Annotated in this window: 51 protein-coding genes (2 of these 51 running past the window's edge); 29 read left to right on the top strand and 22 right to left on the bottom strand. The window is 58.5% G+C overall.

The features are described 5' to 3' along the window. A protein-coding gene (locus LRK71_RS08010) for a peptidylprolyl isomerase (protein ID WP_232402467.1) crosses the window boundary here: on the top strand, positions 1-1,046 show its 3' portion. Its footprint begins 796 nt before the window's first position; the window shows 1,046 of its 1,842 coding nt (coding positions 797-1,842); the start codon falls outside the window, past its left edge; it ends in the stop codon at positions 1,044-1,046. Between the two features lie 14 nt (positions 1,047-1,060). Next, entirely contained in the window at positions 1,061-2,572 is a 1,512-nt protein-coding gene (gene trpE, locus LRK71_RS08005) for an anthranilate synthase component I (RefSeq protein ID WP_232402466.1), read from the top strand. A 117-nt stretch (positions 2,573-2,689) separates the two neighbouring features. Here trpE and LRK71_RS08000 read toward each other — a convergent pair whose 3' ends face one another. After that, a complete protein-coding gene (locus tag LRK71_RS08000) occupies positions 2,690-4,336 on the bottom strand; it encodes a divergent polysaccharide deacetylase family protein (protein WP_232402465.1) in 1,647 nt (548 codons plus the stop codon). 294 nt (positions 4,337-4,630) lie between these two features. On the opposite strand from LRK71_RS08000, the gene LRK71_RS07995 reads away from it, so the two are divergent. From LRK71_RS07995 to lexA, 7 genes are all read left to right on the top strand, one after another. Then, positions 4,631-5,215, top strand: a complete 585-nt coding sequence (locus LRK71_RS07995) for an anthranilate synthase component II (protein WP_232402464.1) — start codon at positions 4,631-4,633, stop codon at positions 5,213-5,215. Next, positions 5,212-6,237, top strand: a complete 1,026-nt coding sequence (gene trpD / locus LRK71_RS07990) for an anthranilate phosphoribosyltransferase (protein ID WP_232402463.1) — start codon at positions 5,212-5,214, stop codon at positions 6,235-6,237. Before LRK71_RS07995 ends, trpD begins: the two co-directional genes overlap by 4 nt. Continuing rightward, entirely contained in the window at positions 6,234-6,944 is a 711-nt protein-coding gene (locus tag LRK71_RS07985) for a uracil-DNA glycosylase (RefSeq protein WP_232402462.1), read from the top strand. Before trpD ends, LRK71_RS07985 begins: the two co-directional genes overlap by 4 nt. 85 nt (positions 6,945-7,029) lie before the next feature. Then, positions 7,030-7,842 carry an indole-3-glycerol phosphate synthase TrpC gene (trpC, locus tag LRK71_RS07980; RefSeq protein WP_232402461.1) on the top strand — a complete coding sequence of 271 codons (813 nt, stop codon included), beginning with the start codon at positions 7,030-7,032 and terminating at the stop codon, positions 7,840-7,842. Positions 7,843-7,844: 2 nt separating this feature from the next. Further along, entirely contained in the window at positions 7,845-8,315 is a 471-nt protein-coding gene (gene moaC, locus LRK71_RS07975; RefSeq protein WP_232402460.1) for a cyclic pyranopterin monophosphate synthase MoaC, read from the top strand. Continuing rightward, positions 8,316-9,488: a molybdopterin molybdotransferase MoeA gene (locus LRK71_RS07970; protein ID WP_232402458.1), complete on the top strand. Its 1,173-nt coding sequence runs from the start codon at positions 8,316-8,318 to the stop codon at positions 9,486-9,488. It begins immediately after the preceding gene. 230 nt (positions 9,489-9,718) lie between these two features. Then, positions 9,719-10,426 (top strand): transcriptional repressor LexA, encoded by a 708-nt coding sequence (gene lexA / locus LRK71_RS07965; RefSeq protein ID WP_232402456.1) that lies wholly within the window; start codon positions 9,719-9,721, stop codon positions 10,424-10,426. Positions 10,427-10,471: 45 nt separating this feature from the next. Here the strand turns inward: lexA and LRK71_RS07960 are convergent, their stop codons facing one another. Further along, positions 10,472-12,526, bottom strand: coding sequence for a ComEC/Rec2 family competence protein (locus tag LRK71_RS07960; RefSeq protein WP_232402454.1), 2,055 nt, complete (start codon positions 12,524-12,526; stop codon positions 10,472-10,474). 77 nt (positions 12,527-12,603) lie between these two features. On the opposite strand from LRK71_RS07960, the gene gltX reads away from it, so the two are divergent. The 3 genes from gltX to LRK71_RS07945 all read left to right on the top strand — a co-directional run bounded on the left by gltX (position 12,604) and on the right by LRK71_RS07945 (position 16,675). Next, positions 12,604-14,016: a glutamate--tRNA ligase gene (gene gltX / locus LRK71_RS07955; protein ID WP_232402451.1), complete on the top strand. Its 1,413-nt coding sequence runs from the start codon at positions 12,604-12,606 to the stop codon at positions 14,014-14,016. A 118-nt stretch (positions 14,017-14,134) separates the two neighbouring features. Next, a complete protein-coding gene (locus tag LRK71_RS07950) occupies positions 14,135-15,430 on the top strand; it encodes a citrate synthase (RefSeq protein ID WP_232402449.1) in 1,296 nt (431 codons plus the stop codon). A gap of 288 nt (positions 15,431-15,718) precedes the next feature. Next, positions 15,719-16,675: a calcium-binding protein gene (locus LRK71_RS07945; protein ID WP_232402448.1), complete on the top strand. Its 957-nt coding sequence runs from the start codon at positions 15,719-15,721 to the stop codon at positions 16,673-16,675. Positions 16,676-16,954: 279 nt separating this feature from the next. Here LRK71_RS07945 and LRK71_RS07940 read toward each other — a convergent pair whose 3' ends face one another. From LRK71_RS07940 to LRK71_RS07905, 8 genes are all read right to left on the bottom strand, one after another. Beyond that, the gene (locus tag LRK71_RS07940; RefSeq protein ID WP_232402446.1) at positions 16,955-17,731 is read right to left on the bottom strand and encodes an enoyl-CoA hydratase-related protein; all 777 of its coding nucleotides are present in this window, start codon (positions 17,729-17,731) and stop codon (positions 16,955-16,957) included. A 113-nt stretch (positions 17,732-17,844) separates the two neighbouring features. After that, positions 17,845-18,339, bottom strand: a complete 495-nt coding sequence (locus LRK71_RS07935; protein ID WP_408635985.1) for a cytochrome c-type biogenesis protein — start codon at positions 18,337-18,339, stop codon at positions 17,845-17,847. Then, a complete protein-coding gene (locus LRK71_RS07930; RefSeq protein ID WP_232402444.1) occupies positions 18,336-20,306 on the bottom strand; it encodes a heme lyase CcmF/NrfE family subunit in 1,971 nt (656 codons plus the stop codon). Before LRK71_RS07930 ends, LRK71_RS07935 begins: the two co-directional genes overlap by 4 nt. A gap of 158 nt (positions 20,307-20,464) precedes the next feature. Then, entirely contained in the window at positions 20,465-20,908 is a 444-nt protein-coding gene (gene ccmE, locus LRK71_RS07925) for a cytochrome c maturation protein CcmE (protein ID WP_232402442.1), read from the bottom strand. Between the two features lie 21 nt (positions 20,909-20,929). Beyond that, complete coding sequence (gene argC / locus LRK71_RS07920; protein ID WP_232402440.1) at positions 20,930-21,958, bottom strand: N-acetyl-gamma-glutamyl-phosphate reductase; 1,029 nt, start codon at positions 21,956-21,958, stop codon at positions 20,930-20,932. Between the two features lie 156 nt (positions 21,959-22,114). Then, positions 22,115-22,924: a glutamate racemase gene (murI, locus tag LRK71_RS07915; protein ID WP_232402438.1), complete on the bottom strand. Its 810-nt coding sequence runs from the start codon at positions 22,922-22,924 to the stop codon at positions 22,115-22,117. Positions 22,925-22,947: 23 nt separating this feature from the next. Further along, positions 22,948-23,877: a lysophospholipid acyltransferase family protein gene (locus tag LRK71_RS07910; protein ID WP_232402436.1), complete on the bottom strand. Its 930-nt coding sequence runs from the start codon at positions 23,875-23,877 to the stop codon at positions 22,948-22,950. Positions 23,878-24,077: 200 nt separating this feature from the next. Continuing rightward, positions 24,078-27,500 (bottom strand): indolepyruvate ferredoxin oxidoreductase family protein, encoded by a 3,423-nt coding sequence (locus LRK71_RS07905; RefSeq protein ID WP_232402433.1) that lies wholly within the window; start codon positions 27,498-27,500, stop codon positions 24,078-24,080. A gap of 167 nt (positions 27,501-27,667) precedes the next feature. Between LRK71_RS07905 and LRK71_RS07900 the strand changes: the two genes are divergently transcribed. The 6 genes from LRK71_RS07900 (at position 27,668) to grxD (ending at position 32,663) form a co-directional block, all read left to right on the top strand. Continuing rightward, positions 27,668-28,573 carry a LysR family transcriptional regulator gene (locus LRK71_RS07900; protein WP_232402431.1) on the top strand — a complete coding sequence of 302 codons (906 nt, stop codon included), beginning with the start codon at positions 27,668-27,670 and terminating at the stop codon, positions 28,571-28,573. A 540-nt stretch (positions 28,574-29,113) separates the two neighbouring features. Then, positions 29,114-31,279, top strand: a complete 2,166-nt coding sequence (gene purL, locus LRK71_RS07895) for a phosphoribosylformylglycinamidine synthase subunit PurL (protein ID WP_232402429.1) — start codon at positions 29,114-29,116, stop codon at positions 31,277-31,279. Positions 31,280-31,462: 183 nt separating this feature from the next. Beyond that, positions 31,463-31,699 (top strand): BolA/IbaG family iron-sulfur metabolism protein, encoded by a 237-nt coding sequence (locus LRK71_RS07890; RefSeq protein WP_232402427.1) that lies wholly within the window; start codon positions 31,463-31,465, stop codon positions 31,697-31,699. Further along, complete coding sequence (locus LRK71_RS07885) at positions 31,696-31,950, top strand: hypothetical protein (protein ID WP_232402425.1); 255 nt, start codon at positions 31,696-31,698, stop codon at positions 31,948-31,950. Before LRK71_RS07890 ends, LRK71_RS07885 begins: the two co-directional genes overlap by 4 nt. Continuing rightward, on the top strand, positions 31,947-32,192 hold the full coding sequence (locus tag LRK71_RS07880; protein WP_232402423.1) for a hypothetical protein: 246 nt from the start codon (positions 31,947-31,949) through the stop codon (positions 32,190-32,192). Before LRK71_RS07885 ends, LRK71_RS07880 begins: the two co-directional genes overlap by 4 nt. A 108-nt stretch (positions 32,193-32,300) precedes the next feature. Further along, the gene (gene grxD, locus LRK71_RS07875) at positions 32,301-32,663 is read left to right on the top strand and encodes a Grx4 family monothiol glutaredoxin (RefSeq protein ID WP_232402420.1); all 363 of its coding nucleotides are present in this window, start codon (positions 32,301-32,303) and stop codon (positions 32,661-32,663) included. Positions 32,664-32,819: 156 nt separating this feature from the next. Here grxD and LRK71_RS07870 read toward each other — a convergent pair whose 3' ends face one another. After that, positions 32,820-33,218 (bottom strand): cell division protein ZapA, encoded by a 399-nt coding sequence (locus tag LRK71_RS07870; RefSeq protein ID WP_232402418.1) that lies wholly within the window; start codon positions 33,216-33,218, stop codon positions 32,820-32,822. Beyond that, positions 33,218-33,976, bottom strand: coding sequence for a coiled-coil domain-containing protein (locus tag LRK71_RS07865; protein ID WP_232402416.1), 759 nt, complete (start codon positions 33,974-33,976; stop codon positions 33,218-33,220). Before LRK71_RS07865 ends, LRK71_RS07870 begins: the two co-directional genes overlap by 1 nt. Positions 33,977-34,282: 306 nt before the next feature. Between LRK71_RS07865 and tkt the strand changes: the two genes are divergently transcribed. Then, positions 34,283-36,304: a transketolase gene (tkt, locus tag LRK71_RS07860; protein ID WP_232402414.1), complete on the top strand. Its 2,022-nt coding sequence runs from the start codon at positions 34,283-34,285 to the stop codon at positions 36,302-36,304. A 119-nt stretch (positions 36,305-36,423) separates the two neighbouring features. On the opposite strand, the gene LRK71_RS07855 is transcribed toward tkt, so the two are convergent. Together LRK71_RS07855 and LRK71_RS07850 are read right to left on the bottom strand one after the other, a co-directional pair. Beyond that, the gene (locus tag LRK71_RS07855) at positions 36,424-37,059 is read right to left on the bottom strand and encodes a DUF3885 domain-containing protein (RefSeq protein WP_232402411.1); all 636 of its coding nucleotides are present in this window, start codon (positions 37,057-37,059) and stop codon (positions 36,424-36,426) included. A 47-nt stretch (positions 37,060-37,106) separates the two neighbouring features. Further along, complete coding sequence (locus LRK71_RS07850) at positions 37,107-38,078, bottom strand: DUF808 domain-containing protein (protein WP_232402409.1); 972 nt, start codon at positions 38,076-38,078, stop codon at positions 37,107-37,109. 242 nt (positions 38,079-38,320) lie between these two features. On the opposite strand from LRK71_RS07850, the gene gap reads away from it, so the two are divergent. Together gap and LRK71_RS07840 are read left to right on the top strand one after the other, a co-directional pair. After that, positions 38,321-39,322: a type I glyceraldehyde-3-phosphate dehydrogenase gene (gene gap / locus LRK71_RS07845; protein WP_232402407.1), complete on the top strand. Its 1,002-nt coding sequence runs from the start codon at positions 38,321-38,323 to the stop codon at positions 39,320-39,322. 104 nt (positions 39,323-39,426) lie between these two features. Further along, a complete protein-coding gene (locus LRK71_RS07840) occupies positions 39,427-39,570 on the top strand; it encodes a hypothetical protein (RefSeq protein ID WP_232402406.1) in 144 nt (47 codons plus the stop codon). Positions 39,571-39,741: 171 nt separating this feature from the next. Here LRK71_RS07840 and coaD read toward each other — a convergent pair whose 3' ends face one another. The 3 genes from coaD to LRK71_RS07825 form a co-directional block, all read right to left on the bottom strand. Further along, the gene (coaD, locus tag LRK71_RS07835) at positions 39,742-40,239 is read right to left on the bottom strand and encodes a pantetheine-phosphate adenylyltransferase (protein WP_232402404.1); all 498 of its coding nucleotides are present in this window, start codon (positions 40,237-40,239) and stop codon (positions 39,742-39,744) included. A 231-nt stretch (positions 40,240-40,470) separates the two neighbouring features. Then, a complete protein-coding gene (locus tag LRK71_RS07830) occupies positions 40,471-40,905 on the bottom strand; it encodes a CBS domain-containing protein (protein WP_232402402.1) in 435 nt (144 codons plus the stop codon). Positions 40,906-40,961: 56 nt separating this feature from the next. Continuing rightward, positions 40,962-41,858: a LysR family transcriptional regulator gene (locus LRK71_RS07825; protein ID WP_232402400.1), complete on the bottom strand. Its 897-nt coding sequence runs from the start codon at positions 41,856-41,858 to the stop codon at positions 40,962-40,964. Between the two features lie 144 nt (positions 41,859-42,002). Here LRK71_RS07825 and LRK71_RS07820 point away from each other — a divergent pair, with 144 nt between their 5' ends. The 6 genes from LRK71_RS07820 (at position 42,003) to LRK71_RS07795 (ending at position 49,440) form a co-directional block, all read left to right on the top strand. Beyond that, the gene (locus LRK71_RS07820) at positions 42,003-43,502 is read left to right on the top strand and encodes a CoA-acylating methylmalonate-semialdehyde dehydrogenase (RefSeq protein ID WP_232402398.1); all 1,500 of its coding nucleotides are present in this window, start codon (positions 42,003-42,005) and stop codon (positions 43,500-43,502) included. Between the two features lie 185 nt (positions 43,503-43,687). Next, on the top strand, positions 43,688-44,302 hold the full coding sequence (locus LRK71_RS07815) for a L,D-transpeptidase (protein ID WP_232402396.1): 615 nt from the start codon (positions 43,688-43,690) through the stop codon (positions 44,300-44,302). Positions 44,303-44,503: 201 nt separating this feature from the next. Then, on the top strand, positions 44,504-45,649 hold the full coding sequence (locus tag LRK71_RS07810; protein ID WP_232402394.1) for an acyl-CoA dehydrogenase family protein: 1,146 nt from the start codon (positions 44,504-44,506) through the stop codon (positions 45,647-45,649). A gap of 43 nt (positions 45,650-45,692) precedes the next feature. Continuing rightward, positions 45,693-46,739: an enoyl-CoA hydratase/isomerase family protein gene (locus tag LRK71_RS07805; RefSeq protein ID WP_232402392.1), complete on the top strand. Its 1,047-nt coding sequence runs from the start codon at positions 45,693-45,695 to the stop codon at positions 46,737-46,739. After that, entirely contained in the window at positions 46,736-47,608 is an 873-nt protein-coding gene (gene mmsB / locus LRK71_RS07800; RefSeq protein WP_232402390.1) for a 3-hydroxyisobutyrate dehydrogenase, read from the top strand. Before LRK71_RS07805 ends, mmsB begins: the two co-directional genes overlap by 4 nt. Positions 47,609-47,844: 236 nt before the next feature. Further along, positions 47,845-49,440: a Hint domain-containing protein gene (locus LRK71_RS07795; RefSeq protein WP_232402388.1), complete on the top strand. Its 1,596-nt coding sequence runs from the start codon at positions 47,845-47,847 to the stop codon at positions 49,438-49,440. A 5-nt stretch (positions 49,441-49,445) separates the two neighbouring features. Here LRK71_RS07795 and LRK71_RS07790 read toward each other — a convergent pair whose 3' ends face one another. After that, on the bottom strand, positions 49,446-50,219 hold the full coding sequence (locus LRK71_RS07790) for a helix-turn-helix domain-containing protein (protein ID WP_232402386.1): 774 nt from the start codon (positions 50,217-50,219) through the stop codon (positions 49,446-49,448). 126 nt (positions 50,220-50,345) lie between these two features. Between LRK71_RS07790 and LRK71_RS07785 the strand changes: the two genes are divergently transcribed. Beyond that, on the top strand, positions 50,346-50,783 hold the full coding sequence (locus tag LRK71_RS07785; RefSeq protein WP_232402384.1) for an excinuclease ABC subunit A: 438 nt from the start codon (positions 50,346-50,348) through the stop codon (positions 50,781-50,783). A gap of 63 nt (positions 50,784-50,846) precedes the next feature. Here the strand turns inward: LRK71_RS07785 and uvrA are convergent, their stop codons facing one another. From uvrA to lpdA, 3 genes are all read right to left on the bottom strand, one after another. Beyond that, a complete protein-coding gene (gene uvrA, locus LRK71_RS07780; protein WP_232402382.1) occupies positions 50,847-53,705 on the bottom strand; it encodes an excinuclease ABC subunit UvrA in 2,859 nt (952 codons plus the stop codon). A gap of 194 nt (positions 53,706-53,899) precedes the next feature. Further along, positions 53,900-55,078 (bottom strand): MFS transporter, encoded by a 1,179-nt coding sequence (locus LRK71_RS07775; protein WP_232402380.1) that lies wholly within the window; start codon positions 55,076-55,078, stop codon positions 53,900-53,902. 282 nt (positions 55,079-55,360) lie between these two features. Beyond that, on the bottom strand, positions 55,361-56,767 hold the full coding sequence (gene lpdA / locus LRK71_RS07770; protein ID WP_232402377.1) for a dihydrolipoyl dehydrogenase: 1,407 nt from the start codon (positions 56,765-56,767) through the stop codon (positions 55,361-55,363). Positions 56,768-56,995: 228 nt separating this feature from the next. On the opposite strand from lpdA, the gene LRK71_RS07765 reads away from it, so the two are divergent. Next, positions 56,996-57,427, top strand: a complete 432-nt coding sequence (locus tag LRK71_RS07765) for a hypothetical protein (protein WP_232402375.1) — start codon at positions 56,996-56,998, stop codon at positions 57,425-57,427. A 122-nt stretch (positions 57,428-57,549) separates the two neighbouring features. On the opposite strand, the gene LRK71_RS07760 is transcribed toward LRK71_RS07765, so the two are convergent. Further along, positions 57,550-57,671, bottom strand: partial view of a DUF924 family protein gene (locus tag LRK71_RS07760; protein ID WP_232402373.1) — the end only. Its footprint extends 460 nt past the window's final position; 122 of the gene's 582 nt are visible here — the last part of the coding sequence; its start codon lies beyond the right edge, outside the window — the gene reads right to left on this strand; it ends in the stop codon at positions 57,550-57,552.

Genomic DNA, 57,671 nt, shown 5'->3' with positions numbered 1-57,671 from the left:
GCCGCCTGGTCGAACGCCTGGTCTTTGCCGATGAGCAAAGTGCCGCAGGGGCCAAAGCGCAGCTGGATGTTGGCGGCACCACCTTTGAAGCCCTGGTCGAGGCGCGCGGCCTGGCGCTGAGCGATGTCGATCTTGGCGATGTGACCACCGACGACCTGGGCGCGGCTTCTGACAGTATTTTTGCCGCCGAAGTGGGCGCTGTTGTCGGCCCGCACCCTACGGATCTGGGGCCAGCCCTGTTTCGGATCAATGGTCACCTCGAAGCCCGGATAACCTCTTATGAGGACGCAATGCCAGAGCTGCGCGATGAGCTGGCCGCCGACCGCGCCCGCCGCTTGATCGAACAGCAGGCCGAAGAGATCAACGATCTTTTGGCTGGTGGTGCCACCCTGGAAGATCTGGCAACTGAAAGCGACATGCAGGTTGCAACCATCAACTGGAACGGCAAAACTAGCGAAGGTATCAGCGCCTATGAAGGCTTTCGCACCGCCGCCAGCGTAGTGACACTGGATGATTTCCCAGAGGCGGAATTCCTGGGCGATGGCAGCCTCTTTGCCCTGCGCCTGGACGAAATCCTGCCAGAACGCCCCGAGCCCTTTGAAACGGCAAAACAAAAAGTTCTGGATGCCTGGAATGCCGACCGTGTTGCCGCAGCGCTGCAGGCCCAGGCAGATGCGCTTTTTCTGGCCGCCAAGGAGGCGGGTACCTTCCCCGAAGAGAGCCAGGTCAAGACCGAAACCGGCCTGACCCGCACCGCCTATCTCGACAATACACCGGCCGATATGATGAACCAGATTTTCACCATGGAACCCGGTGATTTCAAGGTGATCACCGGTGAGGATAGCACCGTTGTCGTACATCTTGATGCGGTGCTGCCCACGGAAACCAGTGAAGAAATGCAGCTCATGGCGGATGCGCTGGGGACCCAGCTTGATCAGGCGATTTCAGAGGCGCTGTTCACCGCCTTTGTCGCGGATGCGCAACTGCGTGCCGCGCCGCGCGTTGATCAACAGGCGCTAAATGCCGTTCAGGCCAATTTCCAGTAAGCGAGGCGGCCAAGATGGCTTTGACCCCAGAATTTGACAGCTTTGCCCGTGCCTATGACGACGGGGAAAACCAGGTCGTCTATACCCGGCTGGCGGCGGATCTCGACACGCCTGTGTCGCTGATGCTGAAACTGACCGGTGCCCAGAAAGACGCCTTTATGCTGGAATCCGTCACCGGCGGCGAAGTGCGCGGGCGCTATTCCATCATTGGCATGAAACCGGATCTGATCTGGCGCAGCCAGGGCCCCCGTTCAGAGCTGAATCGCTCTGCCAGGTTTGACCCAGAGGCCTATGAGCCGCAGCAAGGCAACCCGCTGGACAATCTGCGCGCCCTGCTGGCCGAGAGCAAAATCGATTTGCCTGAAGATATGCCCCAGGCGGCGGCGGGTCTGTTTGGCTACCTTGGCTACGACATGGTGCGCCATGTGGAACACCTGCCAAATGTGAACCCCGATCCGCTGCAATTGCCCGATGCGCTGATGCTGCGCCCCTCGGTCATTGCTGTGCTGGACGGCGTGAAGGGAGAGGTCACGGTGGTCTCTCCGGCCTGGGCCAGCGATGGCCAAAGCGCCCGCGCCGCCTATGCCCAGGCAGCCGAACGGGTGATGGATGCGGTGCGTGATCTGGAACGCGCCATGCCCTCGGAAACCCGCGATCTGGGCGATGCCCGCGAGGTGGCGCCGCCCGTGTCGAATTTCACCAAATCCGGCTATATGGAAGCGGTGGAAAAGGCCAAGGATTACATCCGCGCAGGCGATATCTTTCAGGTGGTTCCGGCGCAACGCTGGAGCCAGGATTTCCCGCTGCCACCTTTTGCGCTCTATCGGTCTCTGCGCCGCACCAACCCTTCGCCCTTTATGTTCTATTTCAATTTCGGCGATTTTCAGGTGATTGGTGCCAGCCCGGAAATTCTGGTGCGTGTCTTTGGCAATGAGGTCACCATCCGCCCCATCGCCGGTACCCGCCCGCGTGGCGCCACCCCGGAAGAGGACAAGGCCAACGAGCTGGATCTTCTGGCCGACAAAAAGGAACTGGCAGAACACCTGATGCTGTTGGATCTGGGCCGCAACGATACAGGCCGCGTGGCCAAGATAGGTACCGTGCACCCGACCGAGCAATTCATCATCGAACGCTACAGCCATGTGATGCACATCGTCTCCAATGTGGTGGGGGAACTACACGAGGACAAAGACGCGCTGGATGCGTTCTTTGCCGGCATGCCAGCGGGCACCGTATCAGGCGCGCCGAAGGTACGAGCGATGGAAATCATCGACGAGCTGGAGCCGGAAAAACGCGGTGTCTATGGCGGCGGTGTTGGCTATTTCTCGGCCGGTGGCGACATGGATATGTGTATCGCGCTGCGCACCGCCATCATCAAGGACCAGACCCTGTATGTACAGGCGGGCGGCGGCGTGGTCTATGACAGCGACCCCGAGGCAGAGTTTATGGAAACGGTGCACAAATCCAATGCCATCCGGCGCGCAGCCGCCGATGCTGCCCGCTTTATTGGCAAGGGCAACAGCTGATCGCGCCCCGAGCCACTGCAACTGCAATACCAAAAGGGCCTCATAATCTGAGGCCCTTTTTATATGCTTTATATGCGCAACCGACTGGTACTTTTGATCTTGTTATCCGGGGGTGGCTTATTGCGACGTCAGGTTCGCCTTGAGCCCCGCCGAGACCGGTACAAGCCCCACCTGACTGGCGCGATCCTGCAAGCCCCAGAGCAACAGGGCCGAGATGGTGTCCGCGCGCAGACGTCCCAACATGATAACAGCGCCTTCCTGCCGGGCCCGAAAGGCCGCCTGATCGAGAAAGCGGCGAATGGCGCGTGGGGTTTGCCCGGCCCCGTCAAAATCGCGAAACACCACACCCGAAGGCATGCCATCACGCAGCGCCAGTTTCTGCACCGTATTCAATCCACTGTTCTGGGTCACCATGCCGTAGCCTGCGCTGTTCAATACCGCCACCACCTGATCCGCCAAGGGACGATTACCCTGAAATCCGGTTTCGACGCCTTCCAGGATCCCAACGGCCTGCGGCAGTTTCTTCATCCAGACGGGCAAGGCGGTTTCGGCATCCTGTGGCGCCGCCTCACGCGGAAGATCGGCGAGGATCAGCACCTCAAACCCGGCCGCCCGGCGGGCCTGCATTTTCTCAACCGCGCGTGGATCGTCGGGGGAAATCGCAAAGGTCAGTGGATAGGGGAACTCTGCCAGGGCCTCGGCGCCAATTGCCGCCGCATCATCGATCAAGATGATCGACATCAGGGGGCGATCCCCCGGCGCGGTATAGGGTTCTGCGTTGATCTCAAACGGGGTTGGTGACGCTGCGGTCGCACCCTGCGCTTGCGCCTGCTTCTGCTCTTGCGCGTCATTGCCTGCAATCAGCATTGGCGTGCTGCTGCGCTCTGTCAGTGGCACCACCGGGGTGCCGATACGCGGGCTAGCGCCGGTGTCCGTGCCAGTATCAGGCTCGGCGGCGGCCAGCTCCGGGTCGGCACTGGTTTCTGGCGCGTCCTCTTCTGCAGAGGCTCGCCTATCTTGGGCCGCCTCTTGCTCGACGGCTTCGACGGTCTTCTGCGCTGTTATGGGCTGACCAAGGTTTGGCCGGGCTGTCGGCTGGGGGGCCTGGCCCATCTCCGGCAGCGTGATCTCAGGCAGAACGGGCGATGCAGAGTTTTCAGACAGCGCGCTCTGCCCGCTGGGTAGGGTGTCCTGGGGCGCGGCCTCATCCGGCGGCGGTGCCACCTGAACGGCCGCTGGCGCAGCCCCCTCGGCCTCGGGCTCTGCCGTATTGATAGCAGCGGGGGAGATTTGCTCATGCGGGGCTGGCTTCGGCAGGGCTGCGGTCTCGGTTGAAACCTCTGGGCGGTCGTCCTGACCCGGCGCATCTGGCGCACTGCCACTGGCCTGGCCTGTCAGGGCCGCGCCTAGGGCTTGCGGCAGGCTTGCAACCGCCCCAGAAGGCGCCGTATTTCCCGCCGATGCACCATCGGGAATCGTCACCTCAGGCCGGGTGCCAGGATCCGTATCAAGCACCGCAACCGGGCTGCGATCCGCACCATCAAGCCCCTGCGGGCTGCTTGGCGCGACCTCAACCAGATCAGCATCGCGCTGCTCTCGCGGCTTGGGGGCGGCGTTCTGCGCGCTCAAGGGCTGTGCGGCTTGGTTCGGGGTTGTTGTTTCGACCTCGACCAGCGGCGGCAACGGCACGGAAAGCGACCACATCGCAGCCCCCGCAACTGCAACCACTGCGCCAATGCTTACCCCTCCGAGAAACCCTTTCATTGCCGTCCTGCCTCTCATCACCTGTTTCCACCCTGAAATCGTGGCGGTTTTTCATCCTATGGCCAAGCTAGAGGCCATTATTCCACTGGCCCACATTCTGCCCAGCACAGACAAGCCCGACAAACCGTCCCGCCGGCGCACGGCCCCATGGCCGGATTCTCTACCATAGACGCCATGCCGCGCAGCAATTGACCCTCGCGCCCTTGACGCTGCCGCGCAAGCCTGAACATGTATACCGCAACCACTATACTGCGGCGCGGCCCCCGCCCGCCACCCATAAAAGAGCCCGCCAAGATGCTGCTGCTAATCGACAACTACGATTCCTTTACCTACAATCTGGTGCACTATTTGGGTGAACTGGGCTGCGAAATGCAGGTGCATCGCAATGACGCGCTGACCGTGCAGGATGCCATGGCGCTCAAACCCAAGGGCATTCTGCTCTCGCCCGGCCCCAAGGCACCTGAACAGGCAGGCATATGCCTGGCGCTGACACAGGCAGCGGCAGAGACCGGCACACCGCTGTTGGGGGTTTGCCTTGGCCATCAGACCATCGGCCAGGCCTTCGGTGGCAAGGTGGTGCGCTGCCACGAAATCGTACATGGAAAGATGGGGCAGATACAGCACAGCAACACCGGGCTGTTTGCCGGGTTACCCAGCCCCTTTGCGGCGACGCGCTATCATTCACTGGTGGTGGATCGTGACAGCCTGCCGGACTGCCTTGAAATCACTGCCGAGCTGGAAGACGGAACCATCATGGGGCTGCAACACCGCACCCTGCCGATCCATGGCGTGCAGTTCCACCCCGAATCCATTGCATCCGAACACGGCCATGCCCTGCTGAAAAACTTCCTTGACGACATGCAAAAGGTGCCCGCATGAGCGACCCGATGAAGCCACTGCTGAATGCAGTTGCAGACCGCCCCCTGAGCCGCAGCGAAGCAGAGCAGGCCTTTACCCTGCTGTTTGAAGGCGAAGCGACACCCAGCCAGATTGGCGGGCTCTTGATGGCGCTGCGCACCCGTGGCGAAACAGTCGATGAATATACTGCCGCCGCCTCGGTGATGCGGGCCAAATGCAATTCCGTCGCTGCCCCTGCAGGCGCGATGGATATCGTCGGGACCGGCGGCGACGGCAAGCACACGCTGAATATTTCAACCGCCACCGCCTTTGTCACCGCAGGCGCAGGGGTTGTGGTGGCAAAACACGGCAACCGCAACCTGTCGTCGCGCTCGGGCACCGCGGATGTCCAGACGCAGATGGGCATCAATGTCATGGTGCCCCCTGCGGTGGTTGAGCGTGCCCTCGCGCGCTGCGGCATTGCCTTTATGATGGCACCCATGCACCATCCAGCGGTGGCACATGTGATGCCCACCCGCCAGGAACTTGGCACAAGAACGATATTTAACATATTGGGACCATTGACAAACCCCGCGGGTGTCACCCGTCAGTTGACTGGTGCCTTTAGCCGAGAGCTGATCCGCCCGATGGCTGAAACCCTGGGTCAGCTCGGATCTGAGCGCGCCTGGTTGGTGCATGGATCTGACGGCACGGACGAGTTGACCATCACCGGTATCAGTTGGGTCTCGGCGCTGGAAGAAGACGGCCTGATCCGCGATTTCGAACTGCACCCCGAAGAGGCCGGGCTGCCTGTGCATCCCTTTGAGGCAATCGTCGGCGGCAGCCCAGAGGATAACGCAACCGCCTTCCGCGCCCTGCTCAACGGGGATCAAGGCGCCTACCGCGATGCTGTCTTGCTGAACTCTGCTGCTGCCTTGGTGGTAGCCAATGCAGCCGGATCACTGACAGAGGGCGTGGAAATGGCGCGGCACAGCATTGATTCAGGTGCGGCAAAATCGAAGCTGGCAGCGCTTGCCGAAATCACCACGTCAGCCGCCGGATGACCCTGCCCCCGGCGCGCATAGCTGACGACGGTAAGACCCAGGAAGACGCGGCCAGTTTCAACGATACGTCTGCCATCGGCGATTGGGCCGATCTGGCGTTTTTCGATAACGACTGGCCAGGTATCCGGGCGCAGATCGCCACTGAACAGCGCCAGATTCTGCCACCTCCGCCGCAGCGGTTTGCCGCCCTGACCCTGACCCAAGCGGCGCAAACGCGGGTGGTGATCCTTGGCCAGGACCCCTATCCAACCCCCGGCCATGCCAATGGGTTGGCCTTTTCGACCCTGCCTGACGTCACCCCGCTTCCACGCTCTCTTTCGAATATATTCAAGGAGTTACAAGGCGACATTGGCGCATGCCCCTCCACCGGAGATTTGCAGGGCTGGGCCCGCCAGGGGGTTCTGTTGCTAAACACCGCGCTTTCTGTACCGGCGGGTGAGGCCAACGGCCACAAGCATCTTGGCTGGGAGAAGCTGGCGCAGCAGGCCCTTGCAAAGACTTCAAATGTGCCAACCGCCTATGTATTGTGGGGCAAACAGGCGCAAAGGCTTGAAAAACATATCCATCCGGGCGATCACTTGATCTTGAAAAGCGCCCACCCCTCGCCACTCTCCGCGCATCGCGGTTTTTTTGGCTCGCGGCCCTTTTCGGCGATAAACACCTGGCTTGTTGCCTGTGGTACCGTGCCGATAAATTGGGCAGGCTAGTCGAACCGGCGAAACGCTGCCCTAATGGCAAACCAGACCGAATGCGACATGACAATGATGAACACTAAGACCGAAAGGCAGGGACATGGCTGATAATGTGCTGGATAAAATCAAGGCCTACAAGCTGGAAGAAATAGCTGCCGACAAGGCCGCCAAACCCCTGTCCGAGCTTGAGGCCGAAGCCCGCGAGGCCTCTGCGCCACGCGGCTTTGCCAAGGCTCTGTCGACAGCATCACGCCATGGCTATGGTCTCATCGCTGAAATAAAGAAAGCAAGCCCTTCCAAAGGCTTAATCCGGGAAGATTTTGATCCGGCGGCGCTGGCAGAAGCCTACGAACAGGGCGGTGCCGCCTGCCTGTCCGTGCTGACCGATACGCCCAGTTTCCAAGGCGCAAAATCCTTCTTGGTGGAAGCCCGCGAGGCCTGTGCCCTGCCGGCCCTGCGTAAGGATTTCATGTATGATACCTATCAGGTCGCCGAGGCCCGTGCCCTTGGGGCTGATTGCATCCTGATCATTCTGGCCTCTGTCACCGACACCCAGGCAGCAGAGCTGGAAGACTGCGCCATGGGCTGGGGCATGGATGTACTACTTGAAGTGCACGACCAAACAGAGCTGGAGCGCGCCTCGCTGCTGAAATCGCCCTTGATAGGCATCAATAACCGCAATCTCAAAACCTTTGAGACGACATTGGACACCACCCGGCAGCTGTCGCGGCTGGTCCCTGCTGGGCGCGCCATCGTCTGTGAAAGCGGCCTGTCAACACCGCAGGACCTGGCCGATATGGCCCGTTACGGTGCCCGTAGTTTTCTGATTGGTGAATCTTTGATGCGGCAGGATGATGTGGCCCAGGCCACCCGTAACCTGCTTGCCACCCCCCTGACCCCCGGAGGACTGTAGGTATGGCGCTGACCCATTTCGACGGGAAGGGAGATGCTCATATGGTGGATGTCTCTGATAAAGCTGTTACTGCGCGCATTGCGACAGCAACGGGCCAGATCAGCATGGCGCCGGAAACCTTTGAAATCATTTCACAAGGCAAGGCAAAAAAGGGTGATGTGCTAAGCGTGGCCAGGCTCGCTGGCATTATGGGAGCCAAAAAAACTCCTGAACTGATCCCACTGTGTCACCCCCTGCCGATCACCAAGGTTGCGGTCGAATTAACCCTGGATCCCGCCCTGCCCGGTGTGCAGGTCACCGCCACGGTCAAAACAACCGGTCAAACTGGCGTAGAGATGGAGGCGCTTACGGCTGTCTCCATCGCCTGCCTGACGATCTATGACATGGCAAAGGCCGTCGATAAGGCCATGCAAATTGGCAGCATCCGCGTTGTCCTCAAAGACGGTGGAAAATCAGGTCTGTACGAGGCATAGATGATTTCAGTTTCCGAGGCCCACGCAGCCCTATTGGATCTTTGCGCGACACTAGAGGTCGAAGATGTCCCGCTTAGCCAGGCGGCAAACCGGGTCTTGGCGCAAGACGTCCGCGCCCGCCGCGACCAGCCCCCTTTTTCTGCCTCGGCCATGGATGGCTATGCCGTAAAGGCGGACGAGGTAGAATTACACGCGATGTTCCAGGTGATCGGAGAAGCGGCTGCCGGACATCGATTTGACGCGCCCCTCAAGCCCGGGCAGGCGGTCCGGATTTTCACTGGCGCACCGGTACCAGATGGCGCAAATTTTGTTGTTATTCAAGAGGATGTCTGCCGAAAAAAGAATCTAATCACCATCCTTAACCAACCTGGACCCTCCGACAATATTCGCCCCAGAGCTGGCGACTTTTGCAATGGTCAGAGCCTTACGGCCCCGCGGGTTTTGCGGCCTGCGGATGTGGCTCTCTTGGCGGCCATGAACATCCCCAACATTCCGGTTCGTCGTCGCCCCGTCATTGCCCTGATTTCTACGGGCGACGAATTGGTCATGCCAGGGGAAACCCCGGGGCCAGATCAGATCATCGCCTCCAATACCTTTGGGCTAAAGGCGATGTTGGAAAGCTTTGGTGCCGACGCGCGTATCCTTCCGATCGCAAAAGACAATATCTCCTCCCTGCGCACCGCTTTCTCACTGACCGCAGGCGCGGACCTGATTGTCACAATTGGCGGTGCTTCAGTTGGCGACCACGACCTGGTCGCAAAGGTTGCCACCAACCTTGGAATGGAGCGCGCATTTTACAAGGTTGCGATGCGCCCGGGCAAACCGCTTATGGCCGGACGCCTGCAGGGGACTCCCATGGTTGGCTTGCCTGGAAATCCCGTATCCGCAATGGTTTGCGGCCATGTCTTTCTACAACCCATGATCCGCCAAATGTCCGGGCTACCGGCCCAGGTCGGCCAGGTTTCGATGGCCCGGCTCTCACATCCCACCAAGGGGAACGGCCCGCGCCAACACTATATGCGTGCCACCGTTTCTAACGGCGAAATCACCGTGTCAGACAACCAGGACAGCGCGCTGCTCACGGTCCTATCGGCAGCAAATGCGCTTCTCATCCTACCACCGCATGAACCCGCCCATGACGCGGGAGACACGGTGCAATACCTACCGCTCTGAATTCAAAAACAGTCCGACACTGAAGCCAGAACAATCTAAGCAGCAACTTGTTTTTGAATTTGGCCTCACCTTTTCACTGTGACACAACAAATGTTCTTACTCATCATTAGCACAAAACATGAACAGGCAGAGAAAAACTTTCATAAAAACCTCAAGGCACGCTGGAAGTATTGACACAAAACGGGAACATGAGTAGAACAAATGTCAATTACGGGTTGAAAGGGGCAGTCATGCTGACAAAGAAGCAGTTGGATCTATTGAACTTCATTCATCGTCGCCTGCAAAAGGACGGTGTTCCCCCTAGTTTTGATGAAATGAAAGTTGCGTTGGATCTTCGCTCCAAATCGGGGATACATCGGCTTATCACAGCCCTTGAGGAACGTGGCTTTATTCGTCGCCTTGCCCACCGAGCCCGGGCAATTGAAATCCTGCGCCTGCCTGAAAATATGAGCTCTCCTGCCATGCCCTCTGCGCCACCGAAGAGCAGCATAGCCACTCCGTCACAGGCACCGCTTCGGGAGACGCGCCAATCTCCTGCGCAGCCGGTCTTGGCCGCGCAGGAGATTCCGGTCATGGGCCGTATCGCGGCGGGTGTTCCAATCGAAGCCATCAATCAAATCACCCATCAAATCGCAATTCCACAAACCATGTTATCTTCAAATGGTAAGCACTACGCATTGGAGGTTCGCGGCGACTCCATGATCAATGCAGGTATCAATGATGGCGACATCGTTGTGATCCGAGAAACAAATACGGCTGATGATGGCGACATCGTTGTTGCCTTGGTGGCCGATGAAGAAGCCACCCTAAAGAGACTGTTCCGCAGGAATGGCCTGATCGTGCTGGAGGCTGAAAACCCAGCGTATGAAGCGCGCAGCTATTCTGAAGATCAGATCAAGGTTCAGGGGCGTTTGGTTGGCTTGATCCGCAGCTACTAGTGGTTTTACCGATCATGAATGGCCATGGTGAGGCCTGCACCTTTATCAAGGGCGGGACCATGGGCGATTTCCCGCAACATCACCGGCTGAAACAAGGATACCATCAGAACCGATTTTGATGCTCCCGCTTCGCTGCAACAGTGCCGGGGTCAGAATTCGACAGGGTCCCAGCATGTCCAAGGCGACATTGGTCACCACAAGATCTGCTGCGGAACACTGTTTTTGAGCGCCAGCCTGCCTTTTGCCAATGACATGGGTCAGCCAGAAGCCCAGGATTTTTACCCTGCCTGGGCCACTCGCCTGTGGCTGTCCTAGCTCTGGCTCCGAGGCGATGGACATAGAAGACGTACTCCAGCGCGCCGCTGCCTGTGCTTGCTCACTCAGGTCTCCGTCTGCAGCCAACCATGACCTGGCAACATAGGATTTCGCCGCCTCGCGCGACACCGCCCGTCCGGCAGGGGTCAAGACCCCGACCAGGCCGCCATCAGATGAGATCAAAACAACCGGTCTGCTGCTGCCTGCCCATCCCCCTAGGGAGAGCAGAATAACGGGAATTCCACACCAGCGCAGCCGCCCCCCCTGCCAAAGCAGCGGAATCAGCGCCCCGAGGGTAAAGACTGGCAAGACCCAGCTATTGGGCGATGGTACGCCGCTTTGGGCATTGGGAAAGCCCGACACCCAGGTCGCCACCCATAGTATCCAACGCAGCCCCCACTCTAACAGCCAAAACCCGCCCTCTTCCAAGCCAAACGGTGCAAGACAGAGGGACAGCACCGCCGACGGAACAACCACAGCCCCCATGACCGGCACCGCCAGGACATTCGCCACCAATCCGTAGTGGGACAAAGCATTGAAATGCGCCGCCCCAAAGGGCGCGGTTGCAAGGCCTGCGACCGCAGAGGAAATTACAACTGTGAAGACCGGGCGTAGCCAGGTCGGCCCCAGCTGCCAAGGTTGCATCCGGATCCACCCAAAGACCGCCACCAATGCCGTCGTAGCAGCAAAGCTCATCTGGAAACCCGGGCTCAGCAGGGTTTCAGGTCGGCGCAAGAGCACCAGAATCGCCGCAACCGCAACCGCCCTCAAGGACAGAGCCCGCCGGTCCAGCAAGACAGCACAGAGCAGGACTGAAACCATGATAAAGGCCCGTTCCGTCGAAACATTTCCGCCGGAGATACCAAGATAGACCATTGCCGTAACCAGCGCTGCACTGGCGGAAATTTTCTTTACATTCCAACGCAGAGCAAAGGGCGGGCAAAGGCAAAGTCCAAACCTGAGAAAGGAAAAGACGAACCCGGACAACAGGCCCATGTGTAGCCCGGAAATCGCCAAGAGATGCGCGAGGTTACTTGCACGCAGCGCCGCGGTGACCTGCTGCGTCACACCGCTGCGGTCCCCGGCAATGATCGCTGCGGCAAAACCACCGACCGCTGAATCCAAACGGTGTTGTACCAGCTCCGACAGGTTTTGACGGAACCGTTGCAGCGCCAGGCCGGACTGCGGTGGCATCACGGTCAGAACGGGATTGCGGGTGTAACCATTGGCCCCGAGTTGCAAAAACCAGGCATGGCGACGGTAGTCAAACCCGCCTGGCTCGCTTGGGCCCTGCGGCGGCATCAAATGCCCTGTAGTGGCAACCCGCGCGCCGATCAGCGGCGTTTTTTGCGTCGGCGCAAGGGACAGACGCACCCGCTCTGGTGTTTTGGCCCGCGCAACTCGCACTAGGCGCAACTGATCCAGCGTCATCCGAAGCGCCCCACTGCCGGAACGGTCTAGGCCAATCACTCGCCCCTCGATCGGGCCAAAATAGCGAAAGCTCAGGATTGGGGCAGAAACCTGATAGCTGCGCGCGGCAGTGATACAAAACCCCAGCCCGGCCAGGAATACGGCCATGGCCAGCATCCCGCGCATATCACTTTTGCGGATAAAAATCAGCGCGATGATCATAGTCAGAAAGAGACTGCCAAAGATCAGCGCATCGGGGTCACGTTTCAGGCAAAAGAAGGTACCAATGCCCAGCCCGATGCAGACAGGCCCCCAGGCCAACAGATGACCACGCTGCGCCTGTAGTGCATCATCGGCACTCCGCAAGAGCCGCATGGTTGCTCCAAGCCACGCGGCCCGGTACACAGGCGGAAAATCTCGCTCATATTTGGTTTCCAAAGGTAGATCACCTCATGTCCAAACCGGTCGTCACCCGATTCGCCCCCTCTCCTACAGGCTATTTGCACATTGGTGGTGCGCGCACCGCCTTGTTTAACTGGCTTTTTGCGCGCGGACGGGGTGGCAAATTTCTGCTGCGCATCGAAGATACTGATCGCGCCCGCTCCACCCCAGAGGCTACCGCAGCCATTTTGCAGGGCATGGCCTGGTTGGGGCTGGACCATGACGGTGAGATTGTCAGCCAATTTGCAGGCGCCAGTCGCCACGCCGAGGTCGCCCAGCAGCTCTTGGCTGCGGGCAAGGCCTACAAGTGTTTTGCCAGTCAGGAAGAGATCGCAGCCTTCCGCGAGGCGGCAAAGGCCGAAGGCAAATCAACGCTTTACCGCTCTCCTTGGCGCGACGCAGATATCGCCAGCCATCCGGATGCACCCTTTGTGATCCGCATCAAGGCGCCAACCACGGGTGCCACAGTGATTCATGACCAGGTGCAGGGTGATGTGACCATTCAAAACGACCAGCTCGATGATATGATTCTGCTGCGCTCGGACGGCTCGCCGGTCTACATGCTGGCGGTTGTGGTCGATGACCACGATATGGGTGTCACCCATGTTATTCGCGGCGATGACCACCTGAACAATGCGGCGCGCCAGATGATGATCTATGATGCCATGGGCTGGGAGGTCCCGATCTGGGCGCATATTCCGCTTATTCATGGGCCCGATGGGAAAAAACTGTCCAAACGGCATGGGGCGCTTGGCGCGCAGGAATATCAGGCCATGGGCTACAGCGCGGCTGGCATGCGCAATTATCTGGCCCGCCTGGGCTGGAGCCACGGCGACGACGAATTCTTTAGCGACGAGCAGGCGAAAGCCTGGTTTGGCTTGGAAGCGATCGGCAAAAGCCCGGCACGTTTTGACATCAAAAAGCTGGAAAACCTGTCTGGCCAGCATATCGCTGTTAGCGATGACGCTGCATTGCGGCAGGAAATACAATCCTACCTGCAGGCGGCTGGTGAAACACCGCTAGATGACGTAAAGTCAGCAAATCTTGAACGGGCGATGTATTGTCTGAAAGATCGGGCGCGTACCTTCCCGGACCTGCTTGAAAAAGCACATTTTGTTCTGGTTTCACGCCCCATTGAACCCGATGCAAAAGCAGCCAAGGCGCTGGCGTCTGTATCCGACGGTATACTGTCTCAATTGACGCCGCAGCTGCAAAGTGCTAGCTGGACGCGTAACGATCTTGAGGCGCTTCTCAATCAGTTTGCAGAAGCCCACGATACCAAGTTCGGCAAGCTGGCCGCCCCCCTGCGGGCCGTGCTGGCCGGCCGTGCCGTAACACCGTCGGTGTTTGATATGATGCTGATCCTGGGCCGCGAAGAAACCTTGGCCCGACTCAATGACGCCACAGGCAACCCCTGTCCTTAACTGGTCAGAAAGCCTGTTCCGCTACCACCTCACCTGCGCGCTACGCGCGCAGGTACTGCCTGCACCCAGCCCGGAACATAATTCCGGGTTTTTGTGCCTGATACAGGAAGGAACATCTATGACCGAGACACAGAAGACCGCAAAGCTCAGCCTGAATGGCCAAGACTATGAGCTTCCCATTTTCTCGCCGACCGCTGGGCCTGATGTTCTGGACATTCGTAAACTCTACGCCGAGGCCGGCGTTTTTACATATGATCCGGGTTTCACCTCGACCGCCAGCTGCGACAGCACCATCACCTTCATTGACGGTGGCAAGGGCGAATTGCTGCACCGTGGCTACCCCATCGACCAGCTGGCCTCCAAATCGCATTACCTGGAAGTCAGCTATCTGCTGCTTTATGGTGAACTACCAACCGCGACCCAGCTGGAAGATTTTGAAGCGCGTGTGACCCGTCACACCATGGTGCATGAACAGATGCACAATTTCTTCCGTGGGTTCCGCCGCGATGCGCATCCAATGGCGACCCTGGTTGGCGTTGTGGGGGCGATGTCTGCCTTCTATCACGATTCCACCGATATCGCCGATCCCTGGCAGCGCGAAGTTGCCTCGATCCGTCTGATTGCCAAACTGCCGACAATTGCAGCCATGGCCTATAAATACTCCATCGGTCAGCCTTTTGTGTACCCACGCAACGACCTGGATTATGCAGCCAACTTCCTGCACATGTGCTTCTCGGTGCCCGCCGAAGACTACAACGTGAACCCGATCCTGAGCCGCGCAATGGACCGGATCTTTACCCTGCACGCAGATCACGAACAAAACGCCTCGACCTCGACCGTGCGCCTGGCGTCTTCTTCCGGTGCAAACCCATTTGCCTGTATCGCTGCGGGCATCGCCTGCCTTTGGGGGCCTGCCCATGGTGGCGCCAACCAGGCCTGCCTGGAGATGCTCAAAGAAATTGGTACCGTTGACCGTATTCCTGAATTCATCGCCCGCGCCAAGGACAAGGATGATCCCTTCCGTCTGATGGGCTTTGGTCACCGTGTTTACAAAAACACCGACCCGCGCGCCACGGTGCTGAAGCAATCCGCTGATGAGGTGCTTGAGCTGCTAGGCGTCGAAGACAACCCACTGCTGCAGGTCGCCAAAGAGCTGGAACAGACCGCGCTGAATGATCCCTATTTCAAAGAGAAGAAGCTGTTCCCGAATGTGGACTTCTATTCCGGCATCATTCTCGAAGCGATGGGTTTCCCCACCTCGATGTTCACGCCGATCTTTGCGCTGTCGCGCACCGTTGGCTGGATCTCGCAATGGAAAGAAATGATCGCAGATCCACAGAACAAAATTGGCCGCCCACGCCAGCTTTATCTGGGGCAGACCGCGCGCGATTATGTGGATATCGAAAACCGCTAATCTGCCGCACGACAGAAAAACAGATGCAAAGCCTCGCCTTCTCGGCGGGGCTTTCTTGTTTCATAGGGGCCGTTCTTTACCTTCGCCCCGCTGTTGCAGCCCAAGTGCCAGGTCGCCCTTTCCGGCTCGCTGGTGATTAACCCTAATAAAAAGACAATTGGTGCCAAATGTGATGATTGTGCAAACTAACAGCTTGTTTCAATTCAAATTTACATCGATTTTTCTATTATTCCCGCAAAGATTGCAGTAATTTTGGCGAAATATTTATACTTTTCCGGGGGAATTTTTATGTTGTGGATGGCTCTTTTGGGGATTGGTCTCGTTGCAGGCGTTGCCTTCATTATCGACGATGATGATGACGATAACACATCAAGCGATACTGACGACGGTTCGGACACCAGTGGCGGTGGAGATACTGGCGGCGGTGACACTGGCGGAACTGACACTGGCGGCGGCGATAGCATTGACCCTTTCACCGGTGCCAGCGGTGACGACGAAATTCTCGGAGACGAGGCTGACAATACCATTCTTGGCAAAAACGGCACCGATGATCTTGACGGTGGCGACGGCGATGACCGGGTCTTTGGCGATGGCGGCAATGACACCGTCCAGGGCGGCGCAGGCGATGACAGCGTCTTTGGCGGCCATGGCGACGATCTGGTCATGGGCAGCGAAGGCGACGACCAAAGTCGCGGTGGTCGTGACGATGACGTGCTGATTGATGCCACCGGCACTGACACATTGCTGGGCGATGGCGGCAATGACGTGATTGTCGCCAGCGGCACCATGGACGCCACTGCCGAGGCAGAGTTTCTGGCCAATCCAGAGCCTGACAACGGCATTGCCAACCTGCTCGACCAGCTGCAAATCGACTTTTCCGCCGATAGCGACACCGAAGGCGATCACGTCTTTGGCGGTTCTGGGGATGACACAGTCATCTTTGGTGTGAACGATACGGTCACCGGTGGTAGCGGCGCTGATACCCTGCTGACGGCCTCTTGGCTGGAAGGCGGTGACGCCGCAACGGTCACCGACTTCACCCCGGATGAAGATCGATTGATCTACGCCTATGATCCCGCTGACGGCGAGCCAGACCTGTCGATGGAGCTGGTAGAAAATGACGACGGAACCTCGGATGCAGTGATCTCGGCCAATGGTGCCGTGGTGATACGGGTTGAAGACCAGGATGACTCGTTTGATCTGGCCGAACATCTGCTGCTGGTAAACGGCATCCGCAGCGCGTAACCCGCGTTGGGTTTGCCCTGAAGGCGCCAAGACTTCGGATTTGCCCGTGCCGGACCTGCCAGTCCGGTGCGGGCTTTTCTGTTTACAGCGGGCCATGAAAAAACCGGCAGGATCCCCCCGCGGGTTTCTTGTCGCATTTCTCGTCCCTTGGTCGCGCCCCGGATTGCAGTGCCCCCCTAGAGCTTGCCGCCTTCATGTGCCTTCACGCGACTCGCCTGCCTATTTGATTTCGCAAGTTCGAGATGCGCTAGACCGGTCGCCGGTCTTGCGCAATCTGTTCTAGCGCCCTTCAAACTTAGCCGGGCGTTTTTCCAGAAAGGCTGTAACACCTTCGTTGAAATCGCGCGTCTTGCCGCATTCGCCCTGCAGATGTGCCTCTTCCGACAGCTGTTCAGACAGAGAATTACCATAGCTGTCCCGGATCGCCGTTTTGATGGCGCCAAAGGCCTTGGTAGGGCCATTGGCCAGATAGGCTGCGCGGGCGCGCCAATGGGCGTCAAAATCCTTGTCTGGGATGGCTTCCCAGATCATGCCCCAATCGCTGGCCTGTTTGGCAGAGATCTTATCGGCAAACAGTGCCGCGCCCATGGCCTTGGCCAGACCCATCTGGCGTGGCAGGAACCAGGTGCCCCCTGCATCGGGCATCAGGCCGATCCGCGCAAAAGCCTGCAAGAAATAAGCGCTCTCTGTGGCGATGACCACATCCGCTGCCAGTGCCAGATTGGCCCCGGCGCCGGCCACCGGACCGTTGATCACCGACAGGGTGGGCACCGGGCAATCGTAGATCGCTTCCAACATCGGGGTATATTCGTCGCGCAGGGTGCGCTCCAGATCCAGATCGCTATTGCCAGAGGCATCGCTCAGATCCTGACCCGAGCAAAAGGCGGTGCCAGCCCCGGTCAGAACGATGGCGCGGGCCTCCTCGGCGGCGCGCTTCATCGCATGGGTAATTTCGGCCCGCATCTGGCCGGTCAGGGCGTTCATCTTAGTCGGACGGTTCAGCGTGACAATTGCCAGACCATCGCCAAGCCGGTAGAGAATTTCCTTGTAGTCCATCACAGCCTCATTTTTATGCAGTTGGTCTCAGGTCCCAGCTGGCCATTCTGGCCATAACCCTGCCGCAATGCGCAGGAACCGCAAGCCCGGACATGGCGTCACAAGAACCAGTTTTATTGCTCTAGAATTTTATCTAGGCGGGCCTGCTCTTCGTCATTCAGGCCAGTCTCACCCTCTGCCCCGGCATCCCGGCCACGGGCGCGCATGTAGCCCCCCGCCATCGCCAAAGCCAGTAGCAGCATCAAAGGCCCCGCCGCCCAAAGCAGCCAGTTGGCCCCGGTGGTGGTGGGCCGCAGCAGGACATATTCGCCGTAGCGATCCACCACAAAATTGATCACCTCTGTGTTGCTGTCACCTGCCACCAAGCGCTCACGCACCAAAATGCGCAGATCGCGGGCCAGCTCAGCGTTGGATTCATCAATATTTTCATTGCGGCAGACCAGGCAGCGCAGATCCTGCGAGAGATCACGGGCGCGCTCTTCCAGCACAGGATCGCTCAGCACCTCATCCGGTTGCACCGCAGCCGAGAATGTCGGCAGCAAGGCGATACACGCGGCCAGCACCATAGTCAGCGTCAGGGCGGAGAAATAGGGTTTTAAACCGGTCATTCCGCTGCCACCCCTGTTGATTTGACGGTTCCCGCCTGCCCTCTGCCAGCGCCCGCGGCCACGCGGAACCGTCGATCGCTCAGGCTGAGCAAGCCGCCAAGCGCCATCAGCAGACAGCCGCCCCAGATCCAGTTGGCCAGGGGTTTGATATAGGTCCGTACGGTCCAGCCGCCATTGTCCTGCTGATCGCCGATCACCACGTAAAGATCACGCAGCAGGCGGTAATCGATGGCAGCCTCGGTCGTGGGCATCTTGGCAACGGGATAGTCACGTTTTTCAGGATAGAGCACCGCAACATCCTTGCCAGAACTGCGCACCGAAACCGTGCCCATGGTAGTAAAGTAGTTCGGGCCACGCGCCCGCTCGACCGAGTCGAGCGTCAAGCTATAGGCCCCAACCGTAAAGGGCTGGCCAATCTGCGCCACGCGAATGTCTTCCTGTTCCCAGGCGGTCAGCCCGGCGATGGCAAAGATGGTGACGCCAAGCCCCGCATGGGCTGTGGCCTTGCCCCAGTCAGCCCGTGGCAGGCGCGACAAGCGCCCCAGGCTGCCCGTGCGGCCCCACAGATCCACCGCAGCACCAAAGACCACCCAGGCCCCGACAAACAGCCCGATCGGCCCAAGCCCCGAGCGCCCGGTCTGCATCGCCCAGGCCAGCACCGCCAGCGCCAGCGCCAGCCCAAAGGCATAGCGCAGCTTATACAGGGTGCGACGCAGCTTGCCGCGTTTCCACGGCATCATCGCCCCAATCGGCAAGGCCGCCCCCAAAAGCACCATGAAGGGGGTAAAAGCAGCGTTGAAGAAGGGCGGACCAACCGACAGCTTCCGGTCAAAGGCCATCTCGGCCACGATCGGCCAAAGGGTACCAAAGAAAACCACAAAGCACCCCACAGCCAGCAAGATGTTATTGGTCACCAGCGCCCCTTCGCGGCTGACCAGCCCAAAGACGCCACGCGCCTGCATCGACTGGGCCCGGGCTGCAAACAGGGTCAGTGCCCCGCCGGTAAAGAAGGCAAGGATGATCAGAATGAAAATCCCGCGCTCGGAATCATTGGCAAAGGCATGTACCGAGGTCAAAAGGCCGGAGCGCACGATAAAGGTGCCAATCAGCGAAAAGCCAAAGGCAAGGATGGCCAGAAGGATCGTCCAGCTCTTCAGGGCTTCGCGCTTTTCCACCACGATGGCAGAGTGCAACAACGCCGCCGCCAGCAGCCAGGGCATGAAAGAGGCGTTTTCAACCGGATCCCAGAACCAGAAACCGCCCCAGCCCAATTCATAATAGGCCCACCAGCTGCCAAGTGCGATGCCGATGGTCAAAAAAATCCAGGCTGCCAGGGTCCATGGGCGCACCCAGCGCGCCCAGGCCGCATCCACCCGGCCTTCGATCAGGGCGGCTACGGCAAAGGAAAAGGCCATCGAAAGCCCGACATAACCTAGGTAAAGAAAGGGCGGATGAAAGGCGAGACCGGGGTCCTGCAACAGCGGGTTCAGATCCTGGCCATCAAAGGGCGCCACCGACAGGCGCAAGAAGGGGTTGGATGTGAACAGAATAAAGGCAAAGAACGCCACCCCGATCGAGGCCTGAACCGCCAGAACCCGCGCCTTCAGGGTCTGCGGCAGCCCATTGCCAAAGACCGAGGCCAAGGCACCAAACAGGGCAACGATCAACACCCAGAGCAGCATGGAGCCTTCGTGGTTCCCCCAGGTTCCGGAAATTTTATACAGCATCGGCTTGGCCGAATGGCTGTTCAAGGTCACCAGCCGCAGCGAAAAATCAGAGGTGACAAAGGCCCAGACCAGCGCGCCAAAGGCAAAGGCGGTGAAAAAGAACTGCGCCTGTGCGGCCGGTTCGGCCACGGCCATCCAGCCCGGCCAGCGTTTCTGGGCACCTATCAGCGGCACCACCATCTGCACGATGGCAATCATGAAGGCGAGGATAAGGGCGAAATGTCCGAGCTCTGTAATCATGTCTTTGTCTATAGTCCTAAGCCAGCAGGAGGCAAATGGAAAACCCCGCGTCCCGCCGCCGCAGGCAATCGCAATTGGGTCATGTCTTGTACCAGAATCCCCGCCCCTGCACCGGTGGCACAGTGGCGGGGGGATGCGCGCTCATCTCTCTGCGCAGATCAGCTTTCTGGCTCTTGGTAGACGCCCTGTTCCTTTAGCGCATCCACCACTTCTTTCGGCATGTAGGTTTCGTCGTGTTTCGCAAGTATTTCAGAGGCTTCGAAGACACCGTTTACCAGGCTTCCGGTGCCGACCATGCCCTGGTTTTCTGCAAACAGATCCGGCAGAACCCCGGTAAAGGTCACCGGAACCGTGGCACCGCCATCGGTCACGGAAAAGCGCACCACTTCGCCCTGACCGCGTATCAGGCTGCCGTCCTCAACCAAGCCACCAATGCGAAAAACCTCGCTCGCCGGGGGCGGCGCTTCCACCACCTGGCTGGGAGAGCGGAAATAGTTGATGCCGTCTTTCAGTGCAGTCCCAATCGCAACGGTGGCAACCACCAAGGCAACCACTGCCAGGGCGATCACCTGAATACGACGTTGTTTTTTTAGGTTTTTCATCTGCACAACTTTCGCTTGCGATCAGGGGAAGAGCGGCGCCATCATCAGCCCGGCTGTTTCCTCTTCACCTAACATCAGATTGGCATTCTGCAAGGCCTGGCCGCTGCTACCTTTTGTCAGGTTATCCAGCGCGGCAAAGACAATTGCGCGCCCCTCTAGGCGATCCGCAGCGACCCCGATATGGCAAAAGTTGGACCCCCGCACGTGATGCGTGCTGGGGGCTTCGCCATAGGGCAGCACCTCGATAAAGGGTTCATCCCCGTAGGCCGCCGCTAGGGCCTTATGGATCGCCCGCGCGTCGCCTTTCACATAGGTGGTCGCCAGAATGCCGCGATTGACCGGCACCAGGTGCGGGGTGAACTGCACCTTGACGGGGCGTCCGGCAAGGGCCGAAAATTCCTGATCAAACTCTCCCAGATGCCGATGGGTGCCGCCAATGGCATAGGCGTTATAGCCCTCGCTCAGCTCGGCATGCAGCAGATTTTCCTTGAGCGCCCGCCCGGCCCCAGAGACGGCGCATTTCAGATCCAGAATGATATCGTCCAGATCGATCAACCCCGCCGTGATCAGTGGCCGCAGCGCAAACTGGCCAGTGGCCGCGTTGCAGCCGGTACCAGCAACCAGACGTGCGGTTTTGATCTCTTCGCGGTAAAATTCACTGAGACCATAGACCGCCTCTTTTTGCTGCGCGAGGGCGCTGTGCGGGTTGCCATACCACTTTTCATATTCAGCAGGATCCCGCAGCCGGAAATCCGCTGACAGATCAACGATCTTCAGCGTGTCTGGCAGGGCGGCGATCACTTCCTGGCTGGTCTTATGCGGCAGGGCACAGAAACACAGATCAATCTCGGTAAAGTCAATTTCGCTGATTTTACACAGCACTGGCAGGTCAATGTGACGCAGATGCGGAAAGACCTCTGCCATGGTCAGCCCGGCCTTACGTTCGGCAGAAAGGGCCGCGATTTCGATATTGGGGTGATTTTCAATCAGCCGGACCAGCTCTGCGCCCGTGTAGCCGCTGGCGCCAAGAATTGCCACTTTATGGGTCATGTCGGACCTCGTCTTGATATGTTGGTGGGTCAGTCCCAGCCGAATAGCGGCGAGACAAAAGGAAATAACGTGATCTGTCGTTGTTCTGGATCATACTCTCGCGAGACTAGGCCAAGCTGACCTGCGATTGTATCCCCAAACAGACAGCCCGAAGTATCAGGCAGCTTGAAAAGAGATCTTTCGTCGCAAAAACTGCGTTGCGCGGTCACTGACACGACCAGGATTACCGGTGGTGTAATAACCGCCCGCGCCCGACCCCTGCATATGCGGGTGACGCTGCAGATAGTCTGCCAGACTTTCGGCCACCAGATCGCCTTGACTAAAGACCTTTACCCCGGCGCCCAAGGCATCTTGGAAACATGATTCCAGCAGGGGGTAATGGGTGCATCCCAAAATGGCCGCCTGCGGTTCGGGCATCTTGCGCTTCAAGGCCTCGACATGGCTGCGCACCAGGGCTTCGGCCAGGATCATATCGCCATCTTCAATGGCATCAACAATGCCACCGCAGGCCTGGGCCTCGACGTCGACGCCAATGGCGCGAAAGGCCAGTTCACGCTGGAAGGCGCGGCTGGAAACCGTTGCAGGCGTTGCAAAAAGCGCGACATGTTTTACGGCAACTTCACGCGGCGGGCTATTGTCACCCCACTGCCGTTCGGTCATCGCCTCGATCAAGGGGACAAAGACGCCAAGCACCCGCTTGCCGGCGGGCAGGCCCTCTTCCTGCATCCGCCGCAGCGCCGCCGCCGAGGCGGTGTTGCAGGCCAGAATGACCAGATCGCAGCCCTTGGACCACATATCCTGTACTGCGGATTTGGTCAGCTGATAGATGTCTTCCGCGTCGCGCACACCATAGGGTGCCCGCGCACTGTCTGCGTAATACAGAAAATCCACGTCCGGCAGACGGGATTGGGCGGCTTTCAGGACGGTCAGCCCGCCGAGGCCGGAATCAAAGATACCAACAGCCATGGTCTCACTTTCAGGCCCGTATTTCAGGCGCGATGCTTTTCCTCGAACTCAAACCCATAGTCATAGGATTTGAGTGGTTTCGGAGACAGCTCATACGTGGCTTTGCGCAGGAAATCCATCATTCCTTTTGTATCCCCCACCAGAGGGTTCAATCTGTCGCGCCCGATCGGCGCACCAATGACAACTTTCACCGGGGTATCGACGCGATTTTTGAATTCCTTGATCAAAAGCCCCATGCGCAGGGTCGCATGCAAATGGCTGGCGATCTGAAACAGCCGCGAGGTATGACCGTCAAAATAGACCGGCACCACCACCGCGTCTGATTTGGCCACCATCCGCGCGGTAAAGCCGCGCCAGCCCGGATCCATCGGATGGGCAAAGGGGTGCACCCCGGTTGAAACGGTCCCGCCGGGAAAGATCCCGATGGCACCGCCCTGCCCCAGATAGGTAAGCGCAGTCTTGCGGGTCTGTATGTTCAAGCGCAAAGCCTCTTTACTGGCGGCAAAGGAGATCGGCAGCACCGCCCGATCCAGATCACTGGCCTTGCGAAACACCTGATGCGCCAGAATGCGAAAATCACCGCGCGCGTCGGCCAGGATCTTACCCATCATTAACCCATCAAGGATACCATAGGGGTGGTTGGCAATCAGGATCACCGGCTGATCCTTGGGGATATTGCTGACCGCGCCGCCAACCACATCCAGGCTCAGCCCATAGCGCGTTGCGATGACGCTCCAGAAATCCGCGCCAGCCTGCAACTCCTGCTCGTAGCCTTTGGCGCGCTTGATCAACTGCAGGCGGCCGGTGGTGTTTTCCATCAGGCGGATAACCGCCCGCCCAGCCAGGCTTTCAGCGGAATGGGCATAGGAAATCTCCCGCGCGATCTGGTGCGGCTTGCTGGAGGCGCCGCCTGGCACTTCAACGGAGATTGCGGCACTGTCAGGGCGGGTCATGGGCTGCCTCATTGCTGCGGCAGGGGTTCACCTGCCCCCTACACTTCGCAGCGAGGGGTAACAGGGACATGACAAAATGGCGACAGGGCATTCATACTTGCGAATTTTTCCTGGAACGGGCCTAGGAGCACGCCGCAAAGAAGCGCCAAGAAACCTGGCGCTTCCGTTTATTTACAACAATCTACCGAGTGGATCGAAGGTTATTCAGCGGCATTTTTCGCCGGGGTTCCAGCTTGGCTGAGCGCAATCAACAGCTCCTCACGCCGCTTGGCTGCCTTGGCTTCGCTTTCCAGTTTAACCGGGCCAAACCCACGGATTTGCAAGGGCAGCTCTGCCAGGGCAATCAGCGCATCACGCGTGTCTGCGTTCAGCCGGGGCAGCCAGGCCTTCATATCCGCCTCATACTGCTTGATCAAAGCACGCTCCATCTTGCGTTCTACGGTATAGCCGAACAGATCCAACGGCGTACCACGCAGCGATTTCATCTTGGCCAGCAGACGCAACCAACGGGTCAGACCGGGGCCAAACTTGCGCTTTTGCGGACGGCCATTGACCAGCTTGCCGCCAAAGATTGGCGGTGCCAGATTGTAAGAGACCTTGAGATCGCCTTCAAACTCTGCCGCTACTTTTTCATGGCTCGAGAGCAACAGCCGGGCAACTTCATATTCATCCTTATAGGCCAGAAGTTTATGATAGCCCTTGGCGACGGCTTCTTTTAACGCGGGATCGGAAATACCCTCCAGCAGTTTGGCATAGCGCTTGGCCAGACCAGCCCCCTGATAGGCCACCAACTGCTCGCTGCGGAAGGAAATCTTATCCTCCAGCGTTTTTGGCATCTCGACCACATTTGACGGCTTGGAAATCCGCGCAGCCTCTACCGGGTCAACCACAGCCCAGCGACCGATCTCAAAGGCGCGCAGATTGCGATCGACGGCGGCTCCATTCAGGCTAATCGCCTCGGTGATGGCGTCATGGCTGACCGGGATCAGCCCCTGCTGCCAGGCCGCACCAAAGACCATCATATTTGAGAAAATAGAATCCCCCATGGTCGCGCGCGCCAATTCAGAGGCATCAAACAGCGCCAGATTATCCTGCAGCCGCGCTTGAAGAGCAACTTGCAAACGGTCTGTGGGCAACTGGAAATTAGTGTCACGGGTGAAATCACCGGTGATGATTTCATGGCTATTGACCACCCCGCCGGTACGGCCAGTTTTCATCAAACCAATGGTCTTGGCCCCGGCACTGACCACCAGATCACCGCCGATCAGCGCATCTGCCTCGCCGGTAGAGACCCGAATAGCGCTAATGTCTTCGGGGCGTTTCGCCAGACGGCAGTGGATATGCACCGCGCCACCCTTTTGGGCGAGCCCGGCCATTTCCATCATGCCGGCGCCTAGCCCGTCAATCTGCGCGGCCTGGGCCAGCACCGCACCAATGGTCACAACGCCAGTGCCACCAACCCCGGTGATCACCACATTATGGGTGCCATTGATTTCAGGCAGTTGGGGGTCAGGCAGGTTAGGCAGCTGCAAATCAGCGGTGGCTTCCTTGCGGATCTTGGCGCCCTCAACCGTTAAGAACGAGGGGCAAAACCCGTTGACGCAAGAGAAATCCTTGTTGCAAGAGCTTTGATCAATCGCCCGTTTGCGGCCCAGCTCTGTCTCTTTTGGCACAATCGAGACACAGTTGGACTGAATACCGCAATCGCCGCAACCTTCGCAGACATCCGGGTTGATAAAGACCCGCTGGTCCGGATCCGGGAACTGACCCCGCTTGCGCCGCCGGCGCTTTTCAGCGGCACATGTCTGGATGTAAATGATGGCCGAGACTCCCTCGACCTCCTCGAATTCTCTTTGGACATCCATCAGTTCGGCGCGTTCATGCATCCGCATGCCCGCCGGAAACAGCGCAGGATCAACGTCTTCTTTATCGTCATAGACCACCGCGATGGTCTTCATGCCCATGGCTTTCAGCTCGTGCGCAATCTGTTGCGCGGTTAGCCCGCCTTCGGTCTGCTGCCCCCCGGTCATGGCAACCGCATCATTATACAGGATTTTATAGGTGATATTGGTGCCCTCGGCGAGGGCAGCCCGAATGGCCTGAACGCCAGAGTGGTTGTAGGTGCCATCGCCAAGGTTCTGGAACACATGCTTCCGCTTGGAAAACGGCGCTTCGCCAATCCAGTTGGCGCCCTCGCCGCCCATATGGGTAAAGCCGGTGGTTTCGCGGTCCATCCACTGCACCATGAAGTGACAGCCTATGCCGGCATAGGCGCGGCTGCCTTCGGGCAATTTGGTCGACGAGTTATGCGGGCAACCCGAACAGAAATAGGGCAGACGCGCTGCAATTTCTTCGACGTTATCCGCACGTCTTGCATCATCCAGCGCCGCAAGCCCGGCCTTGATCGCCTCTGTGTCGCGGCCTTCTTCAACCAGAATACCGCCCAGCTTTTCCGCAATCATCATCGGATCAAGCGCATATTTGGTGGGGAACAGCTCTTCACGGTTTGCGGTGCCAACGCCGCCCTTGTACCAACCATAGACCCGCCGGCCACGACGATCATCAAAGATCGCCTCTTTGATCTGCACCTCGATCAGCTTGCGCTTTTCTTCGACAACCACAATCAAATCAAGACCTTCAGCCCAGGTGTTGAAGCCTTTCATATCCATTGGCCAGGTCTGGCCCACCTTGTAGGTGGTGATACCGAGACGTTCTGCCATGGTCTCGTCAATGTTCAGCAGCGACATGGCATGGACCAGATCCAGCCAGTTTTTACCCGCCGCCACAAAGCCGATCTTGGCGCCGGGTTTGCCCCAGACGCGTTTGTCCATCTTGTTGGCATGGCTAAAGGCTTCGGCCGCAAAGCGCTTGTAGTCAATGATCCGGTCCTCCTGCTGGAAGCGATCATCCGCCAGACGAATATTCAGCCCCCCTTCGGGCACGTCAAACTCTGGCCGGACAAGCTGCACCCGATCCGGATCGCCATCGACAACCGAAGTCACCTCGATGGTGTCCTTCATCGTCTTCAGGCCAACCCAAAGCCCGGAAAACCGGCTCAGTTCATAGCCATAGATGCCATAGTCCAGGATCTCCTGCACGCCAGCGGGGCTGACGATGGGCAGATAGCAATCCAGCAGCGACCATTCGGACTGGTGCAGCACGGTGGAGCTTTCGCCAGTGTGATCATCGCCCATGGCAACCAGCACACCGCCGTTTTTCGAACTGCCCGCCATATTCGCATGGCGGAAGGCATCGCCAGAGCGGTCAACCCCCGGCCCCTTGCCGTACCATAGACCAAAAACACCGTCATATTTGCCTTCGCCGCGAATCTCGGCCTGCTGCGCGCCCCACAGGGCGGTGACGGCAAGATCCTCGTTCAGACCATATTGAAAGGTGACATCGGCGCCTTTCAGGTGCTTTTCAGCCCGATTCATCTGTATGTCTACCGCCCCCAGAGGTGAACCACGGTACCCGGTCACCAGACCAGCAGTATTCAACCCCGCCGCCGTGTCACGCGCCTTTTGCATCAGCATCAGCCGCACGAGCGCCTGTGTGCCATTCAACATGACGGGCGATTTGCTCAGGTCAAATTTGTCATTGAGCGAGATCTTTTGCGTGCTCATCCGGGCCTCCCAACCATAAATTAGCTTGCAGTGCTTCACCCGATATTAGGTCATAATTATTGACCTGTATAGGCGGTTTTTCCATTTTCCCCTCGCGTTATCGCGGGAAATTGATAAACCCTTATGATTTCATATAGTCTGTTACAAACAGATCGAAAGAGGCGGATATGGATTGGGATAAGCTCAGAATTTTTCATGCGGTCGCCGATGCCGGCAGTCTGACCCATGCCGGCGACAAGTTGAACCTGTCCCAATCTGCGGTCAGCCGACAGGTGCGCGCGCTTGAAGAGAGCCTGAACGCCACGCTGTTTCACCGCCATGCGCGCGGCTTGATCCTCACGGAACAGGGTGAATTGCTGTTTGATGCCACCAAATCCATGTCGATGCGGCTAGAGGCGGCCTCGGCCCGGATACGCGACAGCGAGGAAGAGGTCTTTGGCGAGCTTCGCGTCACCACCACCTTTGGCTTTGGCACCCTCTGGCTGGCACCACGCCTGACCAAGCTGTTTGACAAATATCCCAACCTCAAAATCGATCTGATGCTAGAAGAGCGGGTGCTTGACCTGCCAATGCGCGAAGCCGATGTGGCGATCCGGATGAAAGAGCCAAGCCAGGCGGATCTGGTGCGCAAGCGTCTGATGACGGTGCAAATGCAGCTCTATGCCTCGCGCAACTACCTGGACCGCAACGGCACCCCACTGGTGCCAGAGGATATCAGCGCCCATCGCCTGATCTGCCAGAACCAACGTTCGGCGCAGGTGGGCCAGGCTGCAGTGCTGGTGCAGCGGCTGATGACGCATAATCCCGGCTCACTGCTGACAGTGAACAACTATTTTGGTGTCTTGCAGGGGGTCCTGCATGACCTGGGGATTGGTATCCTGCCCGACTATGTAACAGAGGATTTTCCTGATCTGGTCAAAGTGCTGCCCAATGACGACAATAATGGCGTGCCGGTCTATCTCGCCTACCCGGAAGAACTGCGTCATTCTCAACGGGTTTCCGCCTTCCGCGACTTCGTTCAAACAGAGATAATGGCGCACCGTAAACACATGAAAGAGCTAGGAAAAATCTGAATCCCGCAGCGGACGCAGCAAGCCATGCAATAAATGCATAGCGGAAATGTCCGTTAATGGAACTGAAAACTCTTGAAGGGTCAGCATCATAACCCTAAATGAAGCGCATGAAGACACCGGCATTTGCCAGTCTTCATACCTCCCTGTTGGACTTCGGCCGAGCTTAGTGCTCGGCCTTTTTTTTGGCCTCTTATCGGCAGGCCGGGCTTTGGCCCGTTATGATGGCTTTGCACAAGATCCCAGGCAACCGTCGCCCTATATGCTTGGCCCAAGATGTCCCTGCCCGGTGCATCCCGCAAGCGCTCTGGGGCGCTTTGCCCTCTGCGCTTCGTAAATGCCACATATTTGGGCGCCCCCATGCTGCGCCGCACAACAACCGGGCAGACCTGTACCGCGGGCACCGCAGATTTCGCCAGGCGCGCCTTGGCCCAGCCAGAGCCACCGCCACGGAGGCCTGCGCCATAAGAAACCCCCTTCCCCATTCGCCATGCATGCTCTAAAAGCCGCCTCAGTAGCACCATGGGGGGCCAAAACAGCGCCATGCAAGAACCAGCCATCACACCCGAACTGATCGCAAGCCACGGTTTGAACTCTGAAGAATACGACATGATCCTAGAGATCATCGGTCGCGAACCCAGCTTCACCGAGCTCGGCATCTTCTCGGCCATGTGGAATGAGCACTGCTCTTACAAATCCTCCAAGAAGTGGCTGCGCACCCTGCCCACGACTGGCCCACAGGTGATCTGCGGCCCCGGCGAAAACGCAGGCATCGTCGATATCGGTGATGGCGATGCGGTGGTCTTCAAGATGGAAAGCCATAACCACCCCTCTTATATCGAACCCTATCAAGGCGCGGCCACTGGCGTTGGTGGCATCCTGCGCGATGTCTTTACCATGGGCGCGCGCCCCATTGCCTCGATGAACTCGCTCTCCTTTGGTGAGCCCTCTCACCCCAAGACCCGTCAGCTGGTCAATGGTGTGGTTGAGGGCATTGGCGGCTATGGCAACTGCTTTGGCGTGCCCTGCGTCGGCGGTGAAGTCCGGTTCCACCCAGCCTATAACGGCAACTGCCTGGTCAATGCCTTTGCGGCTGGTCTGGCAAAAACTGATGCGATTTTCTACTCCGCCGCTTCCGGCGTTGGCATGCCCGTTGTCTATCTCGGCGCCAAGACTGGCCGCGACGGCGTTGGTGGCGCCACCATGGCCTCGGCTGAATTTGACGACACCATTGAAGAAAAGCGCCCCACCGTACAGGTCGGCGACCCCTTCACCGAAAAACGCCTGATGGAGGCCACGCTGGAGCTGATGCAAACCGGCGCGGTGATCTCGATCCAAGACATGGGCGCGGCAGGCCTGACCTGTTCTGCGGTGGAAATGGGTGACAAGGGCAAGCTGGGGATCAAGCTGAACCTCGAAGATGTCCCCCAGCGCGAAGAAAACATGACAGCCTACGAGATGATGCTCTCGGAGAGCCAGGAACGCATGTTGATGGTACTGAAACCAGAGCTCGAAGCGAACGCCCGCGCGGTGTTTGAAAAATGGGATCTGGATTTTGCCATTGTCGGTGAAACCATCGCAGAAGACCGCTTCCTGATCTTGCACAACGGCGAAGTAAAGGCTGATCTGGTGCTGTCGAAACTGGCCTCGACCGCGCCCGAATATGACCGCCCCTGGGTGGCCACCCCCGCCGCCGAGCCGCTGACTGATGCTGATGTCCCCACCATTGATCCCATTGATGGGCTGAAGGCACTGCTTGCCTCGCCCAACTATGGCGGCAAACAGTGGGTTTATGAACAATATGACACCACTGTCATGGGCGATACATCCCGCCGTCCCGGCACAGGGTCAGGCATCGTCCGGGTGCATGGCACCGAGAAAAGCCTCGCCTTCACCTCGGATGTGACGCCGCGCTACGTCAAGGCCAACCCGGTTGAAGGCGGCAAACAGGCGGTGGCCGAAGCCTATCGCAACCTGACAGCTGTAGGCGCCAAGCCTTTGGCAACAACCGACAACCTGAACTTTGGCAATCCCGAAAAGCCCGAAATCATGGGCCAGTTTGTCGGCGCGTTGCAGGGCATCGGCGAAGCGGTTGCCGCGCTGGATATGCCTATCGTGTCGGGCAATGTGTCGCTGTACAATGAAACCGACGGTCAGGGCATCCTGCCGACGCCGACGATTGGCGCCGTAGGCCTGATCGCCGCTGGTGAAGAGCCAATCACCGGCGAGGCCCGCGACGGCCATATCGCGTTGCTGATTGGTGAAACCCTTGGCCATCTGGGCCAGTCGGCGCTTCTGGCTGAGGTCTTCAACCGCGAAGATGGCGATGCCCCCGCCGTGGATCTGGACGCCGAGAAACGCAATGGTGAGTTCATCCGCGCCAACCGCGACCTGATCAAGGCCTGTACCGATCTGAGCGATGGCGGTCTGGCGCTGGCCGCGTTCGAACTGGCCGAAGAGGCCGGCGTTGGCGTTCATATCGACGCGGGCGATACCCCGACGCTGTTTGGCGAGGACCAGGCGCGCTATCTGGTGGCCTGCAACTTTGACCAGGCCGAGGGGCTGATGCTCGCGGCGGGCCAGGCAGGTGTCACCCTGACCACCGTGGGCAAATTCACCGGCGACAGCGTTAAAATCGGCGGCTCCGAGGCCCCACTGGCAGAGCTGAAAGAGATCTTCCGCAGCAGTTTTGCGGCCTCAGTGGCCTAAAGCCCGGATTTCACATCATTGAAAAGGCGCGCGAGGTTTGCGCGCCTTTTTTATGTCCGCCTTTGCGTTCACGCCTGCCGCCTTGCGGCCCGCCTGCGCGCGGCTCTTGTGGCTTGAGTGCTTGCACTGACCCCAAGGCCACCCTAAGTTTCACAACAAGACCCAATGCCAAGGACAGACCCAATGCCAATGCAAGCTCAAGAAATCGAAGACCTTCTGCGCCAGACCTTCCCGAACGCAGAGATTCAGGTCGCAGGCCAGGATGGTGTCCATATGTCTGCTATGGTGGTGGACGAGAGCTTTCGCGGCAAGAACCGCGTGCAGCAACAGCGCGCAGTTTATGCCGCCCTCAAGGGCAAGATGGATGGCTCCAACGGAGAGCTGCACGCCCTGGCCCTGACCACCAAGGCGCCTGAATGACGCTAACAGGATGGATCATCCTAGGCGCTTTTGCCGCCCTGATTGTTGCAGTGGTTGTGCACGACGCGTCGAAACCAAAGCGGCATCGTCCACTGGCTAAAAGGCAGCCAGGATTAGCCGCAACAAAGCACCCGAAAAAACCGGAGCTTGGCCTCGAAGCAGTCGACCATGAGCTGGTCGAGAAAGTTCAGAAGGAAAACAAGCGGCTCCAAGATTTGAATGGGCGGGGCATTCCGGGACTTAAAAGATGATCCAATTTGCGACCAACCATCTCGTTTGGATTGTTAGCGGATGCCTTCTGCTTTGGCCCGCTGTGGTGATGGGAGCCTTGTTGTTCTTAAAGCGCAAAGAAAAGCCGTCGAAAAAGCAAATGCCTTTTGTGCCTCTGGATGGTAACCACCCAGAACTTGAGGCAGAGCTGGAGCTGGAAAAGGAAGAGCGCATGACTGAGATGAATGTGCGAAATTTCAACAAATACTTGAACCGCTTCTAACCTCAATCACTTCGACAAAGGCCCGATTTGCGGGGCTTACTTTCCAAAAGCTTCTCCCCTATATCGAAACACACAGTGACCGGCAGCGACGACAGAAGGAAAAGACACATGAGCGACGCACAGACCCGCATCGACGAAACCGTAAAAGCCAATGACGTGGTGCTCTTCATGAAGGGCACAAAAGAAATGCCGCAATGTGGGTTTTCCTCCCGTGTGGCAGGCGTTTTGAACTATATCGGCGTGGACTATACCGATGTGAACGTGCTGGCCGACGAAGAAATTCGCGCCGGCATCAAGGAATATTCCGACTGGCCCACCATTCCGCAGCTTTACATCAAGGGCGAATTTGTTGGTGGCTGCGACATCATCACCGAAATGACACTATCTGGCGAATTGGACGGCATGTTTGCCGACAATGAAATCGCCTTTGACAAGGATGCCGCAGACAAGATCCGCGAAGCCAACGGCTAAGCCTAGTCGATCGGGCAAGATGCCCGGCGGTTGCAGCTGCAACCATAAAACAAATAAGGCCCCTTCAGATCTGAACCTGAAGGGGCCTTATTAAATCTTGGCTGTATATTCTACCCTCTTGGCCACGCCGCATCGCACCAAAGGTAGGCCACCATTTTAGGTGGCCGCCGTTTTTTCATCCAGCTGCTGCGCAAGTGCCTCTGCCCGCGCTGCCAGTTCCGCTAGCGTTTCTGGCACCTGCGGTGGGATCACTGGCACCTCGATGCGCTCTGGCTCTGGTGGCGGCGTGTTTTTCAAGGCTTCCAGCTCTGCCATGCGTTCGGCCAGCTCTGCCTCAACCTCTTTGATCCGGTCCTCGACCGAGGCCGTCTTATCTGCCAGCATCAGCCCTGCCATCAGCAGCATACGTGCCTCTGGCATCCGGCCAATCTGATCCGACAGAACCTGGGCCTCGTCATCCAGCATCTTGGCGGCAGAGTGCAGATAGCTTTCCTCTCCCAGCTGGCAGGAGACTTCAAAGCCACGTCCGCCGATATGAATGGTGATTTCCGGCATCAGACTTCCTCTCCTTCCGGCAGATGTTGCGCCGAAGCCAAAAGCGGCTCCAGCTTGGCCAGGACTGCATTGACCTGGGCCTGATCTCTGGCCTGGGCGACGCGCAAGCTTTCGTTTTCTGCGTTCAACACCGCGTTGGCACTGCGCAACTCTTGCAGCTCGCCACTGTCCTGCGCGGGCGCTGCGGCAGCTTGCTGCGCCAGCTGATCTTTCAGGGCAGAGATCTCCGCCTCAAGAGCGGCCTGATCCACCGCCGTACCAAGATCACCATCACCTGCATCGGAAAGCTCTGAAATCTGCAGCTTAAGATCTTGATTTTGCTCGGCAAGCTCAGAAAGCTGGACCTCCAGCGCCTCTTTCTCGGCAGCCAGCCCATTGCCCGCGCTTTCCAGCGCGGCCCGCAGCCGCAGAACCTCTTGCTTGAGCGCATCCTTTTCATCGGTATTGCCGACTTCGTTGCGCAACAACTCCAGCTCTGCCTGCAGTGCTTCCATATCGCCGGGGTCGGGGGCATCCGCCGCAGCGGGTGCCGCCTGCTCCAGCTCTTGCAGCCGGGCATGCAGGACCTTGACCCGCTCTTCCAGCTGGGCATTTACGGTCTTCTCTTCATCCAGCGCCTGTTCAAGAACAGAGGTATCCGCTGCAAGCTTGGCCTCTTCCTTGGCCGCGGCATGCGCCTGTTCCAGCCTGCCAACACCAGAGCCGATCCGCTCCATCGCGGCCAGAATGCGCCCCTGCAACTCTTCGATCTGCGTCATGCCTGTCCCTCACCCCTCATCCGTACTGCCCTTATCACTATTGCTGGCGACGCTTGCCAGCCACATTCTTCCAGCTTTGGCCCCGCAGGTCCGAACTGTTTAGTGCCAGACCATAACGAATCGCTTTGCGCTGTCCAGATTGGCAGCAGCTTAACGGAAGCAGGAGTAAAACACCCCCCCATTGCTTTCAAGCACTTGCGGCGCTGACTTCGCGCGACAGGCAGGGAATGGCGCAGAAAGCTTGATCTTTGGGCTGTCACTGTTATTGAGCGGCAGACCAGCCTGGTAACCCAAAGGAAGACTTCAGTGGACCTGACAGCCCTGCGCACCGCCAACCCCGATCATTGGAACAAGGCTGCGGCCATCCGTGCCCTTGCACTTGACGCCGTCGCCGCCGCCAATTCCGGCCACACAGGCATGCCCATCGGTATGGCCGATGTTGCCACCGTTCTGTTTGAAAAGCATCTGAAGTTTGATGTCGCCGCACCACAGTGGCCAGACCGCGACCGCTTTATCCTATCGGCGGGCCACGGCTCTATGCTGATCTATTCTCTGCTGTATCTGTGTGGCGACAAACAGGTCACCCTGGATCAGATCAAGAATTTCCGCCAGATGGGCGCGCTGACTGCGGGCCATCCAGAAAATTTCCTGCTGGATGCGGTTGAAACCACCACCGGCCCGCTGGGTCAGGGCATTGCAAACGCCGTTGGTTTTGCCATGGCCGAAGAAATGCAGCGCGCCCAGTATGGTCGCAAAATTGTCGATCACCACACCTATGTCATCGCTGGCGATGGCTGCCTGATGGAAGGCATCAGCCAAGAAGCCATCGGCCTGGCCGGGCGTCATTCGCTGGGCAAGCTGATTGTGCTGTGGGACAACAACAACATCACCATCGATGGCACGGTTGAGCTATCCGACCGCACCAACCAGGTTCAGCGCTTCCGCGCCTCTGGCTGGCAGGTGATTGAAATTGACGGCCATGATCCGCTCGCGATTGATGAGGCCCTGACCGCAGCCAAGAAATCGAAGAAACCTTCGATGATTGCCTGCAAGACCCATATCGCCCTGGGCCATGCCGCGCAGGATACCTCCAAAGGGCATGGCGCACTGACAGATGCCGATCAGATGGCCGCCGCCAAGGCCGCATATGGTTGGACATCCGGCCCGTTTGAAGTGCCTGCAGATCTCAAATCCCAGTGGGAAGCAATCGGCAGCCGTGGTGCGACAGATCGCGCCGCCTGGGAGACCCGCTTTGCCGAGGTCTCGCAGCAAAAACAGGATCGCTTTAACCGCGCCTATGCGCTGGAAACCCCCAGAAAGCTGTCCGCCACCATCAAGGCGCTGAAAAAGCAGGTTTCTGAAACCCAGCCCAAGGTCGCCACCCGCAAGGCCTCTGAAATGGCGCTGGAGGTGATCAACCCGATCATGCACGAAACTGTTGGTGGCTCGGCCGATCTGACCGGCTCCAACAACACCAAAACCGGCGATCTCGGGATGTTCGACACCGACAACCGCAAGGGTCGCTATGTCTACTGGGGCATTCGTGAACACGGCATGGCCTCGGCGATGAACGGCATGGTGCTGCACGGCGGTATCCGCGCCTATGGCGGCACCTTCTTCTGCTTTACCGACTATGCCCGCCCCGCCATGCGTCTAGCGGCCCTGATGAAGATCCCGACGGTCTTCGTCATGACCCACGACAGCATCGGCGTTGGCGAAGATGGCCCGACCCACCAGCCGGTAGAGCATCTGGCAATCTGCCGCGCGACGCCCAACACCTATGTGTTCCGCCCCGCAGATGCGGTTGAAGCAGCCGAAGCCTGGGAAGTGGCCCTCACCGAGAAGAACACCCCTTCGGTGATGACCCTGACCCGTCAGAACCTGCCCACGCTACGAGTCGAGCACAAGCTGAACAACCTCACTGCCAAGGGGGCCTATGTGCTGGCCGAGGCGGAAGGCAAGCGTGAGGCGATCCTGATCGCCACCGGTTCCGAGGTGTCACTGGCGATGGAGGCCAAGGCCAAGCTGGAAGCAGAAGGCATCGGCACCCGCGTGGTTTCCATGCCCTGTATGGAACTGTTTGCCCAGCAGGACGAAGCCTACCGCCGCAAGGTGCTGCCCGCTGGCCCCGTGCGTGTCGGCATAGAAGCCGCCATGCGTGCCGGCGGCTGGGATCGCTGGCTGATGGGTGAGCGCGGCCAGGACAAAAAGGCCGGTTTCATCGGCATGGACCGTTTCGGCGCATCTGCCCCGGCAGGTGAGCTGTTCGAAAAATTCGGCATCACCGCCGAGGCCACCGTGACCAAGGTAAAAGACCTGCTGGGTTAAGCCTGTCACATGTGAACGTAAAAAGGGCACCTTACGGGTGCCCTTTTTATTGGTGCCAACAATATATTGCGGCCAACAATCCGGCCTGCCACTGCTGCAGCCATGGTTTTAGACAGCCATCAGGTGTCGAATACCGCCTTCATCCGGTCAATGCTGAAATCCAACAGCCAATCGTAACGCGACCTATACAGCGACAACAGATCGGCCTTGCGTACCGCAGCCACATCCATGCCGCGATCATCGTAGGGATGCAGCACCAGGCCACGCTCAAAATCCACAAAATACATATCTGAAAAACAGGCGGGACGAATGTTCAGCTCGCACCCGAGCGCAAGCCACAGCAGCTCGCGCAACTGACCGCGCTCAGCGAGTTCAAGACAGTCCCAATGCCGGAATGAGTTTTCCTCGATTTCGTCCCCGCTGCACTGCGTTTCCTCCGGCGACAAAGCGCCAAGGTACTGAAAGTTTGAGCGCCGGATACCACACTCTTTATAAGGCTTTAGCCGCTTCTTTGCAGGTTTCTTTTTGCCATAACTCGACGACAGCAACCAAAGAGACGTGGTCTCTTTGAACAAGTCTGCGGCAACGGCATCGCACCGTTCAAAGGCCTGAATAAAGCGTTTGATCGCGCGTGAGGTAGGCACCGTTTCGCCGCCCAGTTCAAACCGCAGCGCATACTCGAAATCATGAAATAACGAATGAGGGAATTCAGCACAGGTGAACGGGTGATCATATGGCATTACTGTATCGGTCAAGGGGCGGTCCCATACGGGCAAGGCAGCAACGGGGGGCTGCCCCTTTTTCAATGCTCAGGCGCGCTTTTGGAAAACATCCCGATCACCGGCCCGATCACTTTGGTCGCCACGGGGATCAGCACCAGACCCCAGGCGACGCCAAAGATACCGTCCATGGTGGCCTTGGCAGACCATTCGACAAAACCTGTCCAAGCCGCAGGCACCATATGGCCCACAGCATAGGCAAGATCATGGATGTGATGGCCCAGCCAGCCAAAGCCCAGAACCTCTAGCCCGTGGATGATGATGGATCCACCAACCCAAAGCATCGCCGCCGTACCTACAACCGAAAGGAGCCACATCAGAACCGGCATGAATTTTACCAGCCCGCGCCCCAATCCGCGCCCAATAGGGGTTGGGGCATGTTTGGCCAGGAAAAGGCCGACGTCGTCCATCTTTACAATCAGTGCAACAGAGCCATACACCGCAACCGTCACGCCAATGCCGACAATCGCCAGCGTCGCCGCCTGCATCCAGACATTTGGCACCTCAATCGCGGCCAGGGCAATGGTCATGATCTCTGCTGACAGGATAAAGTCGGTCTTGATCGCTCCCTTGATCTTCTGTTCTTCCAGATGGCCCGGATCCTTGATGCTCATATCCTGCTCAATCTCATGGCTGGCATGGGGAAAGAACACATGGAAAATCTTTTCCGCGCCCTCAAAGCACAGGTAGCTGCCCCCCAACATCAAGAGAGGCGTGATGAGCCAAGGGGCAAAATTCGCCAAGAGCATCGCAACCGGCAGCAACAGGATGACCTTGTTGAACAACGATCCACGGGTGATGCGCCAGATGATCGGCAATTCGCGCGCCGGGGCAAAGCCCTGGACATATTTTGGCGTTACAGCCGCATCGTCAATGATAACACCGGCAGTTTTGGCACCGGCCTTGCCCGCCGCCGCCGCCACATCATCCACCGAGGTCGCCGCCACCTTGGCAATCGCTGCCACATCATCCAGCAAAGCTAGCAATCCGCTCATGTCAAAAACCCTTATCCCCGGCGAAAATTTTCCCGCAACCTACCCTATCTGACCCGCAGAGCAAGCGTTAGCGCCATCGGTGCCGCAGGGGCAAATCCCGTTACCGCCACCGGTAAAAACCGTTAACGCCACCGGTCCAAGTTTGCGCTAACAGGCTGTATTTTCGCCGCTTTTCCCCCTTTTGAAGCAGCAAGATGAGGGCTATATGCGAGGTTAAGATTTGCTCGCCTGGAGAAATGCACATGACCATTAAAGTCGGGATCAACGGTTTTGGCCGCATCGGCCGCTGCACCCTGTCACATATCGCAGCCTCGGGCCGCGACGATATCGAAGTGGTCAAGGTGAACGCCACAGGCCCGCTGGAAACTGCGGCGCATCTCATCAAATATGACTCTGTGCATGGCCGCTTCCCCGGTGAGGTCACCCTGGGTGATGGCACCATGAACCTGGGCCGTGGCGACATGCAGATGTATTCCACCTACAACATGGAAGATCTGGACTGGTCCGGCTGTGACGTGGTTCTGGAATGCACCGGCAAATTCAACGACGGCGAAAAGGCCAAGGCGCATCTGCAGCGCGGCGCCAAAAAGGTACTGCTCTCGGCACCCGGTAAAAACGTCGACAAGACAATCGTCTTTGGCGTCAACGACGCCGAACTGCAGGCCAGCGACACGATGATCTCTAACGGGTCCTGCACCACCAACTGCTTGGCCCCTCTAGCCAAGGTGCTGGACGAAGCCTTTGGCATCGAGCACGGCATCATGACCACAATCCATGCCTATACCGGTGATCAACCCACCTTGGATCGCCGCCACAGCGATCTGTACCGCGCCCGTGCTGCCGCCATGTCAATAATCCCAACCTCCACCGGTGCCGCCAAGGCCCTGGGCGAGGTACTGCCGAATCTGAAGGGCCGCCTGGATGGGTCTGCAATGCGGGTCCCGACGCCAAATGTATCGGCCGTTGACCTGACCTTCCGTGCCAGCCGCGATGTGACAGCCGATCAGATCAACGCCGCCATGCAAGAAGCCGCCGTCGGACCGATGAAGGGTGTGCTGGGCTATGAGCCTGCGCCGCTTGTCTCGACCGACTTCAACCATTCGTCCGAAAGCTCTATCTTTGCCCCCGACCAAACCCGCGTGGTTGAAAACCGCATGGTGCGGGTGCTGGCCTGGTATGACAATGAATGGGGCTTTTCCGTGCGCATGGCCGATGTCGCCGTCGCCATGGGGCGCCTGGGCTAAGCCCCCTGCCCGACCGGGAAAAACAGACTTGGCCCACAGGTCACACTTGAGATTTACCGCCCGTTCAGGCATATCTGAGCGGGCGTTTTCTTTGGCGGGGCCCCATGACCAATAAAATTGCCATCTGGCTTGGCCTGATCCTCTGCGCCGTGATCCTTGCGGATCTGCTGCTCAACGATGGCATTGCACTGCTGTTTTTGGCAAGGAAGTTCTACGCCCTGTTGGACTGGGTGGCCTTCTGGCGCTGAACGCTGTGTTCGCCACCGCGCCCCAGCCTATTCCACGCTGACATATTCAACAGAAAAGCCAGCCCGGCGCCGACTATCGATGGCACAGGGCAGTACAGCCAGCTGATCTGGCCACTTGATACGGTCACGCCTGCGGCCAGTGGCAGCAGGCGTGTATTGGGGTTTAGGGCGTCAGGCTTTACCAAGCCGCTTGAGCAGCTCTTGCTGCACCAGCGGAGTGACAAAATTTGACACATCCCCATCCAGCCGGGCAATTTCCTTGACCAGCTTGGAGGCAATGGCCTGGTGCCGCGCTTCGGCCATCAGGAACACGGTCTCGACCGAGCTGTCGAGCACACGGTTCATACCAACCATCTGATATTCGTATTCAAAATCGGCAACCGCCCGCAGGCCACGCACAATGATCTGGGCCCCGACATCATGGGCGCAATTGATCAGCAGGTTTTCAAAGGGATGCACAACGATCTGCGTGCCAGTCTGCTCGCTCAGCTTGGTGCATTCCGCCTCCAGCATCGCCACCCGCTCTTCCAGCGAAAACAGTGGCCCCTTGTCGCGGTTGATGGCCACGCCAATAACCAGTTTATCAACCAGCGCGCTTGCCCGGCGGATAATGTCTATGTGACCCAAAGTGATGGGATCAAAGGTCCCTGGGTACAAGCCGATACGCATAGGTCTCTCCTGCCGTATTCTTGTTTCTATCTAAGCTCTTGTGCGGAGCAAACATCGGAACACCAAAGGATGCAAGAGGGGGAAAATACGCAAAGCCAAGTTCCCGCGCGTCATCTGGTCGCGACCAGACAAAGGTATATCACGGCCCAAGGAACCAGCCCGCACCGTCAGACAAAGGCACCAGCCCCGCCAGCCGGACAGGGCCAAACGGGGCGGTGCTGATGGCAGGGGTCAGTGCCCCATGATCATGCCTTCCAAGGCGTTCTTTTCCATGGCAATTTCAGCAAGCTGCGCCTTAACCACATCGCCCAGCGACACCAGGCCGATCATTTCACCATTCTCGACCACAGGCATGTGACGGAACCGTCCCTCTGTCATCTGCTGCAACAGATCCTCGACATTGGATTGCCTGGAACAGGTCACCAGCTTGGTGGTCATATAGTCGCTGACAGGCTTATCCAGACAGCCAGCGCCGTTTTGTCCCAGCTCGCGCACAATATCCCGCTCTGACAGGATGCCTTCGGCAGTTTTGCCATCCGCAGACACCACAACAGTGCCAATTCTCTTCTCAGACAACAGATTGGCCGCATCAGCCACAGAGGCATCCGGGGCAACGGTAACAACCGCGGCGCTCGCCTTGGACTTCAGAATCAATTGAACCAGCATATGCGCTCCTTCTGGTAATATTCTTGCGTATTACCAAGGGTTGCCGCAACGCCGCGTCAAGTCAAGGCCTCGAGCCTGGCAACCTCTTCGCGGATGCCCTTGGTTAGGGCCTGGGCAAACCGGTTGAGCCGCTCGCTGCGCTGGTCACCCTGGTGGCGCACCAGGTAAAAACTGCGGGTAAGGCTGATCTTATCGGTCAACACCTTGCGCAGCATACGATGGGCGGGCAATGAGAAATCATGCGCCACACAAAGCGCCGTCCCCTGCGCCGCCAGTTTGATCTGAACCGAAACGGAATTCGACGCCAGCGCCACCCGCTCGACGCCAAGGTTGCTCAGGTAGTCCAACTCCTGATCAAAAATCATATCCGGTATATAGCCAATCATCTTGTGACCCTTCAGGTCCTCTAGCTTTTTGATTGGCGGGTGTTTGCGCAGGTAATGATGTGATCCGACCATGTGCAATTTGTAATCCGTCAGCTTTTGCACCAAGAGCTGCCCAGCAGTGGGTGCGCTAACGGTGACGGCCATATCGGCCTCACGACGGCTGAGGTTGATCACCCGAGGCAGCGCCACGATCTGGATATCCAGATCCGGGTGCTCTTCGCAGATCTGGGCGCAGACCTGGGGCAGAATGTAATTGGCGCTGCCATCGGGCGCGCCAATACGGATCTGTCCCGACAGGGTGTCGCTGGGGCCGGTCAGCGCCTCGGCCCCGGCCCGCATCGCCTGTTCGGCGGCTTCAGCATGGATCAGCAGGCGATCCCCCGGCGCGCTCAGCGCATAGCCCTGCGGGGATTTCACGAACAAAGGGGTCTCTAGCGCCGCCTCAAAGCGGGAAATACGGCGACCCACCGTGGCCGGATCCATTTTCAAAATGCGCCCGGCGCCCGAAAGGCTTGCCTCGCGGGCAACAGCCAAAAACACCTTCATATCATCCCATTGAGCATCCATACACGTGATCCACTCTGCCTGCGAAGACGCCTTTTGCGCCCTTAACCATTTGCGTTCCTGCAAACCCTCTTTGAAATCTTTCCTCTTTTCCACCTCTTTTTGCAAGACTAAGCTTTACGCAACTGATCCAGAGGAGGTTTTCTCATGCAAGAGCTCACCCATTATATCAACGGTGAACACGTCAAAGGCACATCCGGCCGTTTTTCGGATGTGTTCAACCCCGCCACTGGCGAAGTGCAGGCCAAGTGCCCACTGGCCAGCAAAGACGAAATGGCCCAGGCCGTCGCTTTTGCCGCAGCCGCCCAGCCTGCCTGGGAAAAAGTGAACCCCCAGCGTCGCGCCCGGGTGATGATGAAATTCGTCGACCTGCTGAACCGCGACATGGACAAGCTGGCGGAAACGCTGTCGCGCGAGCACGGCAAGACCTTCCCCGACGCCAAGGGCGACATCCAGCGCGGTCTGGAAGTGGTGGAATATTGCATCGGCGCGCCACAGCTGCTGAAGGGTGAATTCACCGATAGCGCCGGCCCCGGCATCGACATGTATTCCATGCGTCAGGCCCTGGGTGTGACTGCGGGTATCACGCCGTTCAACTTCCCTGCGATGATCCCCATGTGGATGTTTGCCCCGGCCATTGCCTGCGGTAATGCCTTCATCCTGAAGCCATCTGAGCGCGACCCATCGGTGCCTTTGATGCTGGCGGAACTGCTGGAAGAAGCAGGCCTGCCCAAAGGCATCATCCAGGTTGTGAACGGCGATAAAGAAGCCGTGGACGCGATCCTGTTTGACGACACCATCCAGTCGGTTGGCTTTGTGGGCTCTACCCCCATTGCCGAATATATCTACGGCACCGGCTGCGCCCAGGGTAAGCGCGTTCAGTGCTTTGGCGGCGCCAAGAACCACATGATCATCATGCCCGACGCAGATCTCGACCAGGCGGCTGACGCCCTGATCGGTGCCGGCTACGGCGCGGCTGGCGAACGCTGCATGGCGATCTCAGTTGCGGTTCCTGTTGGCAAAGAGACCGCTGACCGGCTGATCGAAAAACTGATCCCCCGTGTCGAGACCCTCAAGGTTGGCCCCTATACCGCTGGCGATGATGTCGACTACGGCCCGGTTGTGACCGCAGCTGCCAAAGCCAATATCGAGCGTCTGGTTCAAACCGGCGTTGATCAGGGCGCCGATCTGGTTGTCGATGGCCGTAACTTCAGCCTGCAGGGCTATGAGGATGGCTTCTTTGTTGGCCCCAGCCTGTTTGATAATGTCACCACCGACATGGATATCTACAAGCAGGAAATCTTTGGTCCCGTGCTGTCCACCGTGCGCGCCGAAACCTATGAAGAAGCGCTGTCCTACGCGATGGACCACGAATACGGCAACGGCACTGCCATCTATACTCGCGATGGCGACACCGCGCGTGACTTTGCCAACCGTATCAACATCGGCATGATCGGCATCAACGTGCCAATCCCCGTGCCGCTGGCCTATCACACCTTTGGCGGCTGGAAGAAATCTGCCTTTGGCGATCTCAACCAGCACGGTCCGGATGCATTCAAATTCTACACCCGCACCAAGACCATCACCTCGCGCTGGCCTTCGGGCATCCGCGAAGGCGGTGAGTTCAACTTTAAAGCAATGGACTAAACTACTGCTTTAAAGCGATAACAGAAAGAGCCTCGGAGGTTTTCGGGGCTCTTTCTACGTCTCCCCTTGCCCAACCCTGCAAGAGGATCTGCGGCAAAAACGAAATTGTGAAGCCCAAGGCCTTTCACCTCTGCGGCGGTTTCCCATATGAATGTGGTAATTCATAACAATCAGAGCAGCCCCCCATGTCTTCCAAACCGATCCATCGTCGCACCGCCCTGCTTGGCCTCGGTGCAGCCCTGGCCACCCCCAGCCTGTTGCGGGCACAGGCAAGTGATGTTCAGTCCAATGATGCCTTTCCCCAGACTGAGGCGCCAATTTCCAACCAGCCATCGGTAAAGCGCAATATTTCGTCCTTTAAGCAGCAACGCTGGCAGGATCACTTTGATGAACTGGGTATCGGCTGCTTGCTGGCGGATGTGGAATCGCGCGCAGTTCACTATTGGGGCGGCGACGGCGAGACCTATCGCCTCTATCCCTCGTCTGTCCCCATGTCCGAAGAGCTGACCAAGCGCGGCTACACCAAGGTGATCCGCAAGGCGGAAAATCCCAGCTGGACGCCGACCGCAAATATGCGCGAACGCGATCCATCTCTGCCCCTGCGCATGGACGGCGGCCCCGGCAACCCGCTGGGCACTCGCGCCATGTATCTGAGCTGGCCGGCCTATCTGGTACATGGCACCCATGACACCCGCAAGATCGGACGCCAAAGCTCATCCGGCTGCATTGGGCTTTACAATCAACATGTTGAGCAGCTGTACCCATTGGTCAAAGTCGGCACCCAGGTGCGTATTCTGTAGCGCATGCTGTAGCGCGACCACCTCTGACTGACACGACAAAGCCGTGCCCTCCACTGGAAGGCGCGGCTTTTGCCTATCTGGGCCAGTGGCGTAGCCATATTCTTGCAACATCACTTTGCGTGCGCGCTGCTTGCTCTTGCGGCTGAGGGTGGGTATTAAATAAACAACCGTTCAATTCATACGCGCCAGGGAGGACATGACGTGGATTTTGCTTTGACCGAGGAACAGACCGCGATTTTTGATATGGCTCACGCATTTGGCCAGGAAAACATCGCGCCTTTTGCACGTCAGTGGGAATCTGAGGGCACCATTCCAAAAGAGCTTTGGCCACGCGTCGGAGAGCTGGGTTTTGGCGGGCTATATGTCAGCGAAGAAACTGGCGGCTCGGCGCTGTCGCGTCTGGATGCCACCCTGGTGTTTGAGGCCCTGTCGATGGCCTGCCCATCGGTGGCGGCCTTTTTGTCGATCCACAACATGTGCGCCAAGATGCTGGACAGCTTTGCCAGTGACGAGATGAAGGCGCGGGTCATGCCGGATGTGCTCTCGCTCAACACCGTGCTCAGCTACTGCCTGACCGAACCTGGATCAGGTTCGGACGCCGCGGCCTTGAAGACCCGCGCTGACAAGACGGGTGAGGGCTATACGCTGAACGGCAACAAGGCCTTTATCTCGGGCGGTGGCTATTCCGACGCCTATGTCTGCATGGTGCGCACCGGCGAAGACGGCCCCAAAGGGATTTCCACCGTCTATGTCGAAGATGGCACACCGGGCCTGTCGTTCGGCGGGCTGGAAGACAAGATGGGCTGGAAGAGCCAACCCACCTCGCAGGTGCAGTTTGACGATTGCAAGATCCCGGCCAACAACCTGGTCGGCGAAGAAGGCAAGGGGTTCAAATACGCCATGATGGGCCTGGACGGTGGTCGGCTGAATATCTCGTCCTGTTCGCTGGGCGCGGCGCAGACGGCGCTGAATCTGACACTGCAATATATGTCTGAACGCAAGGCCTTTGGCAAAAGCATCGACCAGTTCCAGGGGCTGCAGTTCCGCCTTGCCGATATGGAAATCGAGCTGCAGGCCGCGCGTGTCTTCCTGCGCCAGGCTGCCTGGAAACTGGACCAGGGCGCGCCGGATGCCAGCAAGCACTGCGCCATGGCCAAGAAATTTGTCACCGAGGCCGGGTCAAAGATCGTCGATCAATGTCTGCAGCTGCATGGCGGCTATGGCTATCTGGCAGATTATGGAATCGAAAAACTGGTCCGCGATCTGCGGGTGCATCAGATCCTTGAAGGCACCAATGAGATCATGCGGGTGATCGTCGCGCGCCACCTGCTGGCCGAACACGCCTGAACGCGTTAAAACGCAAGGCAACAGGGCTAACTGCGAGGACAATATGAGCGATATCAATATCCGTGTGACCGGTCAGGCCGGTCGCATCACTCTGACCCGTGGCGCGGCGCTGAATGCGCTGTCTTATGAGATGTGCATGGCTATAGACACGGCACTGCGCGCCTGGGCTGGGGATGACGCCGTAAAGCTGGTGGTGATTGACGCCGAGGGCGACAAGGCCTTTTGCGCCGGCGGCGATATTGCCGAACTGTATGCCACCGGCACAGCGGGCGATTATGCCTATGGTCGCAAGTTCTGGCGCGATGAATACCGCCTGAACGCCTATATCTTTGAATACCCCAAACCGGTGGTCAGTTTCCTGCAGGGGTTCACCATGGGCGGCGGCGTCGGAATCGGCTGTCACGGCACCCACCGGGTGGTGGGCGACAGCAGCCAGATTGCCATGCCCGAGGTCGGCATTGGCCTGATCCCCGATGTGGGCGGCACCTTGATGCTGGCGCTGGCACCGGGGCGTCTGGGCGAATATCTTGGCACCACCGCCAGCCGAATGAAGGCCGCCGATGCGATCCATGCCGGCTTTGCCGATCACTACATCCCCGAAAGCTTCTGGCCGGTGCTCATTTCCGGGCTAGAGCGCGATGGCGATCCGCAGATACTGGAATTTGCCGCTCAAAAACCACCCGCAGGTACGCTAGAGCCGCTGCAGGCCGATGTCGATCGCTGCTTTGCCGGTGAAACCCTGACCGATATCCTGACCGTGCTCAAGGCGGATGACAGCGATTTTGCCGAAACCACGCTGCGAACAATGGGGCGCAATGCACCGCTGGCCATGGCCTGCACGGTTGAATTGCTGCACCGGCTGCGCGGCAGTCAGCTTGGCATTCGCAAGGCCCTGAAGAACGAATACCGCTATACTTACCGATCAATGGAAAAAGGCGACTTCCTGGAAGGGATCCGGGCCCAGATCATTGACAAGGATCGCCAGCCCAAATGGCAATATGCAGCGCAGGAGGTCCCCGCTAGTGCCGTCAGCCAGATGCTGATGCCGCTGGGTGTGGATGCGCTGGTTTTTGAGGAGGAAAACACATGAATATCGGATTTATCGGCCTTGGTAATATGGGTGGCCCCATGGCGGCGAACCTGGCTGCGGCAGGTCATGTGGTCACCGGCTTTGACATGGCAGATGTCGCCATCGACGGCGTTACCATGGCGGCCTCGGGCGCAGAGGCCGCCACCGGCGCTGACGTGGTCATCACCATGCTTCCCAACGGTAAGATCCTGCGTGCGGTTGCAGACGAAATCCTGCCCGCCATGACTGCCGGTGCCACCCTGGTGGATTGCTCTACCGTGGATGTGGACTCGGCGCGTGCCGTTGCCGACCAGGCCGCCGCTGCGGGTCTGTTGTTTGTCGATGCGCCCGTTTCTGGCGGTGTTGGCGGCGCGGCGGGTGGCACCCTGACCTTTATGGCCGGTGGTAGCGCGGCTGCCTTTGCGAATGCAGAACCCCTCTTTGCCATCATGGGCCAGAAGGCCGTGCATTGCGGTGAAGCCGGCGCGGGCCAGTCGGCCAAGATCTGTAACAACATGATCCTGGGCGTTACCATGCTTGCCACCTGTGAAGCCTTTGCCCTGGCTGACAAACTAGGGCTGGATCGGCAAAAGATGTTTGATGTGGTCTCTACCTCTTCGGGCTATTCCTGGAGCATGAATGCCTATTGCCCTGCCCCCGGTGTCGGCCCGCAATCGCCCGCCGACAACGATTACAAACCTGGCTTTGCCGCCGAACTGATGCTGAAAGATCTGCGCCTCAGCCAGCAGGCAGCCGAGAGCGCCGATGCTGACACCCCGATGGGAGAGCTGGCCCAGGCGCTCTACGCCCAGTTTGTTGAGACTGAAGGTGGCGAAGGTATGGATTTCTCTGCCATGTTGCCGCGCTTTGAAAAACGCAGCCGCAGCTAAGGCGCCTGCCAACAAGATGACCCGGCCCGGACCTGCGCGCTCTTCCAGACGCCATTCCGGGCCGTTTCCAGCGGCAGGCCGACTCTGCCTCTGTCAGCGATTGCAGCAAAATATTGTCAAATTTGTTAAAAATTCTGAAAATTGGCACCGCCGCACCATATTCCAGCCCAAGTTCGCGATGATACCTGCCTAAAGGCCACTGCTAAACGTGGCCAGATCAGAGTGCAGGATCTCACATGGCCACGGCAACAGAACTTGATATCAACACCTCTGCGACCGCCTCTCAGATGGCGGAAGAGATCTTCGGCGATGGTACCACGATCGTCTCTGCCAGCTATTCCGGCGATGCGGCCTCTTCCGGGATCTATTCCGGCGCAGACACCACCGTCGCGGGTGTGGCCCCGTCGGACAGCGGTGTTATCCTTTCAACGGGCTATGTTCAGGATTTCACCAACAGTTCCGGAACCAGCAACACCAACACAGCCGACGATACCAGCAGCAACACCAGCGGCGCCACTGGCGATAGCGATTTTAACGCCCTTGCCGGAACGAGCACCTATGATGCCTCGTTCATGGAGATCGAGTTCATCCCGGACGGGGATGTCCTGACGCTGGACTTTGTGCTTTCGTCCGAAGAATACCCAGAGTTTTCGAGTTCGCAGTACAATGATGTGGTTGGTGTCTGGGTCAACGGCGTGCAGGCCCAGGTCACCATTGGCGATGGCTCTGCCTCGATTGGCAATATCAACCAGAACGATACCGAAAATATCTATGTCGACAATACGGGTGATCAGTACAACACCGAAATGGACGGGTTCACCATCACCCTGACCTTTACCGCCCCGGTCGAGATCGGTGAGATCAACACCCTGAAGATTGGTGTCGCCGATGTCTCTGACAGCTCATATGATACCAACCTTCTGGTGGCAGGCGGATCGGTGCAGACCGCATTTGTCGCCATGGACGACACTGTAGATATCGGCCTTAACACCTCAAAAACACTGAATGTCCTGGATAATGACAGCAATACCAGTGGCGGTGTTCTGACCATCACCCATATCAATGACATTCCTGTCACCGCAGGTGATACCGTCACGCTAGCCACAGGACAACAGATCACTCTGAACCCTGATGGGACCCTAGAGGTACTAACTGATGGCGATGAGGAAACCAGCTATTTCAACTATACCGTTGAAAACGACAGCGGCGATACAGATACCGCATTGATTGAAATAAATCAGGCCCAGGCCTGCTTTGTCGGCGGTACCCTGATCGAAACCGAACAGGGCCCCATCGCGATTGAGACGCTGCGCGCGGGCATGCGGATCCTGACCCAGGATCACGGGTTCCAGCCCCTGCGCTGGATCGGCCACAGCCAGGTACAGGTGACACCAAAGACCGCGCCAATCCGTTTTGCCAAGGGTCAACTAGGGGCAAGTTCCGATCTGTGGGTCTCTCCAAATCACCGGATGCTGGTCACCGGCGCGCTGGCGGAACTGCTGTTTGGCGAAGCCGAGGTCTTGGTCAAGGCCAAGGATTTGATCAATGACGCCAGCATTCGCCCCGATCAGAGCCAGGACCAGGTGGCATATTTCCACCTGCTGTTCGACCAGCATGAAATCCTGACGGCCCATGGCGTGCTCAGCGAAAGCTACCATCCTGGGCCGCAAACCACTGCGGGCTTTGACGCCGAAACCCAGGCAGAGCTGTTTTCCCTGTTTCCTGACCTGCAGACCAACCGGGAAACAGACCAGATGCCAAACTATGGCGCGGCCGCACGCCCTTCCCTACGCAGCTATGAGGCGCAATTGCTAATGCAGAGCATGGGCTAAACAGTCTAGCCAGGATCGCCAAACAGTGCCTGCAGCTGCTGTTGCGTGTCCTGATCGGCGGGAAACATAAGTTCAAGGCGCAGTTCAGACATCGCCAGATCGCCCGCTGTCGTGAACTGCGACAGGGTTGAAAAAAGCTTCAGTTCCAACCCGTCTAGCCGATAATGGGCCGGAATCACTGCGGGGTGCTCGCCCGTATCCGGTGTTGACTGCGGCATAACCCGCTGTTGCAACTGTATAATCGCGCGCTCTAGCACCGGGTCCTTGCCCAGATGCGCAAGCTCACTGCGCAGCCGCGTCAGGGCCAGCGCTTCGATCTGTTCCAAGTTGACCAAGGCCCCGCGCAGGGTTTCATTTTCGCTCAGCGCATCAATCAGACTATCACCCTGTTGCAGCCCAGCCCGCACCATCAACGCCTGCGCCGGCGGGTTCATCGCCTGCAAGACCCAATGGGCATCAATCACGATGGCCGGATAGGGCGCATGGCGTTGCAACACCCAGTCCACCGCCTGTTGCACCGGCGCACGCGCCTCTGCGTTCGGCGAGACAGAACCATAGGCGGGGGCAAGTCCCGCTGCCAAAAGCAATTGATTGCGTGCACTTAGCGGCATCTGCAATTCCTGCCCCAACCGCAGCACCATATCCCGGCTGGCCCGCGACCGCCCTGTTTCCAGGAATGAAACATGGCGGGCAGACACCCCGGCAGAAAGCGCCAGATCCAGCTGGCTCATACGGCGAATACGCCGCCATTCCTTCAGAACCGCGCCAAAGCCGCCCATGGCTGCCCCCTTCTTCACGTTTCAACACTACTAAATCAGGCCCGTAACGCAGTCACTTACCTCTAAGGTAATTGTTTTACGTCATGGACCCCGTCACCATCAAACCATCCCATTTGGAGAGACGCGATGACACAGGAAATGGCAATAAGCGCGCTCAAACTCGCGGCTTTCGGTTCGGTGTGTTTTGGGCTGGCCTTGGTATTGGCGCTGATCACACCTCTGCAGGGCTTTTTTGATCTCTTCTTTGATCTGGTCCATTACCCGCTGGACGGGCAGCAAGCCCTGACGAGCGACAGCGGCCGTGTTCTGGCGGCAATCACCGGCGGGTTGCTGGTTGGCCTTGGGGCGATGGTCTGGTGCATCGCGCAGGATATCTACCCCCAAGACCCGGCAACTGGCGGTCGCATTATCCTTATCGGGGTCTGGACATGGTACCTGCCCGACAGCTTTGGTTCTGTCATAGTTGGGGCCTGGTTCAATGTAGTGCTCAATACCGGGTTCTTGGCGCTCTTTGTGCTGCCAATTCTGCTACACCGGCAGTCACAACGCGCGCTAACAAGCTGAATTCAAGGAATTTCCGTAATCATGATCAAGACGGCTGGCCGGGGCATTCCCGGCCAGACCGCGCTATTCAGCTGCCAGTTTCTTAGAGGACAGCATCTCCTTGAGATAATGACCCGTGTGGCTACGCGGTTCTTTTGCAACCGTTTCCGGGGTGCCAACCGCAACGATTTCGCCGCCGCCATCGCCGCCCTCGGGGCCGATATCAATGATCCAATCGGCGGTTTTGATCACATCCAGATTGTGTTCGATCACCACCACCGAATTGCCCTGATCAACCAATTCGTGCAGAACCTCCAGCAGCTTTTTCACATCCTCAAAATGCAGCCCCGTTGTTGGCTCATCCAGGATATAAAGCGTCCGGCCAGTAGATCGTTTTGACAGTTCTTTCGACAATTTTACCCGCTGCGCCTCGCCGCCGGACAGGGTGGTGGCCTGTTGGCCCACCTTGATATAGCCAAGGCCAACCCGCATCAGCGCATCCATCTTGTCGCGGATAGAAGGCACCGCCTGAAAGAAGCTCTGCGCCTCTTCGACAGTCATATCAAGCACATCTGCAATGCTCTTGCCCTTGAAGCGCACCTCTAGCGTTTCCCGGTTGTAGCGCGCCCCCTTGCATGTTTCGCATTCCACATAGACGTCCGGCAAGAAATGCATCTCGATCTTGATGACACCATCGCCCTGGCAGGCCTCACAGCGGCCGCCCTTGACGTTGAAGCTGAAGCGCCCCGGCTTATAGCCACGAGTCTTGGCCTCTGGCAGGCCGGCAAACCAATCTCGGATCGGAGTAAAGGCGCCGGTATAGGTTGCCGGGTTTGAACGCGGCGTACGTCCAATGGCGCGCTGGTCGATATCAATCACCTTGTCCAGATGCTCCAACCCCTTGATGCTCTCGCAGGGGGCCGGGGTCTGGCGCGCGCCATTCAACCGCATTGATGCGGTCTTGAACAGGGTTTCAATCGTCAGGGTCGACTTCCCGCCGCCCGACACCCCCGTCACACAGAGGAACTTACCCAAGGGGAATTCAGCGGTGACATCTTTCAGGTTGTTGCCACTGGCCTTGACCACCTTCAGCTTTTTCTTGTTGCCCTTGCGCCGTTTGGCCGGAACCGGAATTTCGCGCACACCGGCCAGATACTGGCCGGTAATTGACGCCGCATCCGCTGTCACCTCGGCGGCGGTACCATGGCTGACCACCTGCCCGCCATGCACCCCAGCGCCCGGACCAATATCAAAAACGTAGTCGGCCTGGCGGATCATGTCTTCGTCATGTTCGACCACAATGACCGTATTGCCCTGATCGCGCAGATTTTTCAGGGTGGTTATCAGCCGGTCATTGTCACGTTGATGCAGCCCGATCGAGGGTTCATCCAGCACATAAAGCACCCCGGTCAGACCCGAACCAATCTGGCTGGCCAGCCGGATCCGCTGGCTTTCACCGCCCGACAGGGTGCCACTGGCGCGCGACAGGGTCAGGTATTCCAGACCGACATTGTTAAGAAAGCCAAGGCGCTCGCGGATCTCTTTGACAATGGCGCGGGCGATCTCTTGTTTCTGTTTGCTCAGATGGTTGGGCACATCCTCGATCCAGGCCAGCGCCTCGCGGATGGATTTCTGTACCACCTGCCCCACATGCAGCCCGGCGATCTTGACCGCCAGCGCCTCTTCGCGCAGTCGGTAGCCCGCGCAGGCACCACAGGGGCGGTTGTTCTGGTAGCGTTCAAATTCTTCACGGATCCAATTGCTATCGGTTTCCCGGTAGCGCCGTTCCATATTGGGAATGACCCCTTCAAAAACGCGGGTCACCTCGTAAACGCGGCCCCCTTCGTCATAGCGGAACGGGATTTCTTCCGCGCCAGAGCCGCGCAGGAACACCTGCTGCACCTCGGGGGACAGGTCTTTCCACTGGGTGTTCTTGTCAAACTCATAGTGTTTGGCGATGGATTCGATGGTTTGCAGGAAATAGGGAGATTTGCCTTTCCGCCAGGGCGCCAGGGCACCATCATAGATTTTCAGGCTTTGGTCCGGAACCACCAGACGTTCGTCAAAGAACAGCTCGACCCCCAGCCCATCGCAGACAGTGCAGGCGCCAAAGGGCGCGTTAAAGGAAAACAGCCGGGGTTCGATTTCGGGGATGGTAAAGCCGCTGACCGGGCAGGCAAAATTCTCGCTGAAGGTCAGCCGTTCGGGATCGCCTTCGCGCGGGGCCGTTTCCAGAATGGCAATGCCATCGGCCAGATCCAGCGCGGTGCGCAAGGAATCCGCCAGCCGGGTCTCCAGGCCTTCTCGCACCACCAGCCGGTCGACCACCACATCGATATCGTGGCGAAATTTCTTATCCAGGGTTGGCGGCTCGTCCAGCTCGTAGAATTCTCCGTCCACCTTGACCCGCTGAAAGCCCTGTTTGCGCAGTTCCAGGAACTCTTTCTTATACTCACCCTTGCGGTCGCGCACGATAGGCGCAAGCAGGAAGCCCCGTGTCCCCTCCTCTAGCATCATCACCCGGTCGACCATGTCTTGCACCTGCTGGGCCTCGATCGGTTCGCCGGTGGCGGGGCTATAGGGGGTGCCAGCACGGGCAAACAACAGGCGCAGATAGTCGTAGATCTCGGTCACCGTGCCGACAGTGGAGCGCGGATTTTTTGAGGTGGTCTTTTGCTCGATCGAAATCGCTGGAGACAGCCCGCTGATATGGTCCACATCGGGCTTTTCCATCATATCCAGGAACTGGCGCGCATAGGCCGACAGGCTTTCGACATAGCGGCGTTGGCCTTCGGCATAGATGGTATCAAAGGCAAGCGAGGATTTGCCAGATCCCGACAGGCCGGTGATCACCACCAGTTCATCACGCGGAATATCCACATCGATATTCTTGAGATTATGTTCGCGCGCGCCGCGTACCTCGATGGATTTCAACTCAGCCATAGTGCCCTCGTGCCCAATACCCTGGTCGCGCAAACCTGCCACGCCAGTCTTCGCCCTACAGATAGGCAATGCGGCGCAAGACTCCAACAGGAAAATGAGAACATTGAAGGAACATATGCCGAGTTTTGACAGCAGATCCGCCAAATATGGGGCCCTGCCCTAGTCGCCTTAGCCGCGCGCGCGAAATGTCGCGATCAAATCGCCCTGGTGGCAGCGCTGCGCCGCCAAGCCAGGATCTGATGCACCAGAAAGCCCCCCAACAGCAGCACCAGCAACACAGTGACCAGGCCCGGCATCCCGGCAAGGGACAGCGCCAGAACCATCAGCGGCGTGCCAATGGAATTTCCCAGATTACCCGCCTGGGCCATGGCCCCGTTGGATTGGGCACGGTCACCGTCTCCTTCGTTTAACTGCGGGACTGCCGCAAAAGAGCCCCCCTGCACCAGACCCAGCGCCGCCGACAACGCCAGGCAGGCCAGTGGGGCCCCCGGCGCGCTCGCCAGCCAGAGCACCCCGCCCGCCGCCAGTAGAAACCCCAATTGGGCCACCTTCACCGCCGTCATCAGGCGCAACAGATAGACCCCCAGCGTCATCGAGGTTGCAATACTGGCCAGGGGCATCGCCATCAGCACAGCAGCGCGCTGCTCCGGCAGAATATAGGGCGGGATCACCGTCAAAATGGCGACAAAGCAGCAGGTATAAAAGAGCCAGCCCGCTGCCGGTGCGACCTGCCAGGCAGAGCGGTACACCGGTAGATGCAACCGTGGCAGCGCCATAAGTGCTGGAAAAGGCTGGCGCGGCGGCACTGGCACATCACGCATGGCGCGGTTTAGCCACAGTGCCAGCCCGGCCATCACCAGGGCATGGGCGACAAAAAGCGAAACCACCCCAAAGCGCGCCACCAGCGGCAGGCCAAACCAGATCAACAGGGAAAAGGAGACGGAAAAAAATGTGCTCCACAAGGACATGACAAAACCGCGATGCTGCGGCGCACTGATCGCCGCCATCAGCGTTGGCCCGGCCACGACGACGCCCAGATGTGATAGCCCTTCGATCAGCCGAGAGAAAAGAAACAGCCCGTAAGGCAGATGCAGCGCCTGCAGGGCCGACATCGCCGCCCCCAGCCACAGCGACCAGACCAGGCTGCGCCGATAGCCAATAGAGCTGACAAACAGCCCCGCCACCAGGCCAAGGATAATGCCGACAATGCCGACAAAAGACACCGAAAAGCTGATCCACGCCCCCACATCGGGGTAGAGTTCGGCCATGCGGTCAAAGATCACACTGATCTTGCCATATTGCGCCGCAACGCCCAGACCAGCCGCCCAGATCGCAACAACCAAAGGCCAGCGTGTTCCTGTCTGCACTTCCATCCGGCCCCCTTGCGACGCAACAGCAGCGCATGCCCGCGTCTTTCACGACCAGTCTTAGACCGGACGATTTGCAAGTGCCAGTTGCGAAATACCTTGATTGCAACACGGCAGGGCAGTTTTGGCAGGGGACCATGCGCACGCGTGGCGGTTGTTGCCCTATGGGTCACATTGCAGCCAGAAAGAACAAGGCCCGCCCCAGCCGTGGGGCAGGCCTTGCGCCGCTGTCTCTATAAACGCGGTCAGAAATACCGGGCGGCCTGCGCGGCGCCCGCTGGCTGCCCCTTAGATATGAATGGCCCGGTCAAAGGCCTCAAGCACGCTTTCGTGCATCATTTCGCTTAGGGTGGGATGTGGGAAGACTGTGTTCATCAGGTCTTCTTCAGTGGTTTCCAGCTGGCGGCCCACCACATAGCCCTGAATCAGCTCGGTGACTTCAGCCCCCACCATATGCGCGCCAAGCAGCTCTCCGGTCTTGGCGTCAAATACGGTTTTGACCAGCCCTTCTGCCTCGCCCAAGGCGATGGCCTTGCCGTTGCCGATAAAGGGAAAGCGGCCAACCTTGATGTCATAGCCCAGCTCCTTTGCCTTCGCCTCTGTGTAGCCAACACTGGCCACCTGAGGCTGGCAATAGGTGCAGCCTGCGATGCTTTCGGGTTTGACGGGATGGGCATGTTTGCCTGCGATCAGGTCCGCCACCATGACGCCTTCGTGGCTGGCCTTATGCGCCAACCAGGGGGCACCGGCGATATCGCCAATGGCGTAGAGTCCTTCTACCCCGGTACGGCAATAGGCATCCGTCACCACATGGGTGCGATCAATCTTGACCCCAAGCGCCTCCAGGCCCAGACCTTCGACATTGCCGACGATGCCCACCGCCGAGATCACGGTGTCGAATTCCATCTTTTCGACCTTGCCGCCGGTCTCGATATGGGCGGTCACTTTGCCCTTGCCGCGATCCAACTGCTTGACCATGGCTTTTTCCATGATCTTCATGCCCTGTTTGACAAAGGCCTTCTTGGCAAAGGCGGAAATCTCTGCGTCCTCAACCGGCAGCACCCGGTTCATCACTTCAACCACCGTGGTATCGGCACCCAGCGTGTTGTAGAAACTGGCAAATTCGATGCCAATTGCGCCGGATCCAATCACCAGAAGCTTCTTTGGCATCCGCGGCGGCACCAGCGCGTCACGGTAAGTCCAGACCAGATCGCCGTCGCCTTCCAGACCGGGCAGTTCCCGTGCCCGTGCACCGGTGGCCAGGATAATATTCTTGGCTTGAAGCTCTTGCACATCCTTGTCGGTCTTGACGCTGACGCGGCCCTTGGCTGGCACCGTGGCCTCGCCCATGATCACGGTAATCTTGTTCTTCTTCATCAGATGGCCAATGCCCGAGGACAGCTGCTTTGCCACTCCACGTGACCGTTTCACCACCGCGTCCAAGTCATAGGTAATGTTCTCGGCGCCCAGACCAAATTCCTTGGCCCGCTGCATCAGGTGAAACACCTCAGAGGAGCGCAGCAGCGCCTTGGTAGGGATACAGCCCCAGTTCAAACAGATACCACCAAGGTTTTCACGTTCCACAATGGCTGTTTTCAGCCCCAGCTGAGCAGCCCGGATAGCAGCGACATAGCCGCCCGGACCGGCGCCAATTACGATCACGTCATAGGTTTGTGCAGCGGTTTGTGCGGCCATGGTATTCCCTCGACAAAAGGATCAAAAATAAACTAGTTCAGCGTTAAACTACTTTTGCAGAAACTGCAAACCCTCAGTATGGCGCCATCGGATGGCGGTTCAACCATGCTACATCGCACAGGAAAAGGCCCAGGTCCGGCTCGCAGCTTTTGACATTAGGGAAATCATAGGGTCCCATCCACCCCGAGACCACCCGTAAATTCCGTTAGAATCGCAAGGGGCCAAGCCATGGCAAAGGTACTTTTTGATCTGTTGAAGGCACTGCTGAATGCAACACTGCTGCTGCTGGCGCTTTGCCTGTTTCTTGGCTGGCAGCTGTCATCTTCGGTTGCACAGGTCAGCGAGCGCCTGAATGATATCAGCAGCAACCTTCGACCGCTGCACAGGCAGGCCCAGGCATTGACGGAAGAATTCGCCTCCCTCTCGGCAGAGATTTCCCGGGCGGACCCCCCCGACAGCAGCGAAATGCGGATCGGGCTTGCGCAGCTAGAAGAAGAGCTGGCGGCCCTAAAGCTGGAAATCCAGTCCCTGAAACAATTGCCCGGCGAGGTGGTCAGCATCGCGATTGAGACCGCAGTACAAGAGCTGTCAGAGAAGATCTCTCGTTGGTTGCCACTGCGTGGCGACCAAGCTGATGAAAGCCAGAGTGACAAGAACTAGATTGACGAGAATGCGACAGGCCGGAACATGACAACCGGAAGGCGAACTTCCTGCCCGCAGCGCCTCGGTAGCAAACGGCCCCCCGGAGAGGCACTAGACCTCACCGGGGGCTTGGCCTTATCTCAATTAACTGCTGCCTCTAGCTCGCGCACGATAGAGCGGTAGCCGCCTGCGCTCTCGTAATCGATTTCGGGGGGCGTACTGTGGCGCAACAGGGCCGCGTTGCGGAAGGGAAAGCGCCCAA

Source organism: Pseudophaeobacter flagellatus (assembly GCF_021228235.1).
Taxonomy (GTDB): Bacteria; Pseudomonadota; Alphaproteobacteria; order Rhodobacterales; family Rhodobacteraceae; genus Pseudophaeobacter; species Pseudophaeobacter flagellatus.
The sequence above is the reverse complement of the archived record's forward strand: the minus strand, read 5'-3'. Positions and strand labels throughout refer to the sequence as shown.

What these genes read in the sequence shown, in the direction of transcription:
- LRK71_RS07785 (WP_232402384.1), top strand. Translation starts at nt 50,346, where the DNA reads ATGACACAGGAAATGGCAATAAGCGCGCTCAAACTCGCGGCTTTCGGT.
- grxD (WP_232402420.1), top strand. Translation starts at nt 32,301, where the DNA reads ATGAGCGACGCACAGACCCGCATCGACGAAACCGTAAAAGCCAATGAC.
- trpC (WP_232402461.1), top strand. Translation starts at nt 7,030, where the DNA reads ATGGCTGATAATGTGCTGGATAAAATCAAGGCCTACAAGCTGGAAGAA.
- trpE (WP_232402466.1), top strand. Translation starts at nt 1,061, where the DNA reads ATGGCTTTGACCCCAGAATTTGACAGCTTTGCCCGTGCCTATGACGAC.
- LRK71_RS07930 (WP_232402444.1), bottom strand. Translation starts at nt 20,306, where the DNA reads ATGATTACAGAGCTCGGACATTTCGCCCTTATCCTCGCCTTCATGATT.
- murI (WP_232402438.1), bottom strand. Translation starts at nt 22,924, where the DNA reads ATGGCTGTTGGTATCTTTGATTCCGGCCTCGGCGGGCTGACCGTCCTG.
- LRK71_RS07905 (WP_232402433.1), bottom strand. Translation starts at nt 27,500, where the DNA reads ATGAGCACGCAAAAGATCTCGCTCAATGACAAATTTGACCTGAGCAAA.
- purL (WP_232402429.1), top strand. Translation starts at nt 29,114, where the DNA reads ATGCAAGAACCAGCCATCACACCCGAACTGATCGCAAGCCACGGTTTG.
- LRK71_RS07765 (WP_232402375.1), top strand. Translation starts at nt 56,996, where the DNA reads ATGGCAAAGGTACTTTTTGATCTGTTGAAGGCACTGCTGAATGCAACA.
- LRK71_RS07890 (WP_232402427.1), top strand. Translation starts at nt 31,463, where the DNA reads ATGCCAATGCAAGCTCAAGAAATCGAAGACCTTCTGCGCCAGACCTTC.
- LRK71_RS07790 (WP_232402386.1), bottom strand. Translation starts at nt 50,219, where the DNA reads ATGGGCGGCTTTGGCGCGGTTCTGAAGGAATGGCGGCGTATTCGCCGT.
- LRK71_RS07985 (WP_232402462.1), top strand. Translation starts at nt 6,234, where the DNA reads ATGACCCTGCCCCCGGCGCGCATAGCTGACGACGGTAAGACCCAGGAA.
- LRK71_RS07775 (WP_232402380.1), bottom strand. Translation starts at nt 55,078, where the DNA reads ATGGAAGTGCAGACAGGAACACGCTGGCCTTTGGTTGTTGCGATCTGG.
- LRK71_RS07900 (WP_232402431.1), top strand. Translation starts at nt 27,668, where the DNA reads ATGGATTGGGATAAGCTCAGAATTTTTCATGCGGTCGCCGATGCCGGC.
- LRK71_RS07805 (WP_232402392.1), top strand. Translation starts at nt 45,693, where the DNA reads ATGAGCGATATCAATATCCGTGTGACCGGTCAGGCCGGTCGCATCACT.
- LRK71_RS07850 (WP_232402409.1), bottom strand. Translation starts at nt 38,078, where the DNA reads ATGAGCGGATTGCTAGCTTTGCTGGATGATGTGGCAGCGATTGCCAAG.
- LRK71_RS07815 (WP_232402396.1), top strand. Translation starts at nt 43,688, where the DNA reads ATGTCTTCCAAACCGATCCATCGTCGCACCGCCCTGCTTGGCCTCGGT.
- lpdA (WP_232402377.1), bottom strand. Translation starts at nt 56,767, where the DNA reads ATGGCCGCACAAACCGCTGCACAAACCTATGACGTGATCGTAATTGGC.
- LRK71_RS07885 (WP_232402425.1), top strand. Translation starts at nt 31,696, where the DNA reads ATGACGCTAACAGGATGGATCATCCTAGGCGCTTTTGCCGCCCTGATT.
- LRK71_RS07830 (WP_232402402.1), bottom strand. Translation starts at nt 40,905, where the DNA reads ATGCTGGTTCAATTGATTCTGAAGTCCAAGGCGAGCGCCGCGGTTGTT.
- uvrA (WP_232402382.1), bottom strand. Translation starts at nt 53,705, where the DNA reads ATGGCTGAGTTGAAATCCATCGAGGTACGCGGCGCGCGCGAACATAAT.
- moaC (WP_232402460.1), top strand. Translation starts at nt 7,845, where the DNA reads ATGGCGCTGACCCATTTCGACGGGAAGGGAGATGCTCATATGGTGGAT.
- ccmE (WP_232402442.1), bottom strand. Translation starts at nt 20,908, where the DNA reads ATGAAAAACCTAAAAAAACAACGTCGTATTCAGGTGATCGCCCTGGCA.
- argC (WP_232402440.1), bottom strand. Translation starts at nt 21,958, where the DNA reads ATGACCCATAAAGTGGCAATTCTTGGCGCCAGCGGCTACACGGGCGCA.
- LRK71_RS07870 (WP_232402418.1), bottom strand. Translation starts at nt 33,218, where the DNA reads ATGCCGGAAATCACCATTCATATCGGCGGACGTGGCTTTGAAGTCTCC.
- LRK71_RS07820 (WP_232402398.1), top strand. Translation starts at nt 42,003, where the DNA reads ATGCAAGAGCTCACCCATTATATCAACGGTGAACACGTCAAAGGCACA.
- trpD (WP_232402463.1), top strand. Translation starts at nt 5,212, where the DNA reads ATGAGCGACCCGATGAAGCCACTGCTGAATGCAGTTGCAGACCGCCCC.
- LRK71_RS07840 (WP_232402406.1), top strand. Translation starts at nt 39,427, where the DNA reads ATGACCAATAAAATTGCCATCTGGCTTGGCCTGATCCTCTGCGCCGTG.
- LRK71_RS07960 (WP_232402454.1), bottom strand. Translation starts at nt 12,526, where the DNA reads ATGCGGCTCTTGCGGAGTGCCGATGATGCACTACAGGCGCAGCGTGGT.
- LRK71_RS07945 (WP_232402448.1), top strand. Translation starts at nt 15,719, where the DNA reads ATGTTGTGGATGGCTCTTTTGGGGATTGGTCTCGTTGCAGGCGTTGCC.
- LRK71_RS07940 (WP_232402446.1), bottom strand. Translation starts at nt 17,731, where the DNA reads ATGGACTACAAGGAAATTCTCTACCGGCTTGGCGATGGTCTGGCAATT.
- lexA (WP_232402456.1), top strand. Translation starts at nt 9,719, where the DNA reads ATGCTGACAAAGAAGCAGTTGGATCTATTGAACTTCATTCATCGTCGC.
- LRK71_RS07935 (WP_408635985.1), bottom strand. Translation starts at nt 18,339, where the DNA reads ATGACCGGTTTAAAACCCTATTTCTCCGCCCTGACGCTGACTATGGTG.
- LRK71_RS08000 (WP_232402465.1), bottom strand. Translation starts at nt 4,336, where the DNA reads ATGAAAGGGTTTCTCGGAGGGGTAAGCATTGGCGCAGTGGTTGCAGTT.
- coaD (WP_232402404.1), bottom strand. Translation starts at nt 40,239, where the DNA reads ATGCGTATCGGCTTGTACCCAGGGACCTTTGATCCCATCACTTTGGGT.
- LRK71_RS07825 (WP_232402400.1), bottom strand. Translation starts at nt 41,858, where the DNA reads ATGGATGCTCAATGGGATGATATGAAGGTGTTTTTGGCTGTTGCCCGC.
- LRK71_RS07910 (WP_232402436.1), bottom strand. Translation starts at nt 23,877, where the DNA reads ATGACCCGCCCTGACAGTGCCGCAATCTCCGTTGAAGTGCCAGGCGGC.
- LRK71_RS07865 (WP_232402416.1), bottom strand. Translation starts at nt 33,976, where the DNA reads ATGACGCAGATCGAAGAGTTGCAGGGGCGCATTCTGGCCGCGATGGAG.
- gap (WP_232402407.1), top strand. Translation starts at nt 38,321, where the DNA reads ATGACCATTAAAGTCGGGATCAACGGTTTTGGCCGCATCGGCCGCTGC.
- gltX (WP_232402451.1), top strand. Translation starts at nt 12,604, where the DNA reads ATGTCCAAACCGGTCGTCACCCGATTCGCCCCCTCTCCTACAGGCTAT.
- LRK71_RS07995 (WP_232402464.1), top strand. Translation starts at nt 4,631, where the DNA reads ATGCTGCTGCTAATCGACAACTACGATTCCTTTACCTACAATCTGGTG.
- LRK71_RS07795 (WP_232402388.1), top strand. Translation starts at nt 47,845, where the DNA reads ATGGCCACGGCAACAGAACTTGATATCAACACCTCTGCGACCGCCTCT.
- LRK71_RS07880 (WP_232402423.1), top strand. Translation starts at nt 31,947, where the DNA reads ATGATCCAATTTGCGACCAACCATCTCGTTTGGATTGTTAGCGGATGC.
- mmsB (WP_232402390.1), top strand. Translation starts at nt 46,736, where the DNA reads ATGAATATCGGATTTATCGGCCTTGGTAATATGGGTGGCCCCATGGCG.
- LRK71_RS07970 (WP_232402458.1), top strand. Translation starts at nt 8,316, where the DNA reads ATGATTTCAGTTTCCGAGGCCCACGCAGCCCTATTGGATCTTTGCGCG.
- LRK71_RS07950 (WP_232402449.1), top strand. Translation starts at nt 14,135, where the DNA reads ATGACCGAGACACAGAAGACCGCAAAGCTCAGCCTGAATGGCCAAGAC.